This window comes from Cylindrospermopsis sp. CR12 (genome assembly GCF_001432185.1).
Taxonomy (GTDB): Bacteria; Cyanobacteriota; Cyanobacteriia; order Cyanobacteriales; family Nostocaceae; genus Raphidiopsis; species Raphidiopsis raciborskii.
The window spans coordinates 1-57,671 of record NZ_LMVE01000106.1; the positions used below are offsets into that span (position 1 = coordinate 1).

53 protein-coding genes, 1 tRNA gene and 1 pseudogene are annotated in these 57,671 nt (G+C 41.0%); 32 read left to right on the forward strand and 23 right to left on the reverse strand.

The genetic code is table 11. The annotated features are described in order from the left end of the window. Positions 1-391 precede the first annotated feature (391 nt). The 3 genes from ASL19_RS11730 (at position 392) to ASL19_RS11740 (ending at position 4,455) form a co-directional block, all read left to right on the forward strand. The gene (locus ASL19_RS11730) at positions 392-1,606 is read left to right on the forward strand and encodes an ATP-grasp domain-containing protein (protein ID WP_057178489.1); all 1,215 of its coding nucleotides are present in this window, start codon (positions 392-394) and stop codon (positions 1,604-1,606) included. A 48-nt stretch (positions 1,607-1,654) separates the two neighbouring features. Next, a complete protein-coding gene (locus ASL19_RS11735) occupies positions 1,655-2,542 on the forward strand; it encodes a CoA-binding protein (RefSeq protein ID WP_057178490.1) in 888 nt (295 codons plus the stop codon). Between the two features lie 203 nt (positions 2,543-2,745). Next, complete coding sequence (locus ASL19_RS11740; RefSeq protein WP_152980436.1) at positions 2,746-4,455, forward strand: M61 family metallopeptidase; 1,710 nt, start codon at positions 2,746-2,748, stop codon at positions 4,453-4,455. Here the strand turns inward: ASL19_RS11740 and ASL19_RS11745 are convergent. The 4 genes and pseudogenes from ASL19_RS11745 to ASL19_RS11760 all read right to left on the reverse strand — a co-directional run bounded on the left by ASL19_RS11745 (position 4,449) and on the right by ASL19_RS11760 (position 8,359). Continuing rightward, the gene (locus ASL19_RS11745; RefSeq protein WP_057178492.1) at positions 4,449-5,192 is read right to left on the reverse strand and encodes a 2-phosphosulfolactate phosphatase family protein; all 744 of its coding nucleotides are present in this window, start codon (positions 5,190-5,192) and stop codon (positions 4,449-4,451) included. The genes ASL19_RS11740 and ASL19_RS11745 overlap by 7 nt on opposite strands. 27 nt (positions 5,193-5,219) lie before the next feature. After that, complete coding sequence (locus tag ASL19_RS11750) at positions 5,220-5,813, reverse strand: chromophore lyase CpcT/CpeT (RefSeq protein ID WP_057178493.1); 594 nt, start codon at positions 5,811-5,813, stop codon at positions 5,220-5,222. 54 nt (positions 5,814-5,867) lie between these two features. Next, a pseudogene (locus ASL19_RS11755) lies at positions 5,868-6,617 on the reverse strand (ATP-binding protein); the annotation flags it as partial. A 197-nt stretch (positions 6,618-6,814) separates the two neighbouring features. Continuing rightward, the gene (locus ASL19_RS11760; RefSeq protein ID WP_057178494.1) at positions 6,815-8,359 is read right to left on the reverse strand and encodes an ATP-binding protein; all 1,545 of its coding nucleotides are present in this window, start codon (positions 8,357-8,359) and stop codon (positions 6,815-6,817) included. A gap of 291 nt (positions 8,360-8,650) precedes the next feature. Between ASL19_RS11760 and ASL19_RS11765 the strand changes: the two genes are divergently transcribed. From ASL19_RS11765 to ASL19_RS11775, 3 genes are all read left to right on the forward strand, one after another. Next, positions 8,651-10,123 (forward strand): carotenoid oxygenase family protein, encoded by a 1,473-nt coding sequence (locus ASL19_RS11765; protein ID WP_057178495.1) that lies wholly within the window; start codon positions 8,651-8,653, stop codon positions 10,121-10,123. Positions 10,124-10,132: 9 nt separating this feature from the next. Beyond that, positions 10,133-10,972 (forward strand): lysophospholipid acyltransferase family protein, encoded by an 840-nt coding sequence (locus tag ASL19_RS11770; RefSeq protein WP_057178598.1) that lies wholly within the window; start codon positions 10,133-10,135, stop codon positions 10,970-10,972. Positions 10,973-11,059: 87 nt separating this feature from the next. After that, the gene (locus tag ASL19_RS11775; protein WP_057178496.1) at positions 11,060-12,304 is read left to right on the forward strand and encodes an LL-diaminopimelate aminotransferase; all 1,245 of its coding nucleotides are present in this window, start codon (positions 11,060-11,062) and stop codon (positions 12,302-12,304) included. 1 nt (position 12,305) lies between these two features. Here ASL19_RS11775 and ASL19_RS11780 read toward each other — a convergent pair whose 3' ends face one another. The 3 genes from ASL19_RS11780 to argF form a co-directional block, all read right to left on the reverse strand. Then, a complete protein-coding gene (locus ASL19_RS11780) occupies positions 12,306-13,799 on the reverse strand; it encodes a DNA phosphorothioation system restriction enzyme (protein WP_057178497.1) in 1,494 nt (497 codons plus the stop codon). Positions 13,800-13,839: 40 nt separating this feature from the next. Further along, on the reverse strand, positions 13,840-14,472 hold the full coding sequence (gene lexA / locus ASL19_RS11785) for a transcriptional repressor LexA (protein ID WP_040007947.1): 633 nt from the start codon (positions 14,470-14,472) through the stop codon (positions 13,840-13,842). 235 nt (positions 14,473-14,707) lie between these two features. Further along, positions 14,708-15,628: an ornithine carbamoyltransferase gene (gene argF, locus ASL19_RS11790; RefSeq protein ID WP_057178498.1), complete on the reverse strand. Its 921-nt coding sequence runs from the start codon at positions 15,626-15,628 to the stop codon at positions 14,708-14,710. 251 nt (positions 15,629-15,879) lie between these two features. Between argF and ASL19_RS11795 the strand changes: the two genes are divergently transcribed. Then, positions 15,880-15,951: transfer RNA gene (locus tag ASL19_RS11795), tRNA-Thr, on the forward strand. A 186-nt stretch (positions 15,952-16,137) separates the two neighbouring features. Here the strand turns inward: ASL19_RS11795 and ASL19_RS11800 are convergent. Continuing rightward, on the reverse strand, positions 16,138-18,117 hold the full coding sequence (locus tag ASL19_RS11800; RefSeq protein ID WP_057178499.1) for a hypothetical protein: 1,980 nt from the start codon (positions 18,115-18,117) through the stop codon (positions 16,138-16,140). A 70-nt stretch (positions 18,118-18,187) separates the two neighbouring features. Further along, positions 18,188-19,828, reverse strand: coding sequence for a Ppx/GppA phosphatase family protein (locus ASL19_RS11805; RefSeq protein WP_057178500.1), 1,641 nt, complete (start codon positions 19,826-19,828; stop codon positions 18,188-18,190). A gap of 115 nt (positions 19,829-19,943) precedes the next feature. Here ASL19_RS11805 and ASL19_RS11810 point away from each other — a divergent pair, with 115 nt between their 5' ends. The 7 genes from ASL19_RS11810 (at position 19,944) to proB (ending at position 25,595) form a co-directional block, all read left to right on the forward strand. Next, positions 19,944-20,825 carry a 4-hydroxybenzoate solanesyltransferase gene (locus ASL19_RS11810; protein WP_057178501.1) on the forward strand — a complete coding sequence of 294 codons (882 nt, stop codon included), beginning with the start codon at positions 19,944-19,946 and terminating at the stop codon, positions 20,823-20,825. A 107-nt stretch (positions 20,826-20,932) separates the two neighbouring features. Beyond that, on the forward strand, positions 20,933-21,139 hold the full coding sequence (locus ASL19_RS11815) for a hypothetical protein (RefSeq protein WP_006275819.1): 207 nt from the start codon (positions 20,933-20,935) through the stop codon (positions 21,137-21,139). 164 nt (positions 21,140-21,303) lie between these two features. After that, positions 21,304-22,491 (forward strand): GNAT family N-acetyltransferase, encoded by a 1,188-nt coding sequence (locus ASL19_RS11820; protein ID WP_057178502.1) that lies wholly within the window; start codon positions 21,304-21,306, stop codon positions 22,489-22,491. A gap of 4 nt (positions 22,492-22,495) precedes the next feature. Further along, positions 22,496-22,960 carry a Holliday junction resolvase RuvX gene (gene ruvX, locus ASL19_RS11825; RefSeq protein WP_057178503.1) on the forward strand — a complete coding sequence of 155 codons (465 nt, stop codon included), beginning with the start codon at positions 22,496-22,498 and terminating at the stop codon, positions 22,958-22,960. A gap of 110 nt (positions 22,961-23,070) precedes the next feature. Next, on the forward strand, positions 23,071-23,646 hold the full coding sequence (locus tag ASL19_RS11830; RefSeq protein WP_057178504.1) for a DUF3727 domain-containing protein: 576 nt from the start codon (positions 23,071-23,073) through the stop codon (positions 23,644-23,646). Between the two features lie 106 nt (positions 23,647-23,752). Further along, entirely contained in the window at positions 23,753-24,292 is a 540-nt protein-coding gene (locus tag ASL19_RS11835) for a YqeG family HAD IIIA-type phosphatase (RefSeq protein WP_057178505.1), read from the forward strand. A 193-nt stretch (positions 24,293-24,485) separates the two neighbouring features. After that, the gene (proB, locus tag ASL19_RS11840) at positions 24,486-25,595 is read left to right on the forward strand and encodes a glutamate 5-kinase (RefSeq protein WP_057178506.1); all 1,110 of its coding nucleotides are present in this window, start codon (positions 24,486-24,488) and stop codon (positions 25,593-25,595) included. A gap of 6 nt (positions 25,596-25,601) precedes the next feature. Here proB and ASL19_RS11845 read toward each other — a convergent pair whose 3' ends face one another. The 5 genes from ASL19_RS11845 to ASL19_RS18655 all read right to left on the reverse strand — a co-directional run bounded on the left by ASL19_RS11845 (position 25,602) and on the right by ASL19_RS18655 (position 30,142). Then, complete coding sequence (locus ASL19_RS11845) at positions 25,602-26,459, reverse strand: hypothetical protein (protein ID WP_235528991.1); 858 nt, start codon at positions 26,457-26,459, stop codon at positions 25,602-25,604. Continuing rightward, positions 26,449-26,922 carry a type II 3-dehydroquinate dehydratase gene (gene aroQ / locus ASL19_RS11850; protein ID WP_006275826.1) on the reverse strand — a complete coding sequence of 158 codons (474 nt, stop codon included), beginning with the start codon at positions 26,920-26,922 and terminating at the stop codon, positions 26,449-26,451. The genes ASL19_RS11845 and aroQ overlap by 11 nt, the downstream gene beginning before the upstream one ends. After that, a complete protein-coding gene (locus tag ASL19_RS18295) occupies positions 26,922-27,059 on the reverse strand; it encodes a hypothetical protein (protein WP_006275827.1) in 138 nt (45 codons plus the stop codon). Before ASL19_RS18295 ends, aroQ begins: the two co-directional genes overlap by 1 nt. Positions 27,060-27,170: 111 nt before the next feature. Continuing rightward, positions 27,171-29,822 carry a type I DNA topoisomerase gene (gene topA, locus ASL19_RS11855; protein WP_057178507.1) on the reverse strand — a complete coding sequence of 884 codons (2,652 nt, stop codon included), beginning with the start codon at positions 29,820-29,822 and terminating at the stop codon, positions 27,171-27,173. A gap of 176 nt (positions 29,823-29,998) precedes the next feature. Then, positions 29,999-30,142: a hypothetical protein gene (locus tag ASL19_RS18655; protein WP_235528992.1), complete on the reverse strand. Its 144-nt coding sequence runs from the start codon at positions 30,140-30,142 to the stop codon at positions 29,999-30,001. 62 nt (positions 30,143-30,204) lie between these two features. Here ASL19_RS18655 and ASL19_RS11860 point away from each other — a divergent pair, with 62 nt between their 5' ends. Continuing rightward, the gene (locus ASL19_RS11860; RefSeq protein ID WP_057178508.1) at positions 30,205-31,767 is read left to right on the forward strand and encodes an NAD(P)H-quinone oxidoreductase subunit N; all 1,563 of its coding nucleotides are present in this window, start codon (positions 30,205-30,207) and stop codon (positions 31,765-31,767) included. Positions 31,768-31,817: 50 nt separating this feature from the next. On the opposite strand, the gene ASL19_RS18660 is transcribed toward ASL19_RS11860, so the two are convergent. Further along, positions 31,818-31,970 (reverse strand): hypothetical protein, encoded by a 153-nt coding sequence (locus tag ASL19_RS18660; protein ID WP_235528993.1) that lies wholly within the window; start codon positions 31,968-31,970, stop codon positions 31,818-31,820. Here ASL19_RS18660 and ASL19_RS11865 point away from each other — a divergent pair. The 6 genes from ASL19_RS11865 (at position 31,918) to ASL19_RS11890 (ending at position 37,557) form a co-directional block, all read left to right on the forward strand. Continuing rightward, positions 31,918-32,697 carry a M23 family metallopeptidase gene (locus ASL19_RS11865; RefSeq protein WP_255356460.1) on the forward strand — a complete coding sequence of 260 codons (780 nt, stop codon included), beginning with the start codon at positions 31,918-31,920 and terminating at the stop codon, positions 32,695-32,697. The genes ASL19_RS18660 and ASL19_RS11865 overlap by 53 nt on opposite strands. Positions 32,698-32,902: 205 nt before the next feature. Beyond that, positions 32,903-34,270, forward strand: coding sequence for an NAD-dependent succinate-semialdehyde dehydrogenase (locus ASL19_RS11870; protein WP_057178600.1), 1,368 nt, complete (start codon positions 32,903-32,905; stop codon positions 34,268-34,270). 36 nt (positions 34,271-34,306) lie between these two features. After that, positions 34,307-35,950 (forward strand): acetolactate synthase large subunit, encoded by a 1,644-nt coding sequence (locus ASL19_RS11875; protein WP_057178510.1) that lies wholly within the window; start codon positions 34,307-34,309, stop codon positions 35,948-35,950. A gap of 32 nt (positions 35,951-35,982) precedes the next feature. Next, positions 35,983-36,336: a Rieske (2Fe-2S) protein gene (locus tag ASL19_RS11880; protein WP_057178511.1), complete on the forward strand. Its 354-nt coding sequence runs from the start codon at positions 35,983-35,985 to the stop codon at positions 36,334-36,336. Positions 36,337-36,435: 99 nt separating this feature from the next. Then, positions 36,436-36,783 (forward strand): hypothetical protein, encoded by a 348-nt coding sequence (locus ASL19_RS11885; protein ID WP_057178512.1) that lies wholly within the window; start codon positions 36,436-36,438, stop codon positions 36,781-36,783. Between the two features lie 30 nt (positions 36,784-36,813). Continuing rightward, positions 36,814-37,557, forward strand: a complete 744-nt coding sequence (locus ASL19_RS11890) for a 16S rRNA (uracil(1498)-N(3))-methyltransferase (protein WP_057178513.1) — start codon at positions 36,814-36,816, stop codon at positions 37,555-37,557. On the opposite strand, the gene ASL19_RS11895 is transcribed toward ASL19_RS11890, so the two are convergent. Then, positions 37,554-39,077: an ammonium transporter gene (locus ASL19_RS11895; RefSeq protein ID WP_200959861.1), complete on the reverse strand. Its 1,524-nt coding sequence runs from the start codon at positions 39,075-39,077 to the stop codon at positions 37,554-37,556. The genes ASL19_RS11890 and ASL19_RS11895 overlap by 4 nt on opposite strands. 232 nt (positions 39,078-39,309) lie before the next feature. Here ASL19_RS11895 and murQ point away from each other — a divergent pair, with 232 nt between their 5' ends. The 6 genes from murQ (at position 39,310) to glmS (ending at position 45,666) form a co-directional block, all read left to right on the forward strand. Continuing rightward, complete coding sequence (gene murQ / locus ASL19_RS11900; protein ID WP_057178514.1) at positions 39,310-40,218, forward strand: N-acetylmuramic acid 6-phosphate etherase; 909 nt, start codon at positions 39,310-39,312, stop codon at positions 40,216-40,218. Positions 40,219-40,293: 75 nt separating this feature from the next. Then, complete coding sequence (gene leuC / locus ASL19_RS11905; RefSeq protein WP_057178515.1) at positions 40,294-41,706, forward strand: 3-isopropylmalate dehydratase large subunit; 1,413 nt, start codon at positions 40,294-40,296, stop codon at positions 41,704-41,706. 25 nt (positions 41,707-41,731) lie between these two features. Further along, on the forward strand, positions 41,732-42,334 hold the full coding sequence (leuD, locus tag ASL19_RS11910) for a 3-isopropylmalate dehydratase small subunit (RefSeq protein ID WP_057178516.1): 603 nt from the start codon (positions 41,732-41,734) through the stop codon (positions 42,332-42,334). A gap of 106 nt (positions 42,335-42,440) precedes the next feature. Continuing rightward, positions 42,441-42,641 (forward strand): photosystem I reaction center subunit IV, encoded by a 201-nt coding sequence (locus ASL19_RS11915; RefSeq protein ID WP_006275840.1) that lies wholly within the window; start codon positions 42,441-42,443, stop codon positions 42,639-42,641. Between the two features lie 211 nt (positions 42,642-42,852). Continuing rightward, complete coding sequence (locus tag ASL19_RS11920; protein WP_057178517.1) at positions 42,853-43,686, forward strand: DNA-formamidopyrimidine glycosylase; 834 nt, start codon at positions 42,853-42,855, stop codon at positions 43,684-43,686. 90 nt (positions 43,687-43,776) lie between these two features. Then, positions 43,777-45,666 carry a glutamine--fructose-6-phosphate transaminase (isomerizing) gene (glmS, locus tag ASL19_RS11925; protein WP_057178518.1) on the forward strand — a complete coding sequence of 630 codons (1,890 nt, stop codon included), beginning with the start codon at positions 43,777-43,779 and terminating at the stop codon, positions 45,664-45,666. 22 nt (positions 45,667-45,688) lie between these two features. Here the strand turns inward: glmS and ASL19_RS11930 are convergent, their stop codons facing one another. The 3 genes from ASL19_RS11930 to cobU form a co-directional block, all read right to left on the reverse strand. Next, positions 45,689-46,444: an SIMPL domain-containing protein gene (locus ASL19_RS11930; RefSeq protein WP_057178519.1), complete on the reverse strand. Its 756-nt coding sequence runs from the start codon at positions 46,442-46,444 to the stop codon at positions 45,689-45,691. Between the two features lie 66 nt (positions 46,445-46,510). After that, positions 46,511-46,924, reverse strand: coding sequence for a hypothetical protein (locus ASL19_RS11935; protein ID WP_040007993.1), 414 nt, complete (start codon positions 46,922-46,924; stop codon positions 46,511-46,513). 56 nt (positions 46,925-46,980) lie between these two features. Then, positions 46,981-47,529, reverse strand: a complete 549-nt coding sequence (cobU, locus tag ASL19_RS11940; protein WP_057178602.1) for a bifunctional adenosylcobinamide kinase/adenosylcobinamide-phosphate guanylyltransferase — start codon at positions 47,527-47,529, stop codon at positions 46,981-46,983. A 258-nt stretch (positions 47,530-47,787) separates the two neighbouring features. Between cobU and ASL19_RS11945 the strand changes: the two genes are divergently transcribed. After that, the gene (locus ASL19_RS11945) at positions 47,788-48,555 is read left to right on the forward strand and encodes a hypothetical protein (protein ID WP_057178520.1); all 768 of its coding nucleotides are present in this window, start codon (positions 47,788-47,790) and stop codon (positions 48,553-48,555) included. A 49-nt stretch (positions 48,556-48,604) separates the two neighbouring features. Here ASL19_RS11945 and ASL19_RS11950 read toward each other — a convergent pair whose 3' ends face one another. From ASL19_RS11950 to lipB, 3 genes are all read right to left on the reverse strand, one after another. Then, complete coding sequence (locus ASL19_RS11950; protein ID WP_369814509.1) at positions 48,605-49,957, reverse strand: DUF2330 domain-containing protein; 1,353 nt, start codon at positions 49,955-49,957, stop codon at positions 48,605-48,607. A gap of 107 nt (positions 49,958-50,064) precedes the next feature. Then, positions 50,065-50,862, reverse strand: coding sequence for an RnfABCDGE type electron transport complex subunit D (locus tag ASL19_RS11955; protein WP_057178522.1), 798 nt, complete (start codon positions 50,860-50,862; stop codon positions 50,065-50,067). A gap of 6 nt (positions 50,863-50,868) precedes the next feature. Further along, on the reverse strand, positions 50,869-51,543 hold the full coding sequence (lipB, locus tag ASL19_RS11960) for a lipoyl(octanoyl) transferase LipB (protein ID WP_057178523.1): 675 nt from the start codon (positions 51,541-51,543) through the stop codon (positions 50,869-50,871). A gap of 269 nt (positions 51,544-51,812) precedes the next feature. On the opposite strand from lipB, the gene hpf reads away from it, so the two are divergent. Further along, entirely contained in the window at positions 51,813-52,439 is a 627-nt protein-coding gene (hpf, locus tag ASL19_RS11965; protein WP_006275849.1) for a ribosome hibernation-promoting factor, HPF/YfiA family, read from the forward strand. A gap of 61 nt (positions 52,440-52,500) precedes the next feature. Here the strand turns inward: hpf and ASL19_RS11970 are convergent, their stop codons facing one another. Continuing rightward, on the reverse strand, positions 52,501-52,962 hold the full coding sequence (locus ASL19_RS11970) for a peroxiredoxin (protein ID WP_057178524.1): 462 nt from the start codon (positions 52,960-52,962) through the stop codon (positions 52,501-52,503). Between the two features lie 144 nt (positions 52,963-53,106). Between ASL19_RS11970 and ASL19_RS11975 the strand changes: the two genes are divergently transcribed. From ASL19_RS11975 to recQ, 3 genes are all read left to right on the forward strand, one after another. Beyond that, positions 53,107-54,234, forward strand: coding sequence for an acyltransferase family protein (locus ASL19_RS11975; protein ID WP_057178525.1), 1,128 nt, complete (start codon positions 53,107-53,109; stop codon positions 54,232-54,234). Positions 54,235-54,263: 29 nt separating this feature from the next. Then, complete coding sequence (locus ASL19_RS11980; RefSeq protein ID WP_057178526.1) at positions 54,264-54,833, forward strand: pentapeptide repeat-containing protein; 570 nt, start codon at positions 54,264-54,266, stop codon at positions 54,831-54,833. A 105-nt stretch (positions 54,834-54,938) separates the two neighbouring features. Next, positions 54,939-57,101, forward strand: coding sequence for a DNA helicase RecQ (gene recQ / locus ASL19_RS11985; protein WP_200959863.1), 2,163 nt, complete (start codon positions 54,939-54,941; stop codon positions 57,099-57,101). The last annotated feature ends 570 nt before the right edge of the window (positions 57,102-57,671 follow it).

Sequence of the window (57,671 nt, forward strand, 5' to 3'; positions counted from 1 at the left end):
GTTGAGCAATTATGCAGAACAAGAAAATCAACGTGCAGAACAAGAAAGATTTCTTAAAGAGCAGGAACAACAAAAGTATCAAACCTTACTAGCACAATTAAAAGCTAAGGGTATTGATATTACTACACTCGAATAAACTATTACCTGGACCGAAATACCCCTGGGAGAGGGGTTTTTAAAAACTTTCCCTCTCTTGCGGAGAGCGGAGAAGGCACCCTCGAGTAGGTTGACCGGAAAGCTTAGAACAGCTAATCGAATACGTAGTAAATAATTTTACTGTTATCCAGTAGTTGAAACCTTTGTAGTATTTCTCCTAGAATGGTAGAACTCGGAAAAACATCTATTCCGTTAATCAAATAAAATTAATTTTTAACGCAAAAAGGTATATATAATGGACTTACTCGAGTATCAAGTTAAGGAGTGGTTTAACAAGATAGGAATTCCCGTATTACCATCTCAAAGAATTGACCACCCCACAGATTTAAAAAGGTTAAAAATCCCCTACCCAATTGTGCTGAAATCCCAGGTGTATGCCAAAGACCGCTCACAGGTTGGCGGAGTCAAAATTGTAGAAACGACTATTGATGCCATTGCAGCTGCTCAAAGTATATTTAGCTTACCCATTGGTGGAGAACTACCAAAAGTTTTATTAGCCGAGAGCAAGTATAATGCTCAAGAAGAATTCTACCTAGCAGTAGTTTTAGATACAGTTATTAGTCGTCCTGTACTTTTAGGCTGTAGATACATAGATTGGCAGTCTCCCGGAGAGAACATGCAATACGTGGTTGTGGAACAAGAGTTTTCCCCATTTTATGCCAGAAGACTAGCATATCTCATGGGTTTGAGGGGCGGACTAATGCAGTCCGTCAGCGACATTGTGACAAAAATGTATCATTTGTTTTTGCACAAAGACTTAGATTTAGTGGAAATTAATCCTCTTGGCGTAAGTTCGTCTTGTCAAGTAATGACACTTAATGGCAAAATTAGAGTTAATGAAAGGGCTATTAATCGTCATCCAGACATAGCTGACATAGCAAGTAAAATAGCACGGGATCCCGGGAGCAAAAGAATAAATGGCATGTTGGTTGATATGCTGGGTAGGAATAACCAAGGGGAAATTGGCATATTAGCCAACGGTACTGGTTCCGCTTTAACCACTTGGGATGCAGTGGTAGCTGCAGGAGGTAAACCTGCTGTCTCCTTAAATTTACGACATTCTTGGTTAAACCACACAGAACCGACAAAATTTAGTCAACGCATGGAAACTGGACTAAGGGTTTTGGCTGCTGATCGCAATATTCAGGTGATTCTCATTAATTTGCTGGGTACTATTCCTGAACTCTCGGAAGTACCAAGGGTGATGACTGATTTTATGGCATTACAATTGGAAGAACTTAGATGGTTTTTAAATACCTCTCAGAAAACCCTCCCCCAGCGCTTACCCAAAATAGTCATGCGTCTAGCTGGTAATGATTTTCAAGTGGCCAGGAAGTCATTACTGTCCATCCTACAAGTTCAAAGCGAAAATTTCATCTTGGTTGAAAATTTGGATGTAGCTGTTAAGGAAGCAGTAAGTTTAACCAAATCACAAGTGTATAGAAAATAGCTGTACTAACTTTCTTTAAAGAAATTTTCTAAGTTTAATAAGGAGTTTATGAACTTAAAGCCAGATAGTAAAGTTTTAATTCAAGGTTTTTCGGAGTTGATATCCACAACCCATATTGACCAAATGAAATCATACTATGGCACTAATTTGGTCGCTGGCGTTGATCCCGGTCATGGTGGCATAATGGCACACAATTTGCCAGTTTTTGATTTAGTGGAAGAGGTGGTATCAAGTTTCGGGACAATTGATACAACAATTATTAGTGTACATCCCTATCAAGTGTTAGATGCTGCACTAGAGGCGATCGCTGCTAACATTTCCCAGATCATTATTATCTCCCCGGGGGTGCCACCTCTGGATATGGTGACATTGCTGAGGAAAACAGAAAACCACGAAATCCTAATTGTGGGGCCTAATAGTCCGGGGATTATTGTGCCAGGGAAGATTCTCCTGGGTACTCAGCCTAGTGAATTTTATACTCCTGGCAATGTAGGTATTGTCAGTCGCAGCAGTACCCTTACCTACGAGGTAGCTTGGGAACTAACTAAAGCTGGTTTGGGTCAGTCTATTAGCGTGAGTATTGGTAGTGATGCAATTGTAGGTTCTTCCTTTTCTCAATGGTTACAAATTCTAGATGAGGATGAAAATACGGAAGCAATAGTTTTAGTTGGTCAACCGGGAGGTGAAAGTGAGGAGGTAGCTGCCAAATACATATCCACAGCTATTGATAAGCCAGTTGTTGCTTATATTGCTGGTAGACATGCACCACCTTCTAAATCCTGGCACCAATCAGGCAACTTTGCCACTGTGGTCAAACGTGATCCTGATTTTGGCAGTGTTTCCACTAAGTTAAGCACCTTTAGTAATGCCCAAATACCTGTTGCCCAATATCCTCAGCAAATTCCCCAGTTGCTGGTAAAAGCCATGAAGTGCTAAGAATTGATGAATTTTCTGCAAATTTCTGGTAGTTTAAGTGATTGAGCGGATATAACTGTGATACCATAACAGTTTTCACCCCATCAGGGACTTCCGACTACCGCAACTACTCCTATAATCAGGCCATGAACGGGACAGAACAAAAATTATCATCTAGGGATCTACCGCAACAAACTAATACATCAACTCACTATTGGGTGTCAATGCCTAAACCGGAAAATCACCTATTTGAGGTGACTCTGCACATTGAAAACTACCCTGGACTAGTCGTTGATTTGAAAATGCCCGTATGGACACCAGGGTCATACTTGGTGCGAGAGTATGCTAAAAATCTACAGGATTTTACCGCATTTGCTGGTTCTAAACCTTTAGGGTGGAAGAAGGTTAGCAAAAATCACTGGCAAGTAGAAAAAGGTAAAGCTAATCAGGTCGTTGTGCGCTATCGTATTTTTGCCCACGAACTGTCAGTACGTACAAATTACCTGGATTCTACCCATGGTTATTTTAACGGCGCAGGGATGTTTTTTAGAATCCCTGGTTGGGAACAAAAGCCAATTTACATTACTGTGGTCACACCTAATCCACAATGGCAAGTAACTACCGCCTTACCACTAGTTAACCAAGAGGCTAATACATTTTTAGCAGATAATTTCGATGCTCTGATTGATAGTCCTTTTGAAATCGGTAATCATCATTTACATCACTTCCAAGTAGGGAATAAACCTCATGAATTAGCAATTTGGGGGAAGGGAAATTATCAAATCAAACAGGTACTAGATGATTTACAAAAAATTATCACCCGTGAGGCACAAATATTCGGGGGGTTACCTTATGAAAGATATGTATTTATCCTCCACTTAAGCCATGATCTTTATGGAGGTCTAGAGCATAAAAATTCCTGTTCCTTAATTTATGATCGGCTAGGATTTAGGTCTAAGGAAAAATATGAAAGATTCATGCAATTGTTAGCCCATGAATTCTTTCATCTGTGGAATGTGAAAAGAATTCGTCCCCGGGAGTTACAGAGTTTTGATTATGACCAGGAGAACTATACACCTTCTTTATGGTTTTGCGAAGGAATTACCAGTTACTATGATTTACTAATTCCTTTTCAAGCAGGAATTTATGACGCCAGGTCTTATTTCCATCATTTGAGTCAGCAAATTACCCGATACCTCACAACTCCAGGGCGTTATGTCCAACCCCTGAGTGAATCTAGTTTTGATGCTTGGATTAAGTTATATCGTCCCTCTCCTAATAGTCGAAATTCTCAAATTTCTTACTATTTAAAAGGGGAAATGGTCGCCTTGTTATTAGATTTGCTCATTCGCGATCGCCATCAAAATACAGTTTCTTTAAATGATGTGATGGTGGAAATGTGGCGGAAATTTGGTACACAGGAAACTGGTTATACTACCCAAGATTTAAAAGAAGTCATTGAACAGGTAGCCCAAATAGATTTATCTGACTTCTTTAAACAATATATAGATGGTCTAGAGCATTTACCATTCCTCAAGTATTTAGAACCTTTTGGGTTGGCATTAGTCGAGCAATCCGAGTCCGCACCTTATCTGGGAATTAGGGTGGAACCGGAAAATGGACAGGAAACTATTAAGTTTGTGGAAGCTCACTCCCCTGCTAGTACAGCAGGATTAGATGTGGGTGATGAACTGTTAGCCATTGATGGGATTAAGGTAGGTATAAATCAACTAGGTCATCGGTTACAAGACTATCAACCCAAGGACACCATTGAAATAACGGTTTTTCACCAGGATGAATTGCGGAACTACAAGGTGACCTTGGGCAAACCACGTCCCCACAAATATCAATTACGTCCAGTGGAAAATCCTAGTACCAGTCAAAAAAACAACTTTCTAGGTTGGCTAGGAGTACCAATCACCACAACTCAGTGAGCATTGTGACTTGTTAAAACACCTGGCTGTTTCTGTAGGGGTAAAACGTTTAAAATGTCCGTCTGAGCACAATATTTTAAGTCCTCTGCACATTCTAGACGTAATAATCTTTTACCATGACTGGCTTGATGAAATAATCCTATTAAATTATCTTCCCATTGTTCATAAAGAGCGATCGCACTCGTAACTTCATCATTACCGGCAATTTGATCCAACTCTAAACCGGTTTTCTGCCAAATACTATGGGCGATCGCACCTGCACAAACAGTATCTTCCAGGGAGAAACTCCCCTCCCACCCCGAACCAACTATCCAGATGCTTTGGGGTTGTTTCTCTAATAAAAAATTGACTACTGCAGAGCGATTGATTAGGGCTGCTGCTAAAACAATTGGGGCATCTTCTATTCGTTTTAGGGCACGGGTGCCATTGGTGGTACTAATAAATAAACGTCTCCCTTCCACTAGTTCTGGTGTGCAATCCAGAGGGGAATTACCTAATTCAAACCCAGCTACCTTACCACCACCTCGTTCTCCAGCCCGTAATCGCTTTTGCGCAGGCCATTGTTCGCTAACCTCTGTTAGTTCGTTGAGGTCAGAAAAAACTTGTACCGCTTCGCCACCAGCAGCCAATACTGTAGCTATAGTGCTAGTGGCGCGTAGAACATCGACGGCGATCGCACATTCTGGTATTTCCCCTGTGGGGGTTAATTCTGGAGTATGATATACAAATATCTTCACGGACTAGATATACCTACCTTAATAATACTAGGGTAATTTTACCTCATCGGCGAAATTTCCCCAACGGAGAAAGTGAAATGGCCCAGCGAGGGAACCCCAAACATGTTGATCGGTTTCTAAATCCCTCCCCCTGTCCCAGCTGAGGAATTTTTGGTCGTCTATCTCAAATTTACTATCTAAATAGGTTTTTTGTCCCTTGCGAACCACTAGACAATTCTTACCTGATTCCACAGTACCGGTAAAGCAGTTACCAGTCCACTCCACCCGCATATTACAACCACATAGTTTTTCCAGGCGATCGGCAGTTAAATTTTGTAATTTACCCAAATCCCGAGATGATCCATAAAAATCCTTCTCATCTTTGACCGTATAGTTTTCAATGATAATTTGCCCTTCTTCAACCAATAACTTTAACACTCGGACGCGATAGGGATCTTTGAGATCATAATCATAAGCTTGTTCAACAAAAAGACTGACCCCAGATAGGAGAGAATAAGCTAGGGGACGCATACAGACACGAATGTGGGCATATAGAGGCGGATTTTCAAAAGCCTGAGCTTGATTGCTGAAATCCGCTGCCATCCAACGAGCTAAGGTAAGAACATCTTGAGAATGGGTCATAGGATATGTCAATAGAACCACTTATAGTGTACATGGGGAGTGGGAAGAATCCTACCAAGTGGGTTGAATTTGGGGTAGACTATCCTGACTACCCTGGGACAAAACACGAGGAATCACTTCCTGGTAAATGGGATTGGCAATGGTTAGTCCACCCAAGGGACTGCGCTTTACCAAGCCTAAATCCAGCAAGAAACGGCGATCATCCTCCGGGGTATCGGGTAGATCGGATCCAGCTAACATGGGTTGAATAATGGCTTTGACCCGATCTTCCCGTAAGCGCTCTGCCAAACTATCTAAATGGGTATCCTGGCGCTGAATCAGGATTTCTTTGGTTCGGTTAATGACTTCAGCAGTAATGGGTTGGGTAATGTCTTTCACCAAAACCTGGGTAGCTTGACGAGCTAGGGCGTTGACTAACCACGGTTGTCCATCGGTTAAATAAAATGCCTGTTGAATGGCTTCCGGGGTAAACACCTGTCCCGTAGCTTGTGTATGTTGTAAGTAAAGTTCTTCTACTTCTGATAAAGTAAAATTATTTAGGGTTAAAGACTCAGCCTTGATATTGAAAGGACTTGACGTATTAAGTCGTTCACTTCCACCGGATTTAACCTTATAGTCCCGCACATCCCGCATGCCAATTAACCCTACCGAATGGGGAAAGCTATGGGGACGACGATTGTAACCTGAGCGTAATTGTCTGAGAACAGAAATCAATGTTTCATCTGCTAAAGCATCAATTTCATCCAGGAAAACCACTAGGGGACGAGTAGCAACCTTAGCCCAACTAGCTAATGCGGCTCCAATTTGCCGCCCTGTCCAGCAGTGTTAAAGTGTTTAGCCATGGTGGAGGTTTTGAAAAAATAACCTTAACAACTTTATTCTAGAACCTAAGTAGGTGGGTGGAATTAAATATAAGATGAACGTAGGTTGGGTTGAAGTATGAAACCCAACATTAATGATTTAAACAATAATGGCGATCTCGCGTACCCAGTGCTTCGCGACTAACTACGAATGACGGTAATGGTTCGTCCCCCCGGACTAATGACCTCCTCCGTACTAATTCTCTCTCCCATGGGTGGTAATCCCGCACGGCGATCAAAAATCACTAACCACCCTCTATCCAATCCTAACCCATCCAGGTATTTATCCAGTTGGGTCAAACCCTTGGTTAGGGGATCCAACTTTTCCCTCCGCACCTTTAACTCTATGCCCATCACTACCTTGCCATAGCGTAAACAAATATCCATTCTTCCAGAACCAATGGCATATTCCCGTTCTAACGTACCACCACCGTTTACTACTCGATGTAAAAATGCCATTAATACCAAATGGGGAGCAATCTCATGGTAGGGCGCACTTTTGAGCAGTGGTTCCCCATGTTGTCGCCAAAATTCCAGAAATGCTTCCAATAATTCATCGGGTAATAGCTCCCCCTGTTCATTTAACCAACGAGGTTCAATAACTCCAATGGAAGCCCTGGTTGTGTAACTTAACACCAAGGGTAGAACTTCCCGATAAATTGGATTGGCAATTTCCAAACCCTGTCCTCGGTCTCGACACAGTCCTAAATCCAGGACATAACGAATATCATCCTGGGGTACATCAGGTAAATCTTCACCCGCTAAAATTGGTTCAATAATGGTTTTGACTCTATCTTCCCGTAAGCGCTCTGCTAAGCTGTCTAAGTGGGTATCCTGGCGCTGAATCAGGATTTCTTTGGCTCGGTTAATGACTTCAGCAGTAATGGGTTGGGTAATATCTTTCACCAAAACCTGGGTAGCTTGACGAGCTAGGGCGTTGACTAACCACGGTTGTCCATCGGTTAAATAAAATGCCTGTTGAATGGCTTCCGGGGTAAACACCTGTTCCGTAGCTTGTGTATGTTGTAAGTAAAGTTCTTCTACTTCTGATAAAGTAAAATTATTTAGGGTTAAAGACTCAGCCTTGATATTGAAAGGACTTGACGTATTAAGTCGTTCACTTCCACCGGATTTAACCTTATAGTCCCGCACATCCCGCATGCCAATTAACCCTACCGAATGGGGAAAGCTATGGGGACGACGATTGTAACCTGAGCGTAATTGTCTGAGAACAGAAATCAATGTTTCATCTGCTAAAGCATCAATTTCATCCAGGAAAACCACTAGGGGACGAGTAGCAACCTTAGCCCAACTAGCTAATGCGGCTCCAATTTGCCGCCCTGGTTGAGATGGTGGCCAACGGGGTGGGTGGAGATTAGTTGGTAGGTATACACAAGCGGATTCTTGCCATTCATCCAAAATTGCACGTTCAGCCATACCCGGATCCCTGGAGAATGGTGCCCCTACTTCTAAAGAAAGCATCACGGCGATATATTCCCCACTATCAGTCAATTCTTGGGCTAGGGCTATCATAGCGGTGGTTTTGCCTACTTGTCGCGGTGCATGAATGATAAAGTAGTTTTCTCCATCAATTAGCGCTTTTAACTCCGGTAAGCGAGCGGTGGGGGAAAGCATATAGTGGATGTTGGCTTTACATGGTCCAGCAGTGTTAAAGTGTTTAGCCATGGTGGAGGTTTTGAAAAAATAACCTTAACAACTTTATTCTAGAACCTAATAAAGGCGAACTCCTAAGGGATCTTCATTGAAACCAGCTTGTGTAGGTTGGGTTATCGCCATGAGGATCCGACTCAACTGACGTATTGTCGTCATTTTTATTTCTGGTAGCAGGCACTGTAATAGTGTTATAATCCCGAACATGGGCTGTGTGTGGTTTTTGAGTTTTTGCTTTGTAAGACTATAACTCTACTACATCGCCCCTACTTTTAATACTCTTTTTTGGCTAAGGTATTGGTCAATATGACTGTAAATAAGAAATATATCAGAGATGTAAATGATCAAAAATTAGATAAAAAAACTTGGTCCCATGCCATATCGCAACCAGCAAAAGAATTTCCCCTCTCTCAATTACCCATAATTACAGGTAAAATTCCCCAGGGGTTGCGGGGTACCCTATACCGCAACGGTCCAGGGAGATTACAACGGGGAAATATGTCTGTGGGACACTGGTTTGATGGGGATGGAGCCATTTTAGCAGTCCACTTTCGCGATGACGGTGCTAAAGCGGTTTATCGTTATGTACAGACCAGGGGGTATCAAGAAGAGACTCAAGCAGATAAGTTCCTTTACGGTAATTATGGTATGACAGCACCCGGTATGATTTGGCATAAGTGGCAAAGACCGGTTAAAAATGCTGCTAATACTTCAGTTTTGGCATTACCAGATCAACTTTTAGCCCTTTGGGAGGGTGATCATCCCCATGCTTTAGATTTAGAGAACTTAGAAACCAAGGGTTTAACTAGTTTGGGGGGGTTAACCCAGGGAAAAGCTTATTCTGCTCATCCCAAGGTTGACCATCAAACAGGGGAAATATTTAACTTTGGGGTGAACCTTGGCACTAGTTCTCCGGGGAGTGGCATACTTAATATTTACAAAAGTGATTTCACTGGTAGAATCATTAAACAGTCCCAATTTGATTTGACCCAATTTAGCCTCATTCATGATTTTGTTTTAGCCGGACCATATTTAATCTTTTTTGCCCCACCCGTACAGTTAAATATCTGGTCGGTATTATTGGGAATTAGCAGTTACAGTCAGGCTTTGACTTGGCAACCACATATAGGAACCCAAATCATTGTTATTGATAGAGAAAATTTATCTTTAGTTAGTCGAGGAGAAACCGAATCCTGGTTTCAGTGGCATTTTAGTAATGGTTATGTTGATAATAGAGGTATAGTAATTATTGACTTTGCCAAATATGCTGATTTCCAAACTAATGAATATTTACGGGAAGTAGCAACTGGAAAAGTAAAAACAACCGCCAAAACTACCTTTACCAGAGTAGAACTCAACCCCCAAACCGGTCGAGTTAAACAACTGGTAACCTTATTAAATAGAACCTGTGAATTTCCTAGTGTCCCCAGCAAAAATGTTGGCAAATTTTCACCCGCTACATACATGTCCATTTTTAAAGAAGGGACCGAGACACAAGGGGAAATATTAAATGGCATGGCCAAATTTGACCATGAGGACGGTAGTTTAACTGAAGCTAACCTAGGTTTAAACTGCTATCCTTCAGAACCAATTTATGTTGAAGATAGAACAAGTTCTGACAGAGGTTGGGTATTAACAGTGGTTTATGATGGCAATAGCCATAGTAGCACAATTTGCATATTTGACAGTCATCGAATGAACGAAGAACCAGTTTGTCAACTTGCCTTACCTTCCGTAATTCCCCATAGTTTTCATGGAACTTGGAAACCATATAATTAAATGAAATCAATGTTGAAAATGCAGGATGTAAAAACTGAAAGGGCGGGGTGGTCTCTCACACATAGAGATCCCCAATTTATTGCCAAGATGATGCCATTATTAGCAATTTTATATAATTGCTATTTCCGGGTAGAAACCAGTGGTTGGGAAAATATTCCAGAAGGAAAAATTTTGGTTGTTGGTTCTCACAATGGGGGGTTGGCATCTCCGGATACGTCTATGATGATGTATGACTGGTTACGTCGATTTGGTACTGAAAGGCTGATTTACGGTTTAATGCATCCAAAAGTATGGGAAGTTTTTCCCCCAGCAGCTGAAATAGCTATGAAGGGAGGTGCAATCCGAGCCCATCCTAAAATGGCTTATGCAGCATTTCGTGCAGGTGCAAGTGTTTTAGTTTATCCTGGTGGCGCAGAGGATGTATTCCGTCCACATCGGATGCGAGATAAAATCTATTTTGCCCAAAGACGGGGTTTTATTAAGTTAGCACTGCGAGAGAATGTCCCCATTGTTCCAGCTATTTCCTGGGGATCCCACGACACCTTGATTGTATTAACTGATTTATATCAAATCATGGCACGGTTTCATCAGTGGGGAATGCCATGGTTATTTGATGTTGACCCTATAGTTTTTCCTTTGTATTTGGGTTTACCCTGGGGTTTAGCCCTGGGTCCACTGCCAAATATTCCTTTACCTGCTAAAATACATACTAGAGTTTGTCCACCAATTATATTTAAAAGATATGGAAAAGATGCTGTTAATGACGTGAGTTATGTCAATGAATGTTATGAACTGGTTAGGAACCAGATGCAGACAGAATTGAACCAATTGATCAAGGAAGCTAGCTAGGAGAGACTTTAATCCCGAGTTCATGGTATGATGCTATCAAACCGTTATTCGTAAAAACCACTTGTAAATTATACTTGTAAATTAACTATGGCTACTATTAACGACAACTATCTAAAACTGAAAGCTGGTTATCTGTTTCCGGAAATTGCTAGAAGAGTCAATGCTTTTGCCCAAGCTAACCCTGATGCCCAAATTATTCGTCTGGGTATTGGTGATGTTACTGAACCACTGCCAGATGCTTGTCGCCATGCTATGATTCAAGCTGTTCATGATCTGGGCGATCGCAGTACTTTTAAGGGTTATGGACCGGAACAGGGTTATGTGTGGTTACGGGAAAAAATAGCTGTTCATGATTTTCAAGCTAGGGGAGCTGCCATAGAAGCGGATGAGATCTTCATTTCTGACGGTTCTAAATGCGATACGGGCAATATTTTAGATATTTTTGGCAGAAATAACATTATTGCTGTTACTGACCCTGTATATCCCGTTTATGTCGATACTAATGTGATGGCGGGCAATACTGGAGAAGCTAACGACAAGGGAGAGTATGGTGGTTTGGTGTATTTACCTGTGACTGCGGAAAATAACTTCACAGCGGAAATACCTCAACAAAAGGTAGATCTAATTTATTTATGTTTTCCTAATAATCCTACCGGTGCAACAGCTACCAAGGAACATTTAAAAGACTGGGTAAACTATGCTAGATCCCAGGGATCGATAATTTTCTTTGATGCTGCTTATGAAGCATTTATTACCGATCCTGATCTTCCCCATTCTATTTATGAAATTGAAGGTGCTAGGGAATGTGCCATAGAATTTCGTTCTTTCTCTAAAAATGCTGGGTTCACTGGTACCCGTTGCGCTTTAACCGTTGTTCCCAAAACCCTAACTGCTAAAGCTGCAGATGGTTCCAATATAGAATTGTGGAAATTATGGAACCGTCGTCAGTCTACCAAATTTAATGGGGTTTCTTATATTGTCCAAAAGGGTGCAGAAGCTGTTTACTCTGAGGAAGGACAAGCTCAAATCAAGGCCTTAGTAAGTTTCTATTTGGAAAATGCTCAAATCATTCGTCAACAATTAACTAGTGCAGGTCTAAAAGTTTATGGTGGAGTAAATGCTCCCTATGTATGGGTGAAGACACCAGCTGGTTTAACTAGTTGGGAGTTTTTTGACAAACTACTACAGACTGTAAATGTTGTAGGAACTCCCGGTTCGGGTTTTGGTGCTGCTGGTGAAGGTTACTTCCGCATTTCCGCATTTAATAGTCGAGAAAATGTGGAAGTAGCAATGCAACGAATTACAGAAAAGTTCTCCATCAATTTGCCATAATCTAAATATCCAACAAACTATAGCGCTTTTGCAGGTTGAGTAGCTTCATTCTAGCTTCACCTGCGTTATCCGCTAAATTAGAAAATTCTACAAACCTTTTCAATTCTTTTCTCAGCAAGTTCCTTTCTACTTCCATTGCTTCTCGATCTAAGTCTGGAGGTGACACTATCATATCAAAAATTGTCGCCCTTTCTTTACCGGGATGGGGACGTAACACCCTACCGCGACGCTGAATAAATTGACGGGGATTGCTAGAACTGGATAAAATCACTGCGGTTCTAATTGCTGGTATATCTACACCCTCATCTAAACAACGAATAGCTACTAAACCCTGCAAGTCCCCACTTTCAAATTGTTTTCTTAACACTTCTCGCTCTGGTAATGATGTTCGCGCAGTGTAGGTGCTGATTTTATACCCTAGTTCCACTCCTAAAATTTTGGTTACCTCTTCCAGTTGGTAAGAATGGTTCCCCCCCTCTTGGGAACCATCACTACAATAAAATAATGTATGGCTCGTGTTTAGACGATTTAACATTAAATGTTTTAATGCCACTAGTTTATTTTCCGCGCTGCTAATTAATCTAGCTCGTTTTATCAGTAGAGATTTAATACCCTCCATATCCTCAAAACTAAAGGTCTCCTGTATCTCCCGATTTTGTAAACAACGCCCTATTTTTTTGGTTAATCTTAAATAATTCATACTCTCCAACTCCGTTAATTCCACGAAAACTGGATAGTATAAATAATGCACCAATGCTCCTTGGTCAATAGCATCTTTTAAGCTAAACTCCGGTTGCAAAACCGGTCCAAAATATTCTAATAAGGACTCCGTACCTTCCTCATCAAAATATCTTTCTGGTGTAGCTGATAGAGCTAGTCTTAATCCCACACTACGAGGTAAACTTTCTTCTAACCTGGGCGCACCCAAATTATGTGCTTCATCCCCAATGATTAAGGTTTTCAACGGAAAATATTTCAGTTGTGATTGAAAACCTTCTCCAATTAAGGTCAAGTTAGTGGTGATAACAGTCAGAAACTTTTGATAACCAGAACCCAAGTTATATAACTCTACGGACATTTGACTATGCCAATTTCGTATATTTTCGTAAGCTAAAATGGGCTTTAAGTTAAATTTCTCACATTCCCTACCCCACTGGGTAACCAAGTGACGATGGGGACAAACCACTAACAAGACTTGTAAGCCTATCTGTTTATATAATTCATAGGCGATCGCCAATGCGGTAATTGTTTTTCCACTACCGGTAGCCATTTTCAATGTTCCCCGACCATTATTAGCAAACCAGCTAGTAATAGCCTGTTTTTGGTATCCTCGTAATTCGACGTGTAAAGGTATTCTAGGACAACCGGGTAAAAATGGATTGACATGGTAGTCACCGCTATTTTCCCTGACAAAGGGTAATTTAAGGGAAAAGGTATATGGTGCTGATACCGGTAGTTTAGAACTTGAAGCAATGGAAGACGCTATAAAGTACATTTTTTATTCAAACTAATTAGGACTAGACCCGTAGCAGCTCCTAAGCATTTTGGCTAAAGCCATAATTGTAGTTTCGCCAGACACCGACTAAAGAACCTTGTATTTCCACATGAATAGCGGGGACTTGAATAGGTTGATAGTTGGAATTAGCTGGTTTAAGAGTGACCATATCTCCCTCAAGATAAAACCGTTTTAAGGTTGTACCATATCCCTCCACCCTAGCAGCAACAATGGTGCCATTTTTCATCAGATTGGGTTCAGCCACAGGACGCAGGAATACCACATCACCATCAGCAATTAAATCCTCAATCATACTATCACCAGCTACCCGCAAAGCATAACTTTGAGGAGGAATAGGCAGATTGGCTAAATCTAAGTACTCACACTCTACCGCATCAGCAAAAGGTTCAATCAAGCCCCCTGCTGCAATGGTTCCTAAAATGGGCACGCCGTACTTACTAGAATGCAATATTCTAATGGTTCGTGCCTTACCCTCATCCCAGCCAATGTATCCCTTGTTCCGCAAGTGTTCCAACCTGCTTTGAACCGGTGCAGGAGACTTCAAATTTACTCCCTGCATCATTTGACGAATAGACGGTGAATGTTGATTAACCCGAATATATTCTACCAACCATTCGTATAGTTCGTTTTGGGCTTCCGTCAGTTTTTCCATATTTTTGGGGAAAGCAACAACAAATGTCCTTAGAACATTTGTACTACAAAAAGTTTCCCTTAACAAGACCCTATTGGGTATTTCTTAACAATAAATTAATATTCTGGCGGTAGGATTGGATATAGGGAAAGCTATTTATCCATTGTAATTTAAAAAAACTCTGTTGTCAATCAACTTGGGCCCATGAGAATTTGGATTTTACGGTTCTTAGAGCCGAAAGTTGAGCGAAAAAAATTCAGTTAGCGCCCAAAATACTAGCCAGTAAAGCTTTTTGAGCATGCAATCTATTTTCAGCCTGATCCCAAACTTTTGATTGGGAACCCTCTATTACCTCATCGGTAATTTCTTCCCCACGGTGGGCGGGTAGACAGTGTAAAACTATGGCTTGGGGATCTGCTAGACTGAGTAAATCCTGGGAAATTTGATAGGGTTGGAAGATTGGTAGACGATTATCAGCTTCTGATTCCTGACCCATACTTGCCCAAACATCAGTGTAAAGGATGTGGGCATTTTTAGCTCCTATGACTGGATCATGGGTAAGCATTACTTCAGTTTTATCACCAGCAATAGCCCGGGCTTTTTCTACAATATCTTGATTGGGGGCGTATCCTTGTGGGAAAGCTATCCTTACATTCATGCCAGCTAAGGCACAACCCAACATTAGGGAATTAGCTACGTTATTACCATCCCCTACATAGGTAAGGGTTAATCCTGTTAAATCACTGAATACTTCTCGAATAGTCAATAAATCTGCTAAGATCTGACAGGGGTGTTCTAGATCTGTTAGAGCATTAATTACTGGTATTTTAGCGTAGTGAGCAAAGGTGACCAATTCTTGTTGGGCAAAGGTTCTAATTGCTAAGACATCTAAATAACGGTCTAATACCCTAGCGGTATCTTGCACAGGTTCACCTCGACTCACCTGGGTGACATTTGGATGCAGGTCAATTACCTGACCTCCTAATTGGTACATAGCCACTGTAAAACTTACTCTAGTGCGAGTGGAGGCCTTGGAGAATAACAAACCCAAAACCTTGTTGGAATGTAGTGTTAGTTTTTGTGATTTGAGTAATGTTGCCATGGAAAGGAGTTCTAGTAGTTCTGTAGAACTTAGGTCTCCTAAACCTAGTAAGTCTCTTCCAGTCAATGCTACCATGCTGATGATTTGTATTATTAAGTGTTTTTTAAGTTTTTCAGATATTTCAACAGTACTAGGTTTTCAAGTTGAAACTCTACTAACTATTGTTACCTGAAATTACAGGATTTTGTATGCCATATTTATACTATAGCACTGGGGGAAAAATTTTTGGGACTTTTTTGCCAGATTTTTAGAAAAAACCACTGGACAAATTTTGGTTCTGTGCTATGATTGGATGTCAGTGGGCATTAATTACATCCTAGCCCTTTGCCAGCATAGCACAGCGGTAGTGCATCCGACTTGTAATCGGAAGGTCGTCAGTTCAATCCTGACTGCTGGCTTTTTGTGCTGTCGCTTGCCAAATTATTTGACCGCGTTGACAAATTAATGTCCGTATTGCCAAATTATTGTCCCCGTTGACAAATTATTGTTTTTCGCGGTCAATAATTTGTTTACCATTATAACCTGCAAATTAAACCGACGACCTTCCGATCTTTCAACTCCCAAAGATATTTAACATTAAATAATCATAAATTCAGTTTTTTAAACAAGACATTATTTCGCCTTTTGGCATCGTTAATGAGTTTAGTAAAAGACAGAATTTCGACATAAGTATTAAGCCTGGGATTATAACCAAAGTAACCTTGTAAATCTGGTGTTGGATAATAGGTAGCATCTTCTGCAAAGCCTTTAATTTTTGGAGTTAAATCACAAATAATATAGGCATAAAAAGGAATGTGCTCAGGTAAATTAACCAATCTACCTTCTCTGTCAACAAAACTACCCGACTTAATTTTTCTAATATAGTCGTAGACTTGAGTAATTGGGTTTTCATTATCTTTATACCTCCCGCGCATAGGGCGTTTAAATTCAACTATGACAACTGATGAATAAGGTTGTTCTTCTCCTTCAACAAAAGCTATTGGGTTATTAAAAATTAGCAAATCAGGTCTTTCGGTGCTATCAATTTCTAAATCCTCAAGGGTATCCAGAGGTTGATCAGAAGCCAGGTATTGATGATAGGTTAATTTTTCGTCAATAATCCATAGGTTTTGTCTTTCAAATGCGACATCTTCGGATGTACTTCTGAGGGGAAAAACAATTTCGTGGATGTCTTTTTCTAATTTATATTTGCCATCATCGTCTTTTTTTAAATTCTTTTCAAAAATATCCAATATAACTTTTTTGTGAATCACATACTCTGCTAGTTTAGACTTACCGATATCATTATATCGTTCAAGAAATTGGTGAAACTTGTGTGAATATTCGGGATATTTTAGGAAATCTTCAACAGTGTAAGTAAGAATTTCTTTTCCTTTTTCTTTTATTTCAAGCTCAAATTTTGACTGAAGTTTATGCAGTTCAATATCAAGTTTAGTTGAGGGCAATCCAGGCGGAATTTGCTTTAGGCTTTCAGCAGCATATTTTAGTAATGGACGATATTCAGGAGCATCATTAAAAATGAAATTTCTGATTTCTTGCTCTTTATTTTCTCTAATAGTTTTTAAAAATGGAGATAATTCTTTCTCGATCATGTTCACCGCAGCGTTTCTTATTTCTTTCAAAGAAATATCTCGTGGTTCTACTATAGCAAAATTATCAGGTTCGTCAGGTATATTAAAATTTATTCTCTCTGAATTTACATGCTCATCAAGATATGAGCCAGAAATATATGCTAAATAGGTAAATGGTTTATTATCTTCATATCTAATTTTTCTGTTTTTAGTTAAATCAACTATGTGTTTATCAAGATTTTCTGATTTCACTTCCCTATGATTCGCACAATAACATAGTTGATGTTCTGAGTTTTCAAAACCATAAAACTTTAAGCTTTTTAGAGAAAATTTATGCCCGGATAATTGAAATTCGCGTTCTTCTGAATTAGGCTTGAGCCTACTTACAAAATAATCATTCAGATTGATTGAGTGTCCCTCGTCAATTACCTCAATTAAAGGGACTGTATCTAATAAAAAATATGCAATACAGTGATCAAGAATTTTTTTAGCAATAGCATCAGCTTCCTGGGGACATTTTTCTTTATAAGGACTTTGATAATCCGTTAATTGTACAATTGTCTGGCATTCTATATCAGATGTGTTCAAATTTTCATGAGTATGTTCATAAACTCCTTTTTCTGTACTGAAATTAAACTCCCGTCTGAAATAATTGCCAGCACTTTTATAAACACTACTAACTGTAATATGGCTAAAAGCTTTTAGCCATAAAAATCTGCCTATACCCTTTGAACCTCTCGATATCTTCCAGGTTGAATCAGAAGTACAAAAAGAATTGTAGTTTTTTTCGTCAAACCCTATGCCATTATCTACTACTATAAAACCTTTGATTGGAGCAGAACCTCTTTGAATCAATATCTTGATAAATCCATTCTTGATTTTTGCGTCCTCAACTGCATGAATAGAATTAACTACAGCTTCAAACAGAGGTAGTAAAGCTTTAGAACCTGGTAAGTGCGTATTTCTAATCCGCCCACTTAAATCAACTAGCATAGGAAAAAATAAAACTTATTGTGATTCTATGGTCAAAAAACAAAATCCTAAGATTAAACCGGATGCTTGCTTACCTATTAAATCGAGCTAAATGGGCCACTAGCTTAACCCCAAATTCTTGCTCAAACACTTGCTTTTTCAAGTCTAAACTCCACATTTCTAGATCACAATCATCATCATACCTACTGGGAGAAACAACCATCTCTAATTGCCTAATGGTAGGTAAGTATTCACACTTAATCCCACGAACTGCTCCAATTTGTCTCCTGTCTAAAGCCACAGCTACCCGCAAAATGGCACTCAATTGGGATACCATTTGTCGATGTCCTTTATGGGTTAGATTTTGGAAGTTTTCATGCTTTTTCTTGGGTGGTGATTTGCGATGATAACGGGCCAAGTTGGCAATAATTTCTATTTCTGTCTCATTGTAACCTAATAACTCCCCATTCCTAATTAAATAATAGGAATGTTTATGATGTGCTGAATGGCTAATATGGTGACCACAATTATGTAAAACCGCCCCAGCCCATAATAATTCTCTGGTATCTTCACCCCAATTGTGTAATTTGCCTTGAGTTTGACTAAATAAAGTCAAAGCGAATTCCGCTACCCGTTGACTACACTCTAAGTTAATATGGTACTTTTGAGCCAGCTTTAAAACATTTCTCTCCCGAATAGAACTTTGATATTGTAGTCGATCCGCAATAAATCCATGGGTGAGCATCCAGTCAACTATTACACCTTCTCTCAAGGAACGTTCACAAACTGTGATGGTTTCTAATCCCAACAATGTCATTGCTTCCTGTAATATTACTGCTCCAGCCAGTATTACTTCTGACCTTCTATCGGGCATTCCCGAAATTGCCGATCGCTCTACATTGCTCATTCTTTTTAAACGGGTTACCCAGGTTTGTAAATCGTGGAGACTAAAACAATAACCGTTAAGAGTAGAAGGTACAATTCCCATTTTCTCCTTAGCATGAATGGTGGCTATGGTTTCAATCGTCCCGGAAGTTCCCACCAGCTTAGGAATCTCACCTGGTTGCAGTTTAGAAAGTATATCTTCTACAGAACGCTCTAACATTCCTTTAGCATAAGCCTGTAAGTATTGAAATTCTGTATTAACAATAGGATCGGTTGTAATTAATTCCCCAGTTAGTCGCACTGCGCCGATTTTGGTACTGGTTAAACTGCGAGGTTCTTGAGAATCACCTAAAATTAATTCCGTAGAACCTCCTCCAATATCAATGATAATATGTGGTTGTTGATTAAACTCCATCCCCGACAACACACCTAAGTAAATCCGTCGCGCTTCCTCCTGTCCAGAAATTAAGTCTACATCTAAACCTAACTCAGTCTCTATTTGATGTAAAAAAATTCTACCGTTGGGTGCTTCTCTAACTGCACTGGTAGCTACAGCAATAATACTATCAGTTTCAAAACTCTTCGCCAGTTCTTGAAAACGACCTAAACAGGCGATCGCCTTTTTCATAACTTCCGGTTTTAAATCCCCAGTTTCTAAATTGCGATCGCCCAGTCTGACAGTTTCCTTTTCCTTAGCAATTACTGTAAAAGTTGGTAAGGTTGGTTCAATACGTACTACGACTATATGCAAAGAATTAGTGCCAATATCAATAGAGGCAATAATTGGATTTGGCTTCACCGATGGAACTGGTACAACATTCCAGTTAGCAGGAACTATATTCACCATTATGAGTGTGTTCTCTCTTAATTTAGATGGACAAAAAAGCTAGGTTTCCGGATCCGCCAAGTCTTCCAAAAAGGATATTCTATAGATGTAGACTCAAAGTGCAAATCTAGTAAACATGCAAACCACACCAGAAGGCAATCAAAAACCATTATGGTTTATCATTATGCGCCTCTTACGGTGGCATAAACCAGGGGGTAGGCTAATTTTGATGATTCCCGCTTTATGGGCCCTGTTTTTGGCAGCTGATGGCAAACCACCCACAATCCTAGTAATAGTAATTATATTAGGTAGTTTAGCTACCAGTGCTGCTGGTTGTGTGGTCAATGATTTATGGGATAGGGACATTGATACCCAGGTTAACAGAACGCGCGATCGCCCTTTAGCTTCCCGAGCTCTTTCGGTGAAAGTTGGTGTAGTGGTGGGAATTGTTGCCCTGGTTTGTGCAGCTATTCTCGCCTTCTATCTTAATCCCTTGAGCTTTTGGTTATCCGTGAGCGCTTTACCAGTAATATTACTATATCCCGGCGCTAAACGAGTATTTCCCATACCCCAACTAATTCTTTCTTTGGCCTGGGGTTTTGCCGTTTTGATTAGTTGGAGTGCAGTCACAGGCAATATTTCTCTACCCACCTGGTTTTTGTGGGGGGCCACAGTCCTTTGGACTTTGGGATTTGATACCATCTATGCCATGAGCGATCGCCTGGACGATGAGCGCATTGGCGTTAAATCTAGCGCCCTATTTTTTGGTGATCAGACTCCTAACGCTGTGGGTATTTTTTTCCTCGGTACTATTATACTGTTAATGGCGGAGGCTATTTCTTTAAAATTAAATATATTTTTTTGGATCAGCTTATTGATTGCTAGTCTTGGTTGGTTTTGGCAAGTGCTACGATTAAGGGATCCTAAGCTACCTAACCGGGAATATGGAAAAATGTTCAGTCAAAATGTGGGCATAGGTTTCTTGATCCTCTTAGGGATGATTCTGGGATCTACCTAGATAACCTCAAATGTTAAGGTTGATTGCAAATCAATAAGCTAAGTAAAACAATGTGATAGGTTTTGATTATGTATTAAAATTTAGCGCCCAAGGAGAAAAAAGTGGTCATGGAATCAAAAGTATTAACAAGAACTGCTGTGGAAAATGAAAGCCAGGACATTAGTGAATACGTAGCCCATTTACAGCTACACATGACCCTACAAGCTCGCAATTTGGTTCCTACTCTAAAACAAATTCAGCAAGATAGCCGCCAGCAATTACTTCATCAAACCCAAGCCTGCTTTGAAAAAATGGCCTCTCGTCAAGCATTTTAGCCAACCATTTTTAGGAGAAAGTTGCCCAAATCCCTGGTTTGGCATAAAAAACGAACAAAAATTCCACAAAAAAGTGCTATAGTTGGTGAGCGTTCGGCAATGTTTTTCATATTGGTAGCGTGAAACCAGCTTCTTAGATCTGGATATAATCCTTTTAAATCGAAATGAACTCACTACTTCCTCCAAATCTGGAACTGATAATTCGTCCCGTACAATATAGGGATCTAGACGCTCTTGAACAGTTGAGACGTCCTAGAGAAGTCCCTACCAAGTATGGTATTTTTGGCATGCAGTGGCTAGGTCACTGGTTTGGAGTGCTGAAATTTTTAAACTGCTTCCCCAACCCATGGCAACATCGTTTCCGTCAATTTGTAGCGGAGCGCGGTCGTAAGTTGCTAGGCGCAATTCAAGTTTCCCCTTTCAATCGCACCCGCAGCACTTGGCGTGTTGACCAAGTCATGTTAGATACCTGCGCTGATAAATTGGGCATAGGCTCCCAACTACTACGCCACTGCTTTGAATCAATTTTAGAAGCTCGTACGTGGATATTAGAAGTAAACATTAATGATGTCAGTGCTTTGGCACTTTATCGTCAAAATGGATTTCAGCGTTTAGCGGAAACCACCTATTGGGAAATTAAACCAGATCTATTACAAGAATTAGCACAGGCTGAGCCGGATTTACCTAATCTCCTACCGGTTAGTAATGCGGATGCACCCCTATTGTACCAGTTAGATACGGCATCCATGCCGCCTTTGGTAAGACAGGTATTTGATCGCCACACGCATGATTTTAAAACTAGTTTATTCGATATAATTGGTAATGCTATTAAACAATGGGTAGAGGAGACAGAGGTAGTGAGTGCCTATGTATTTGAACCTCAGCGTAAGGCGGCAATTGGTTACTTTGAATTGCAATTAGACAGACAAGGAACTAGTCCTCATGTAGCTACCTTAACAGTTCATCCAGCTTACACCTGGTTATATCCAGAATTGTTATCTCAATTGGCTCGTATTACTCAAGATTTTCCCCAACAGAATCTAAAATTAGCGTCATCCGATTATCAACCCGAAAGGGAACAATACCTGGAGAATATTGGTGCCCAGCGGATTGAACACACCCTAATTATGTCTCGCTCCGTGTGGCATAAAATCCGGGAGTCTAAATTTGTCTCCTTGGAAGGTATTCAGTGGACGGAGGTGCTTCAGGGACTACAACCTGCACGTAAACCTATTCCCGGTGGTATGTCCTGGATTCCTAAATCCCCACCTGTTCCTGAAGTAACCATGGGTAAGTCAGAAATGGTCGCTCTTACAATTGAGCCATCAGAATCACCACAGGAGAATAATTAGAGTAGTGGTTGAATTCCAGTCAAAATCTTTCATATCCGCTCTGGGGTTGGATGTGGGTAGTAAACGTGTGGGCGTTGCTGGTTGCGATGGTACCGGACTAATTGCCACAGGTATAACTACAATCCAACGCAAGTCCTTTGTAGAAGATCTACAGGAAATACGGGGACTGGTAGAAAAGCGACGAGTGCAAATTTTAGTTGTTGGTATACCCTACTCCGGGGATGGTTCTATGGGAGAGCAAGCCCGTCGAATACAGAAGTTTGCTAATAGACTAGCTAAAGCTCTAGGGTTACCCCTGGAGCATGTAGATGAGCGATTAACCTCTTTTCAAGCTGAGCAAATACTCCTAGCGGAAAATCGCTCACCATCCTATAATAAAGGTTTAGTGGACCGCAAAGCAGCATCCATAATTTTACAGCAGTGGTTAGACGATAGAAGGTTAAGAACTCCGCAAAATATTGAACTATAACCTGGGTGATTTTTTCTTGTTCTAGTACCTTTAAAGGTGATATCCTCAAGACTATTACTCAATAATGATTCTGGTGCATTTGAGTATTGATAAATTTAGATTGTGTAACTATGTATTCCTCTGACTTTTCCGAAGAAAATGACCGTACTGATGCTGATTTGATTACTTTAACAGATGAAAAAGGGCGATCGCTCGATTGTTATATAGAGAATTCCTTTGAGATAGAAGGTCAAGAGTATATTTTGCTTTTACCTGTGGACTCTCCTATACAAATTTTTGCCTGGGAGGGTTATGGAGACGAAGAAGAAGCAACTTTAGTAGACGATGATCAAACAATTGATCGGATTTTCAGCACTGCTCAGGCTGTCTTATCTGAGCAGAATTTAACTTTAAAAAACACTGCTTACGCTTTGACTGTAACTGGTGAGCTACCACCAGTGGAAGAATCTGAGATCTTGACCCTAGAAGTTGAGGGTGAGGAAGAACAAGAGACGGAACCAGAGCAATTACAACTGCTGACCAATTTTTATTACGAAGACCAAGAGTACGAAATTTATACACCTATTGATCCACTCCTATTTTTTGCTAGAAAAACTCAGAGTGGTAAACCCCAGCTGCTTTCCCCAGAGGAGTTCAATCAGGTTCAGCCCCTTTTAGAAGAATATCTGTTTGATACAGTCGAATAGTCTAACTGGGGAAAACTAAAATCAGCCCATTTGAGGCTTCCCCAGTTAGGCTTTAGCATATCTAAGCTCGAGCTATATTTTCCTAGTCCACTCATTTGAGGAAGCCATGATTTGGAGTGAAATCTTACAACCAGATTTGATCTTACACGGTCCGATTTTAAATCTGACACCGGATATCATTCAACAATATGGACTCAAAGGACTCATTTTAGATGTTGATGATACTCTAGTACCTATAACTGCTAACTCTGTCTCCCCAGAATTAGAACGGTGGGTCATGGAAATAAGACAATATGCAGCATTATGGTTGGTTAGTAATAATTTAAGTCAACCCCGCATTAGCTCTATTGCTAAGTCTTTAAATTTACCTTACTACCTAGGCGCGGCCAAACCTTCACGACGTAAAATTAGAGCAGCACTACGAGAAATGAACTTGTCTGCTAATCAGGTTGCTATGGTAGGCGATCGCCTGTTTACTGATGTAGTTGCTGGTAACCGTTTGGGAATGTTTACTATCCTGGTGGAACCTATGGTTCATGAGGGTACTGTTTTGCGTGGTTATTCTATTCGCAATGTAGAAGTTTGGATCTCGGAGATTCTGGGAGCTTCTATTAGACCTAAGCACACAAAAGTTCACAAAAATTGATAAAGCGAAACAAAACTAAATCTAAAGAAATAATTAAGGAATTTTAGATCGGGAAAAAAATCGGGGAAGATAATTATCAATAACATGGGGCAAAAAAATAAAGCCCTAAATAATCATAAGTAAATATAAAATCGTGCAACGTCTTCCTTCACCATAGAGGGAAAGACGTTGTGCAACTTTTTGCTGATCACAGATGACGGAGACAATAGTAGTTAAAATAGGCACTTCTAGCCTCACTCAAGCGGAAACTGGGAAATTAGCCCTTTCCACCATTGCTACCCTCACAGAAACCCTCTGTCGTTTAAGACAGCAAGGGCACAAGGTGATTTTAGTTTCTTCGGGTGCTGTGGGTGTAGGTTGTGCCCGACTCGGACTAACAGAAAGACCTAAAGCCATGGCCTTAAAACAAGCTGTAGCTGCGGTAGGACAGGGTCGTCTCATGCGTATTTATGATGACCTATTTACCACCTTAGAACAACCCATAGCCCAAGTATTATTAACCCGGGCGGATTTAGTAGAACGTAGCCGATATTTAAATGCCTATAATACATTTCAAGAGTTATTAGGACTAGGAGTAATTCCCATAGTCAATGAAAATGACACGGTAGCAGTAGAGGAATTAAAATTTGGCGATAACGACACTCTTTCAGCTTTGGTTGCCAGTTTAGTAGAAGCAGACTGGCTATTTTTGCTAACAGATGTTGATCGGTTATATTCAGCTGATCCAAGGAAAGTACGCAATGCTCAACCGATTAGCCTAATTAGTAACACCAGAGAACTGGAGGATCTGAAGATTCAAGCAGGGGGACAGGGTTCACCATGGGGCACAGGGGGGATGATGACAAAAATATCTGCTGCTCGGATTGCTATGGTGGGGGGGGTGCGCACGGTAATTACCCAAGGACGTTTTCCCCATGACATAGAAAAAATTATCGCGGGAGAGCAAATAGGAACTCACTTTGCACCTCAACCAGAACCAACTTCCGCTAGAAAAAGGTGGATAGCTTATGGTTTAGTTCCAGTAGGAAAGTTATACTTGGATGAGGGAGCAGTTATAGCCATTTCTCGCGGTGGAAAATCCTTATTACCAGCAGGAATTAAAATGGTAGAGGGGGAATTTGACAGTCAAGACGCGGTGCAATTATGTGATCTTCAAGGTAATGAGATTGCCAGGGGATTGGTTAACTATAACAGTCAAGAGTTGGAAAAAATTCGCGGTTGTCATTCCCAGGATATTGAAGATATTTTAGGTTACGGGGGTATAGAAACCGTTGTTCATAGGGATAACCTGGTTTTGATTTGACAAGAATCACCTTGCTCGAATTAGATGTGGTGCGGCAAATATGGAATGAGGAGCAAGTTGTATATTGACGTTATATGCACCTGACCACAATCTTACCAGGTTGTCTGTTAGTTCTTCTATTTGAGAAAGATTGTCCATTCCCGGTTTTAGGGATAGTAAAATTTTCCAGTTCACTGGAATTCCCTGTACGCTGTTGTATGCTCCCGACATCACCCCTGTGAGCACACTACAATAGCAGTTGAAAATTTGAGCTTGTTTATTACTTCGCAAAAGGCTTAATTTGAAATCTTCCACACTACTCAAAAAGCAATAAAGGGAAAGGGCCATATTGTGACTGATATTTTCCTGCAAGTTAAACTCCGCCCCCATTCGTACTATTCCTGCTTGTTGCTTTAACAAGTTATTTAGTTTTAATAAGCTTTCTGGGAGAGGAGAGGTTGTATTTCCTAAAAAATCAATTGTTTCAGGAATCAGAGTAACAGTGTTTAATGTTTCTGTTAGACATTTGATTAGGACATATCCCCAAGCTAAAGCGTTATCTCTTTCTTCTGGATCCGCATTGCCAAGTTTGAGGAATTGCTGTAAATTTTCTTTGAACTTGTCTGGATCTTCATGGTAAAAAATGGCCAGGGGTAGTGCAGCTATGACAATTATTCCCGCTGTACTTGTGGTGTTTTGGTAATTCTCCCACCATTCCTCTATTTCCAATCTACCCCACTTAATCAAACTCTGACTACCTGAAACTGCAATTTCCCCCAAACTGACCGATTCCTGATTAGTTAAAGTTTCGCCTAGCAGCATCCCCAAAAAAATACCCCTAACTCGACTCCTTAGAGAATAACGCATGATATGATTAAATCTCATTCTTTCTGAGATAATGCACCAGTGCTTGTAAACCTAATATATAACTCTGAACGCCAAATCCACTAATTTGTCCAATCACCACTGGAGCTATGTAGGAATGATGACGAAAATCCTCTCGGCGATAAATATTACTTAGATGAACCTCTACCGCAGGTAAATTAACACCGGCGATCGCATCTCTAATAGCCACACTAGTATGGGTGTAGGCACCCGCATTAATTACTATGCCTTGGTGCTGTTTTGTGGCAGCATGGATATTATCTATTAGCACTCCTTCGTGATTAGACTGGAAGGGAGTAACCTTCACACCCAATCTTACAGCTTCTGCTGCGAGGAGGGAGTTTATCTCTTCTAGGCTCTGAGAACCGTAAACACCCGGTTCTCGCTGTCCTAGGAGATTAAGATTGGGTCCATGCAGCACTAAAACACTGGCATAAAAGTTAGAGCCATGTATTCCGGTCATTAACGACCTCGTGGGCGTTCGTGCACTGGAATAGGGATGAGTTCCCCCTCGGGTTCCACTTCCGGACCTAGTAGTGCTTCTACCAACTTCCGGGCTAATTCTTTAAGCTTTTCCAGTACCTTTTCTATATAGTCCATTTAACTGAACACTCCTGAGATACTTCCCCATCCCCATTTGTGATTTATGATAACAGTTGGGAAATGGAAACTTTCCTTAACATACTATGTTTTTACCTTAGTTGTCAAGATCTAGCCTTTCTTTTGGCTCCTACTGGTGGATTTTGTGGTGGTTGACTTGGTTTTGGCAGTAGTTGATTTCTTGGTTGTGCTAGTAGTTTTACTCCTGGACTTACTAGAGGTTTTAGCTTTTAACAATTCTAGAGCTTGGCTGAGAGTAACACTTTCTACTGTTTGACCTTCCGGTAGACCGACGTTGGTTTTACCGTGATTAATATAATAACCGTATTCACCGTTATAAATATTCACAGGTGCATCATCTTCCGGATGTAAACCTAATTCTCGTAGAGCAGTCTTGGATTTACTATTTCTTGAACTTCTGGCTTTTTTGGGTTCTGCGAATAATTCCAATGCGCGTTCTAGAGAAATTGTCAACACATCATCACCCACCTTTAGTGAGCGGTAATCTTTACCATCTTTCCCCTGATCATGAACTACATAAGGTCCAAACTTGCCTAAACTAGCTTGAATTTTTGCTCCCGTTTCTGGATGCTCTCCTAAGTGTCGAGGCAATGACAATAAACCCACAGCCATATCCAAAGTGAGGTTTTCTTGGGTAACACCTTTAGGAAGGGAAGCTTGTTTTGGTTTGGGATTTTCGTCGGTTTTATCTCCTAATTGGATATAGGGTCCATAGGTGCCAATTTTCAGGTAAATGGGTTCACCTGTATCTGGGTGTGTTCCCAACTGATCTGGTCCCACGGTTTTTTGTCGCAGTAGCATATCCACCTGCTCAGGGTCTAAATCCGCTGGTGTAATGTCTTTAGGAATAGACGCTGTTACTATCCCTCCTTCATTTTCTACCTCAATAAATGGACCAAACTTGCCAATGCGAACCTTGGCGTTAAGGTTTTCTAATTCTACGGTTTTGGCTTTGCTAGGGTCAATTTGATCTTCTTGTTCTTGCACTAGGGCCTGTAAACCTTTCTCCCCTAAATAGAATTTCCGCAGATAGGGTAGCCATTCAGCTTCACCAGTGGCAATTTCATCCAGAGTTTGCTCCATTTTCGAGGTAAAACTGGGATCCACAATCTCCGGGAAATGTTGTTCTAATAAACTGGTAACAGCAAAGGCAGTAAAAGTAGGAATTAGCGCATTACTTACCAGTTGAGCATAACCTTTATCAACAATGGTGCCAATAATACTGGCGTAGGTGCTGGGACGACCAATCCCTTCACTTTCTAGAGTTTTCACCAAAGTTGCTTCTGTATATCTAGCTGGAGGTTGGGTTTCATGTCCCACTGCTTCTAATTCTGTACATTGGGGATGATCACCTACTTTTAAAGGAGGTAATATCACTTCTTGATCTTCCAGTGCAGCTTCCGGGTCGTCCGATCCTTCTACATAAGCACGAAGATAGCCAGGAAAATCTATACGTTTACCAGAAGAGCGGAATCCAGCCTCTTCTACTTTTAGGTGAACAGCAATCTGGGTTTGGCGAGAGTCAGCCATTTGGGAAGCAATAGTACGCTTCCAAATTAAATCGTAAACCGCAAATTCTCGTCCACTTAAACCAGTTTCCTGGGGAGTGCGAAATGTGCTACCAGCAGGGCGAATTGCCTCATGAGCTTCTTGGGCACCTTTAGACTTGGTGGTATATTGTCTAGGCTGAGGACTGAGATATTCCTGACCATACTTCTGGGTTACACAAGCTCTAGCTGCGGCGATCGCCTGTTCTGACAGATGTACAGAATCTGTCCGCATGTAGGTGATATATCCTTGCTCATAGAGATTTTGGGCGATCCGCATTGTATCCCTAGCGGATAAACGTAGTTTTCGGTTAGACTCCTGCTGCAAAGTGGAGGTAGTAAATGGTGGAGCGGGTTTTCGGATCACGGGACGTTCTTCTATATCCGTCACGGTCCAAGTTTTGCCTTCCAAACGTTCCTGGAGTGCTAAAGCCTGCTCCTCATTTAGTAGGACCACATTACGTCCTGCAGCGATTTGTCCTGTAGCGGGATCAAAATCACTACCCGTGGCTACTTTTGTTCCTTCTAAGGTGATTAACACCGAGGTGAAAGGGCTTTTTGCTTGTAACAGACTAGCTTTTAAATCCCAATAAGTACCTTCACGAAAAGCTCGACGTTGACGTTCTTTATTTACTAGTAGGCGCACTGCTACAGATTGAACTCTACCCGCAGAAAGTCCCCAGGAAATTTTCTTCCATAGCAGAGGAGAGAGAGTATATCCCACCAGACGGTCTAAGATACGTCTAGTTTCCTGAGCGCGGACTAATTGATCATCAATAGTTCTGCAGTTGGCTAAAGCCTTTTTAATTGCTTCCTGGGTAATTTCGTGAAATACCATGCGTTTGGTAGGCACTTTAGGTTTAAGTAACTGATATAAATGCCAGCTTATACTTTCACCTTCCCGGTCTTCGTCAGTTGCTAAAATCAACTCATTGGCAGTTTTTAAAGCTTCCTTTAGTTGACTGACGACTTTCTTTTTATCTTTAAGAACAACATATACTGGTTCAAAATCTGCTTCTATATTTACCCCAAACCGAGCCCATTTTTCCCCCTTAACAGTAGCAGGGATTTCACTAGCAGACTGAGGTAAGTCACGGACATGACCCATAGAAGCTTCTACCTGGTAGTCTTTTGGCAGGTAGTTCCGAATAGTACGGGCTTTGGTTGGAGATTCAACAATAACAAGGGTTGACATGGAAATTTCAAAGAATAGCTTTGAAGCTAAACAGTCAAGTTGAGATAATTTTGGCAGTGATTTTATTTTGCCACAAACTATAGGAAACGGGTAAAGATCCCATAAACCCCATAAATATGAGTATAAACGGCAAGAGCAATCTGGGATGCCGTCTACATCTATTATTCATCTTTAACTTATAGATAGTATGCTTGGCCAATAAAGTTGGGAAATTCCCACTCCAGTTTGATTTTGCCTTTTACCCGGTTCATGCTGTCCATAATTCTATAATTTCTAGTCACCAGAGTTAAAAACATAGAGATTAATGCAAATTCGGTCATGAACTATATATAGAATTGGAGTAGTTGTCCTTAATCTCTAATCACCAAAACCTATACATACCATGGATTTTGCTAATATTGCATCCCAGTTAAACGCGGGAACGATTTTACCAGAGGGGATTGTGATCATCACCCTCTTGGGGGTTTTGATCGTGGATTTGATTTTGGGGCGCGCTTCCTATCGCTGGATTGCTTACCTAGCTGTTGCTGGGTTACTGGGAGCCATTCTTTCCCTATGGTTACAATGGGACTCCCCCCATCCTATCGGTTTTACCGGTGGGTTTAATGCTGATGACCTCAGTATTATATTTCGCGGAATCATTGCTCTGTCTGCTGCTGTCACCATCCTCATGTCAATTAGCTATGTGGAGCAAAGTGGTACGGCTTTGTCAGAATTCATCGCTATTCTATTGACTGCCACTATGGGAGGTATGTTCCTCTCTGGTGCTAGTGAATTAGTGATGATTTTCATCTCTTTGGAAACTTTGAGTATCTCTTCCTATTTGCTAACAGGTTATACTAAGCGTGACCCACGCTCTAATGAAGCTGCTCTCAAATATCTGCTTATTGGTGCCTCTACCACGGCTGTATTTTTATATGGCATGTCCCTTCTGTATGGATTATCAGGAGGCGAAACTGAATTAAATGCGATCGCCAGTGGTATTGCTACAGCTCATGGAGGTCAGTCCCTAGGTTTAGTAATTGCTCTAGTGTTCATCATTGCTGGAGTTGGGTTTAAAATATCTGCTGCACCCTTCCACCAATGGACACCAGATGTTTATGAGGGTGCCCCCACCCCGGTCATAGCTTTTTTATCCGTTGGTTCCAAAGCAGCAGGTTTGGCTTTGTCCATCCGTTTATTAACGGTAGTGTTCCCCTTAGTAGAACAAGAGTGGAGATTTGTGTTTACTGCTTTGGCCGTGCTGAGTATGATCTTGGGTAACGTTGTGGCCCTCGCTCAAACCAGCATGAAACGAATGTTGGCTTATTCCTCCATTGCTCAAGCTGGTTTTGTGATGATTGGCTTAATTGCCGGTACGGATGCGGGTTACTCCAGCATGTTATTTTACTTACTGGTTTATCTGTTCATGAATCTGTGCGGATTTACCTGTATTATTCTTTTCTCTTTGAGAACAGGTACAGATCAGATTACGGAGTACTCTGGTTTATATCAAAAAGACCCGTTACTTACCCTGGGTTTAAGTGTTTCCCTATTATCTCTGGGTGGGATTCCTCCCCTGGCTGGGTTTTTCGGGAAGATTTACCTATTTTGGGCAGGTTGGCAAGCGGGTCTATATTGGTTAGTGTTGTTAGGATTAGTCACCAGTGTAATTTCCATTTATTACTACATTCGGGTAGTGAAAATGATGGTGGTGAAAGAACCTCAAGAAATGTCTGATGTGGTCAAGAATTATCCGACCGTGCGGTGGGATCTACCAGGATTTAGACCTTTACAAGTGGGATTGATAGTCACCCTAATTGCTACAACTATCTCTGGTATTTTGTCTAATCCCTTATTTACCTTAGTCAACACTTCTGTTGCTCACACACCAATTTTACAAGCTGGAAAATTGGCTAGCAGTCAAACCAGTTTAGTTGTGGATAAAAAGTCCCAACAACTATAACCTTTATGGGTAATGGATAGTCCCATTACCCAGTTCTCCATTACAATGGTCTAGTCAGCAATTTTTGGACTTGACATGAATTTTCGCTGTCCTTCAATTTTTCTTTTTGGCTTGACCACTAGTTTGGCATTAATACCCTCAAACCTAAACCTGCCAAGTGTCAGTGCTGTAGAAAATTGTTCAACTTCTGCTTTATCTCGCATTAAAAAACATCAAGTTAGTCCAGGTGAAAACTTGGTTACTATAGCGGAGAGATATAAGCTAATGCCAGCTACTATCTTACAGATGAATCCGTTAATCAGTAATGGTCAGGTCACACCAGGAACTCAATTACAAATTCCCCCTTTTGATGGCATGGTGGTGCAGGTATCAAATGGTCAGGGTTGGCAACAAATAGCTAAAAAGTATAGGGTTCGCCCAGATACACTATTTGAACTGAACGGTTGTCAACAAAATCCTACGGTGGTATTTGTTCCCTCTTCATCCAAGGTCAAACCCGCATCCAGGTCTGCTGGGTCTGTCACCACTATGGGATCGCCCATATCTAATTCTACAGGTGTGTCTTTTTCCTATGGTTGGCAAATTCATCCTATTACTAATCAAGTTTTTTTCCACAGTGGGATTGATTTATTAGCGGAAGTGGGCACTCCTGTCCGCGCTACTGCTAGTGGTGTAGTGGTCTTTGCTAAGGAGCAAGGTAGCTATGGTAACTTAGTTATTATTAACCATCAAGGTGGAATGCAAACCCGTTATGCCCAGTTAGAATCTATTAAAGTAAAGTTGGGTGAACAAGTTAAGATTAATCAAGTGTTGGGAACTGTAGGCGCTACGGGAGAACCCAGTTCCAGGGAACCACATTTACACTTTGAAGTTCGTGCTAGTGAGGATTTGGGATGGACTGCCAAGAACCCCGTAGATTACTTGAAGTGACAAAAAGCAAATTCTTCTAATATTAAACAAACCATCAGGTTTTATGTATGGTAGTTCCTAATTGTGATCTACCATTTCTCTTTTAAACCTAGACTTAAATTTTTAATTAATGTTTCCTAGTTTTCAATTGCCATATTAGATTATGTGATAGAGTCAAGTCAGACTAAGAAAAAACCTAAGGCAATTTTTTATGGGAGGTCAGGAAGTGGCTATTGCTACCATTAATCCTACCACTGGGGAAACTCTCAAGGTCTTTTTACCTCTGAAAGATGAGGAAATTGAAGCTAAACTGCATTTAGCAAGTCAGACTTTTCAACATTACCGTCATACAAACTTTGTAGAGCGATCGCACTGGTTATTGGAAACTGCCAATATTCTGGAAAGAGAAAAAACCGATCTGGGGAAATTAATCACCTTAGAAATGGGTAAAACTCTAAAATCTGCGATCGCTGAGGTGGAAAAATGTGCTTTAGTCTGTCGCTACTATGCCGAACATGGACCCAACTTCTTGGCCGACGTGAGTATTAGCACCGATGCCAGTCGCAGTCTGGTAAAATATCAACCATTGGGGGTTATTCTAGCCGTAATGCCCTGGAATTTTCCCTTTTGGCAAGTTTTTCGGTTTGCCGCACCTGCGCTGATGGCGGGGAATGTGGGATTACTTAAACACGCATCTAATGTCCCCCAATGCGCCCTATCTATAGAAGAGATTATTAATCGTGCTGGGTTTCCTCAAGGAGCATTTCAAACTTTATTAATTCCAGCCACACAAGTAGCAGATTTAATGGCAGATAATCGCATTAAGGCTGCCACCCTAACGGGAAGTGAACCAGCGGGTGTATCCTTAGCAGTTGCATCTGGTAAACATATTAAAAAAACTGTTTTAGAATTAGGAGGAAGCGATCCATTCATAGTTTTAGAAAGTGCGGATTTAGAATTAGCTGTTAGTACCGCAGTCACAGCAAGACTGATCAATAATGGTCAGTCATGTATAGCGGCGAAACGGTTAATTGTAGCTGAAGCTATAGCTGATAGGTTTGAGGAAATGCTATTGGCAAAATTTGCAACTTTGAAAATTGGAGATCCTTTAGCAGATGACACAGATATTGGACCATTAGCAACTAGCAAAATTTTGGCAGACCTGGATAATCAAGTGCAAATAGCCATAGCCAGTGGAGGTAAAATTCTTATAGGTGGTTATCCCATAAAAGAGGGTCATGGTAACTTTTATCCACCCACTATTATTGTAGATATTCCCCTAGATCATCCCATTGCTCAAGAAGAATTTTTTGGTCCAGTAGCCTTATTATTTCGAGTTCCAGATCTAGACGCAGCCATTAAACTGGCTAATAACACACCATTCGGATTAGGTGCAAGTGCTTGGACAAATAATCTCCAAGAACAGGAGCGGCTAATTACAGAAATCGAAGCAGGAGCTGTATTTATTAATGGCATGGTTAAATCAGACCCCCGATTGCCATTTGGAGGAATTAAACGTTCTGGATATGGTCGAGAATTAAGTATTCAAGGTATGCACGAATTTGTGAATATTAAGACTGTTTGGGTTAAGTAGTTAATGGTTGGTAGTGATATAATTCAAGGAAAATCAATGAATACAGCAGAACTATTAGTAAAGTGTTTAGAAAATGAAGGTGTAGAGTATGTTTTTGGCTTACCTGGTGAAGAAAATCTTCATGTTTTAGAAGCTATCAAAAACTCCTCTATTCAATTTATTACCACCCGTCATGAACAAGGCGCAGCATTCATGGCAGACGTTTATGGAAGATTAACCGGTAAAGCAGGGGTTTGTCTTTCTACCCTAGGACCTGGAGCTACCAATCTCATGACCGGTGTGGCGGACGCTAACCTGGATGGCGCACCATTAGTGGCAATTACCGGACAGGTGGGAACAGATAGAATGCACATTGAGTCTCACCAATATTTAGATTTAGTGGCTATGTTTGCTCCAGTTACTAAGTGGAATAAACAGATAGTTAGACCCAGTATCACACCAGAAATAGTCAGAAAAGCCTTCAAGCGATCGCAAACAGAAAAACCCGGAGCAGTTCACATCGATTTACCGGAAAATATTGCGGCCATGCCAGCGGAAGGTAAACCCTTACAAAAGGATAATCTAGAGAAAACCTACGCAGCTTTTGCCAGTATTCGTGTAGCAGCAGCGGTGATTTCCCAGGCAATTAACCCTATAATTTTAGTAGGGAATGGGGCAATTCGCGCCCGAGCTAGTGATGCTGTGACCCAATTTGCCACCCAAATGAATATTCCCGTGGTTAATACTTTTATGGGTAAAGGTGTCATCCCCTACACCCATCCTTTAGCCCTATGGTCTGTAGGACTCCAACAAAGAGACTTTATTGCCTGCGGTTTTGATCACGCCGATTTGGTCATAGCCATTGGTTATGATTTAATTGAATTCTCTCCCAAAAAATGGAATATGGAATGCAATATTCCCATTGTTCACATTGCAGCTGATGCAGCGGAAATTGATAGTAGTTATATTCCCCAGGTAGAAGTAATAGGTGATATTTCTGATTCCCTAAATGAGATTTTAAAAATTGCTGACAGACATGGTAAACCGGAACCTTACGCTATTAGTTTAAGGGGCAATATTCGAGCTGATTATGAACAGTATGCTCAGGATGATGGTTTCCCTATTAAACCACAAAAATTAATTTATGATCTACGTCAGGTCATGGGACCAGAGGACATTGTTATTTCTGATGTAGGGGCTCACAAAATGTGGATGGCTAGACATTACCATTGTCATAGTCCCAATACTTGTATTATATCCAATGGTTTTGCGGCCATGGGAATTGCCATCCCCGGCGCTTTAGCGGCTAAGCTGGTATATCCCAACCGCAAAATTGTGGCTGTAACCGGCGATGGCGGTTTTATGATGAATTGTCAAGAGTTGGAAACAGCATTGCGAGTTGGCACACCGTTTGTCACACTAATTTTTAATGATGGTGGCTATGGACTAATCGAATGGAAACAGGAAAATCAATTTGGTAAGGGTAAAGCAGCTTTTGTGCATTTTGGCAATCCCGACTTTGTCAAACTAGCAGAAAGCATGGGATTAAAGGGTTACCGTGTTGATTCAGCCACTGATTTGATTCCCGTCCTGAAAGAGGCCTTAGTGCAAGATGTTCCTAGCGTGATAGATTGTAGGGTGGACTATAGGGAAAATCGTAGGTTCACCCAAAAAGCCAATGATTTACACTGTGACCTTTAAACCGAATCTTAACACAAATAGGGGAGAAAACAATGGCGTGGCAAAAAATTCTGGCAACAAGTGACCTGCTACCAGGAGGTCGAGAAGTGGTAAAGGTAGGAAAAAGAAATATACTGGTGTTAAACCATGATAACCAGTATTATGCCGTAGAAAATAGCTGCCCCCACCTTAAAGTGCCAATGAAATCCGCAAAAATTGAAAGTGGTACAATTGTTTGTTCATTTCACCGTAGTGCTTTTGACCTAGCTACTGGAGAGGTCAAAACCTGGTGTCCTTGGCCTCCCGCAGTTGGGAAGTTAATGGGAATGGTCTCTCAACAGAGAAGTTTACCCGTGTTTCCCTTGCGTGTGGAAAATGATCATGTTTTGATTGACATACCAGAATAGTGGGTAATGGGGAATCCTTTCAAGCTCGGGTTCCCCCTCTGTTTTTAACTCCATGAATAACCTTGTGAATCTACATTTTACAAAAAACTTAAACCTAATATGGCTCGTTATACCTCTTCCTTTCTCATAGCTGTCAAAACTGAATATTTACACTCGCTAATAATCCAACTATTGCAGGATTGCGGATTCTCGGTTCAATTTTACTCCCATGATTATATTATGGCCAGTGAGATCCCTGGTAAGGTGGCATTTTCTAAGTTAGTATCCATAGAAGTGTTAGTTGATAAATCCAAAGCAGAAAATGAAACATGGATAAATCTTGTGGTGAAGAGTGAAGAACTGCCATTAAAGTTGGATAATCATTGCCGACAAGTCTTTGACCAGGTTCGTCAAGAAGTTGAACATAACCGTAAATGGCAACTAATTGAAAGTGTAGTAAATTGCTGATTTTAGATCCCAGTTGTTTAATTGTAAACTATGGCCCAACTGCAACGTCTCACCATTCAAGCATCCCAACTACAACAAAACCAAGTTCTCTTAACCCCTCAACAAAAACATTACTTGTTACGAGTATTAAGACTACAAGATGGGGATGAATTTATTTCTATGGATGGCATGGGTAAATGGTGGTTGACCAGATTAACAGCAGATACGGCACAGATTTTACAACCCCTGACACCAAAAACAGAGTTACCCCTATCTATAACCCTCATGCTGGCCTTACCCAAAGGCAATGCTTTTGATGACGTGGTTCGCTACTCCACAGAACTGGGCGTATCCTCTATTTTACCTGTTTTGAGCGATCGCACTTTATTAAATCCCAGTCCTCAAAGACTAGAACGGTGGCGACGTATAGCTGCTGAAGCTGCGGAGCAGTCAGAACGCGCTTTTGTTCCCACCATATTGGAACCCGTGGTTTTTAATGCTGCTCTAAGTGAATATATTAACTCTCAATGTTATATATGCCAAGCCAGGGGTAGCTATCCCCATTTAATCAATATAATTAATCTTCCGCTTAAAAGTATTAAAGAAATTGTAGTTGCCATAGGTCCAGAGGGTGGATGGACAGAAACAGAAATTGCCACTGCCATCCTAGCCAAGTTTCAGCCAGTATCCCTAGGCGATCGCATTTTGCGTGCAGCAACTGCCCCCATAGTTGCTTTATCTTTGATTGCTGCTGCTTGTGAACGCGTCAGTCTCCACCCCCAGGTCCTTGACTAGCGATTGCCAAAACCAATCAAATCAGGAGAGGATGCTTCCTTCACAAATCCGGGATAGGCTTCCATACCGTGTTCACCCACATCCAGACCTTCCAGTTCCTCTGATTCTTTAACTCGAATACCCATAGTATACTTGAGGGCGAGGAAGAAAATGCCAGATATGAGAATTGTAAACAAACCCACTGCCAACACACCTACAAATTGAGTCCAAAGTTGTCCAATACCACCACCAAAGAATAGCCCTGTGGGACCACCCTGATAGTAAACGTTCCCCTCAGCAAATAATCCCACTGCTAAGGTACCCCACACACCACAACCCAGGTGTACGGAAATTGCTCCCACTGGGTCATCAATTTTTAGCTTGTCAAAAAAGGGCACCGCTCTCACCACAAGAATACCAGCAATAGCACCCACAATAGCTGATGAGGGAACACTAATATAGGCGCAAGAAGCAGTAACTCCCACCAATCCAGCTAGAATGCCATTAATAATCATAGATAAGTCAGGCTTACCTAGAAATGCCCAAGCTGCAATAGTTGCTGCTATACCACCAAAGGCGCCAGCTGTATTGGTAGTTAAGGCGATGTGGGCAATAGCGGTTCCATCTGATACACTCATAGTAGAGCCAGGGTTGAAACCAAACCAACCTAGCCAGAGTATCAAACAACCAAGGGTAGCAATACTCATATTATGACCGGGCATAGCATTAGCAGACCCATCCGGATTGTAGCGACCAATTCTGGGCCCTAACAAGAAGGCTCCCACTAGAGCGGCCCAACCTCCAACGGAGTGAACCACAGCACAGCCAGCAAAGTCCCAGAAACCCAGTTTGTATAGCCATCCTCCGCCCCAGATCCAGTGACCTGTAATGGGATAGGCCAAGCCAACCAAGAGTAAACTAAAGATGAGAAAGCTGAGAAATTTGATTCTTTCTGCTACTGCTCCGGATACGATTGTGGCCGCTGTACCTGCAAACACTAGTTGGAAGAAGAACTTGGCCCCTAAGGGAACACCAGTCCAGTTAAGGGAACTGAAAATTCCTTTATATGCATCCCCCATGGCCGGGCTATTATCAGCTCCCTGTAAAAATAAACCACCAAAACCTATGAAGGGGTTACCATCACTGAACATCAGGCCAAATCCAATGGCCCAGAAAGCTACTGTAGAAAGGGCAAATACAATTAGGTTTTTTGCCAGTACATTAACGGCGTTTTTCTGACGACATAACCCCGTTTCTAACATACCAAAACCAGCATTCATAAAAAATACTAGCATCCCGGCAAACATCACCCACATGGTGTCAATGCCAACTTTGAGATCAGCGGACTGTTTAGCAATGTCTTCTAGCTTAGGTGGGTCAGCTGCAACAGCTGCATAGCCCCAGCTAATTACAATTAGCATAGCGACAGTTATACAAGCACGCCCAATAGGAGCCAGGTTTCCTGCTGATAGCCATGGAAAACTCAGTCGAAGGGCAGAGCCCCGCTTACGCCGGAGGCGTTTTGATCTTATTCTTGTCATGCTCATCAGTGTAAGTGAGTAATTTAGCTAATGTTTTTTGAAGGACAAAGCCGTAACTAGGGGAATCCTTAGCATTTTTTTAATCCACTGTAAATTATCAAACTGTTATCTATAGTTCAGTTCTGTATGTTCAATCACAATTCGCCAATTTTTCTGTTTCTAGGAGGTTTTGAAAATTAACAATTCCGAGATATATATAGGAGATATATAATAGTACGTGATTGGGTAATAAATGACTAACTTACAAGAACGCGGACATCTTTTAACAGAACAGATAAATCCTCATAGTTTAAATCTAGACCAAATTAATGCTCTGGAACTGGTAGAGTTATTCAACAACGAAGATCAAAAAGCTTTATCTGCCATAGCTGGTGCTAAGATGGAGTTGGCAGCAGCTATTGAACAAATAGCCCCAAGGCTACATCAAGGGGGACGTTTGTTTTATATTGGTGCGGGTACAAGTGGGAGATTAGGGGTATTAGATGCGGCCGAGTGTCCACCCACTTTCTGTACATCTCCGGATTTAGTACAGGGGATTATTGCTGGTGGTGCGGGTGCTTTGTTACGCAGTTCCGAAGGTTTGGAAGATTTGGCAGAGGATGGGGAAAATGCTATCATTCAACATGAGGTAAATTGCCTCGATGTGGTGGTAGGTATCACTGCTGGAGGAACTACCCCCTATGTTCATGGTGCATTACATGGCGCACGTCAACGGGGTGCTTTAACAATTTTTATTGCCTGTGTTCCTGTACAACAGGTTCCGGTTGAAGCAGATGTGGATATTCGCCTATTAACTGGACCAGAAATTTTGGCTGGTTCAACCCGCTTAAAAGCTGGTACGGCTACCAAGTTGGCTTTGAATATACTTTCTACCGGTGTGATGGTCAAATTGGGCAAGGTCTATGGTAATCGCATGGTAGATGTCGCTGTTACTAATCAAAAACTACATGACCGCGCTTTAAGGATATTAGGAGATTTGACTGACCTAAATAGGGAAGCAGCTGAGACTTTACTAGAAAGAAGTGGTAAGTGGGTAAAACTGGCTTTGCTGATGCACTGGAAAGATTTGGATAGGGAGGAGGCTCAACAGCTACTAGCAGCACATAAAGGTAATTTACGTGCTGCTGTGAACAGTTTTTAAAATTCCAGTTTTCTGATATATCTGATATGATAGTGGGTTAGACTCCTTTTAAGTAGTAAATATAGCATTGAGTGTATGAGCAAGGGAACTCTATTTGACAAAGTTTGGGAAATTCACACCGTGGGCACACTTCCATCAGGACTCACCCAACTGTTTATCGGACTCCATCTTATCCATGAGGTTACCAGTCCCCAAGCCTTTGCTATGCTCAAGGAAAGGGGTCTCAAGGTATTGTTCCCACACCGAACTGTGGCTACGGTAGATCATATTGTCCCTACGGATAACCAAGTACGTCCTTTTGTGGACAATATGGCAGAAGAAATGATCCGGGCCTTGGAAAAAAATTGTCAAGAAAATGACATCACTTTTTATAATATCGGTTCGGGAAATCAGGGTATAGTCCATGTGATTGCACCAGAATTAGGATTGACACAACCAGGTATGACTATTGCCTGTGGAGATAGTCATACATCTAGTCATGGTGCCTTTGGAGCGATCGCTTTTGGAATTGGCACAAGTCAGGTGCGTGATGTTTTGGCTTCTCAAACTTTAGCGTTATCAAAACTCAAGGTGCGAAAAATCGAGGTGAATGGGAATCTTCTCCCAGGAGTTTATGCCAAGGATGTGATATTACATATTATTCGCACCCTGGGAGTAAAAGGTGGTGTGGGCTACGCCTACGAATATGCGGGAACCACTTTTGCCCAAATGAATATGGAAGAAAGAATGACCGTTTGTAATATGGCTATTGAGGGCGGTGCCAGGTGTGGATATGTAAATCCCGATGAAATTACTTATGAGTATTTAAAAAATAGAGACTTTGCTCCCCAAGGAGCAACCTGGGAAGAAGCCCTGGAGTGGTGGCAATCTCTACGGAGTGATGTGGATGCGGAATATGATGATGTAGTAGTATTTAATGCGGAAGATATTCCACCCACAGTCACCTGGGGAATTACACCTGGTCAGGGAATTGGGGTAGATGAAAAAGTACCCGCCGCCCAAGACCTACCAGAAGAAGATAGGTTTGTAGCGGAGGAAGCCTACCGTTATATGGATCTTTACCCTGGTCAACCCATTCAAGGAACAAAAATAGACGTTTGTTTTATTGGTAGTTGCACTAATGGACGCATCAGCGATTTGAGGGAAGCAGCTAAAATTGCCCAAGGTCGTCAAGTTGCACCGGGTATGAAGGCCTTCGTGGTTCCTGGATCGGAAAGGGTGAAAAAACAAGCTGAAGCTGAGGGTCTAGATCAAATCTTTATTCAAGCAGGTTTTGAATGGCGCGAACCAGGATGTTCCATGTGTTTGGCTATGAACCCTGACAAATTACAAGGAAGACAAATTAGCGCCTCCTCCTCTAATCGTAACTTTAAGGGTAGACAGGGTTCCGCTTCTGGTCGCACCCTGCTCATGAGTCCTGCTATGGTAGCAACGGCTGCTATTAAGGGTGAAGTTGCTGATGTGCGCGAACTTTTAACAGAAATGTAATTAAAGTTAATTAATGATCATAAACATGCTAAATCAAATTAACAAAATCAGCGATCGCGCCCTACCTTTAGTGGGAGACGATATTGACACAGATAGGATTATACCTGCCCGCTACCTAAAAGCCATCACCTTTGACGGTTTAGGGGAGGGAGCATTCATAGATGATCGAAAAGCCTTAAATGGTCAACATCCCTTTGATCTTCCCCAATATCAAGGGGCGAAAGTATTAATAGTCAACCGTAATTTTGGCTGTGGTTCATCCAGGGAACACGCCCCCCAAGCATTGGCTAAATGGGGTATTAGGGGGATTATTGGTGAAAGCTTTGCTGAAATCTTTTTTGGTAACTGTGTAGCTATGGGTATACCCTGCGTCACTGCTGAATCTGCCATAGTTAGACAACTACAAGAACTAGTTACTGCTGATCCTCAGGCATTGCTTACCATAGATGTGGAAAATTTGCAAGTACAAATTCACGATTTAACCCTACCCGTATTCATGGGTCAGGGAACAAAAACTGCCTTTGTGTCGGGAACCTGGGATGCTTGTGGACAGTTAGTAGCTAATGCGGTCCAGGTAACAGCGGTGGCAAGTCAGTTACCCTATATTGCCTGGGGATTTGCTAACTGAGTGCTATTAAGATTTCATTCAGATTCTTGACCATAGAACAAAAAGTTCTAAACTGAAAGGAAATAACCCTATTTGCTTTCAAGTGATCATTTAAAGGGAACATATCATGGTTCAACGCGGTTCTAAAGTTCGTGTCCTTCGTCCCGAGTCCTACTGGTTTCAAGAAGTAGGTACTGTTGCTTCCGTAGATAAAAGTGGCATTAAATATCCTGTGATTGTGCGTTTTCCTAATGTCAATTACAGTGGTGTGAATACCAATAATTTCGCTCTGAGTGAGTTATTGGAAGTACAACCACCCAGTAAATAAGACCACTGGCTGTAGGTATAAGCACTACTCATCAAACTTTATTCAGCTCCAGGTGTATTGACCACGCCTCCAGGAATTTATTGATTATTCTCTTGGTAATCCTCTAAATAAGTAATTAAGCAGTGCTAAACTTACTTGTTTGGGGGAAGGTCAAATTTGTTAATCTCAAGGAACTGAATTATTTGAGCTTACAAAAAGCACCCACCCACTTATGCCTGAATTGCCGGAAGTTGAAACAGTCCGCAGGGGTTTAAATCAATTAACTCTCCATCAACCGATTACTAGTGGAGAAGTTTTGCTTGCAAGGACTGTCGCTTATCCCTTTGCTGCTGACCAGTTTATTGGAGATCTTAAAGGTAGCACCATTGAATCCTGGATCCGTTGCGGGAAATATCTACTGGCCGAGCTTTCTTCTTCTGCTTGGTTGGGTGTACATTTGCGCATGACTGGACAATTGTTATGGTTAAATCGAGAGGAACCATTACATAAACACACCAGGGTAAGATTGTTTTTTGGTAAGGAGCAAGAACTACGGTTTGTAGACCAACGTACTTTTGGTAAAATGTGGTATATTCCAAGTGGGGTAGTGAGGGAGAAAATCATAACAGGTTTAGGCAACCTGGCAATTGACCCCTTTGCTGTAGAGTTCACACCTGAATATTTGGCTACTAAACTGGCAAAGGTTCGTCGTCCCATTAAAACCGCCCTATTGGATCAGTCTATAGTAGCAGGTTTAGGAAATATTTATGCTGATGAAGCCTTATTTAAAAGTGGTATTTTACCAACTACTATCTGCACAAACATAGATGAAAACCAGATAAGGAGTTTAAGAATGGCCATAATTGAGGTTCTATCAGCTAGTATAGCTGCTGGTGGCACCACTTTTAGTAACTTTTTGAATGTCAAAGGTGTAAATGGCAATTATGGTGGTGAAGCTTGGGTATACAACCGAGCGGGAGATCCCTGCAAGGTTTGTGGTAGCATGATCCAAAGGACTAAACTGAGTGGGCGTTCTAGTCACTTTTGTCCTCAGTGTCAAAGTTAGATAGATTAGTGTATTATGGTTTGTTATTAAGTTTTTCATAATTACCGCAATTGCATTAATATAACTAATATAACTGGAGTAGTATAAAAAATGTGTGGAATCGTTGGTTATATAGGCACTCAAACAGCAACGGAAATCCTACTATCTGGACTGGAAAAACTAGAGTATAGAGGCTATGATTCAGCTGGAATTGCCACAGTTGGGGAAGGTAGTATTAATTGCGTGCGAGCCAAGGGTAAACTAGTAAATTTACGCTCCAAGCTAGAACAAATAGAAAACCCAGCTCAACTAGGTATAGGTCATACCCGCTGGGCAACCCATGGTAAACCTGAAGAATATAATGCCCACCCCCATCAAGATACTGCTCTACGCATTGCCGTGGTGCAAAATGGTATTATAGAAAACTACCGCGAACTGCGAGAATATTTAAAGACTTTAGGTCATGAATTTCGTTCGGACACGGATACGGAGGTAATTCCCCATCTGTTTGCGGAATGTTTAAAGCATGTTTTATCTCCTAATAACTCTAATCATAACTCCAGTTCAGCATTTTTAGATGCAGTGTTAGCAGCAGTGGGTAAATTAGAGGGAGCTTTTGCGATCGCTGCTATTTGTGCGGATTTTCCCGATGAGTTGATAGTGATTCGTCAACAGGCGCCTTTAGTTATAGGTTTTGGACAAGGGGAGTTTTTCTGTGCTTCCGACACCCCAGCAATAGTTCCCTATACCCGTGCGGTATTGACTCTAGAGAATGGAGAAATTGCTCGGTTAACTCCTTTAGGGGTTGAGGTTTATAATTTTGCCGGAAATAGATTAAAGAAACACCCTCGTACCCTGGATTGGAATCCAATCATGGTGGAGAAACAGGGTTTCAAGCATTTTATGCTCAAAGAAATATATGAGCAACCAGGGGTAGTCAGAACTTGCTTAGAGACCTATTTTCCTAATCACTCCCACACACCGGTAAACTTAGGACTACCAGAAGAATTGTACACGGATCTGGCACAAATTCAAATAGTCGCTTGTGGAACAAGTTGGCACGCAGCATTGGTTGGCAAATACCTATTAGAGCAGTTGGCAGAAATTCCTACTCAAGTGCAATATGCTTCAGAATTTCGGTATGCACCATCACCATTAATGGCTAATACCCTAACCATTGGTGTTACCCAATCGGGAGAAACTGCTGATACCCTAGCAGCTTTGGCGATGGAAAGGGAACGGAGACTGGGTAAATCAGGGGGATATGAAGCTCGACTATTGGGGATTACCAACCGTCCAGAAAGCAGCTTGGGACAAATGGTGGGTAGTTTGATTAATACCCATGGAGGGATTGAAATTGGTGTAGCAGCGACTAAGACGTTTATTGCCCAGTTAATGGCTTTTTATGGTTTGGCCTTGGATTTGGCTTATCGTCGTCAGACTATTGGTTTACAAAGGATACAGGATATTATTACCGGTTTACGTCAATTACCTATAGAAATTGAAACCATTTTAGAAACCCAGGAAAAATATATTGAACAACTGGTGCATGATTTTTCGGAAACCCGGGATTTTATTTTCCTGGGACGAGGTATTAATTTTCCTATTGCTTTGGAAGGAGCTTTAAAGTTAAAAGAGATTAGCTATATCCATGCTGAAGGATATCCCGCAGGAGAAATGAAACATGGACCAATTGCTCTGTTGGATGCTAAAGTTCCCGTAGTGGCGATCGCCATGGGTGGTAGTGTATATGAAAAGGTGATTTCCAATGCGCAAGAAGCAAAAGCAAGGGATTCCCGACTCATAGGGATAACCTCTGTCAATGATGGAGAAGCAGCAGAAATATTTAATGATTTAATACCTGTTGCTAATGTGGAGGAGATTTTATCACCTATCTTGACGGTCATTCCCCTGCAATTGTTAGCCTATCACATTGCAGCGCGTAGGGGTTTAGATGTAGACCAACCTAGGAATTTGGCTAAATCTGTGACGGTAGAGTAACTCCTTATATTCTCATCTTCTCCTATTTCATGCTGAAGGTAATAGACACCACAGCTGTGATGTCTTTGTCAATGGAGGATGTATCATAAATTCCCGAATCACTCACATCCGTAGAGTTACGGGCAGTAATTTGAAATACTCCTGTCTGCGCACTCCTCACGGAACCTACCTGACCACCAGCACTGTCAGCAATGGCTTTGGCCCTAGCCTGGGCATCTTTGGTAGCTTCGGCTACCATTTCTACTCGTAATTTACTTAATTGTGTATAGAGGTATTCTGGTGGTTGTACGGTGAGATTAATTCCCTCGTTAATTAACTCTGTAGACTTTTGAGATAATTGACTGTATTTGTCCACATCCTGAGAGCGGATTTGTAGGTTTTGAGTTAACTTATGGGCTAGGATCCGACCTGTTTCTCTACCATTTTCAGCAATTTCCGGAATTATCATCGTTTCCACAGGACTGCTGGTAATTGCTGCATCGGGAACACCGTTTTCTTTGAGATATGCTTGGACTCTTACAGTTTGATTTTTGAGATCTTTAAATGCTTCCTCTATGGTTGGTTTTTGACTAACTAGGGCTAATCTTAAAACAATATAATCAGAGCGAATTGGGCGCTTGGCTGAACCAGTCACAATTAACACATCGTTAGCTTTTTTAAAATCTAGAATTGCTCTAGAACCAATCCAAGTGCTGATGACCAAAGATAAAGAAATTAGGCCGAGCCCAGCTAGCAGCTGAGGAAAACTTTTGGCAGTGGTAGTTTCTGACTGTGTCACCGGTTTTCACTCTACTTTAACTATTGATGACTATTGAAAAAAAACCATTAAAAAACAATTTATCATTCAGCTATACAACAGGCGATCGCGGATAGATGTTAAATGTTCTTGGGAGTTAACTGGACATCTAGGTGCTGGTAAATCACTATTAGGCCAGGTGAGCATGTAGTAACAGGGACAGGAGTTTGATGGCAGTCCTATGGTCTTAATGGGGACTGGCATTGCACAGCGTCCACAGGGTAAGATTTCCCAGCTAGGTGTTAACAATTGGGCTATGGTTTCTTGGGTTCCCTCTAAATAACAATCGCGGGTTTCTAAGGATAGAATTTCTTGCCAACAGTTTTCAAACTCTTGACTATAGCGATCGCCTTTTAAAACGGTACTTGGTAAGAAGCTGTGATGGTTTTGACCAACTATAACCTTTTTACCTAATTGAAACCAGTGGGCCAGGTATTTTTTGACTTCTTGTTTGTTTGCCATAATCCCTATTTTAATCACTAATTCCGTAATTGAACTTGTCAATGTTGAATTCCTTCTTAAGATTTCACCTGTGGTAGAGCAACACCCAAAATACTCAAATTCAAAACATAACCTCCAGTCACCAGGTAGACCGTGTGAGAAATTCTCCCCAACTGACGTACCAACCCACCCAACCGATCCCGAAATTTACGCCCTGTGGGGTAAGCTGGGACCACACCCCAACCGGTTTCTTCTGCTACAAATAGCAAATCCCCATCTACCAAAGGTAGGTCTGCCAAAAATTCCTCCAGAGTTTTTTCCCAACTGAGATCATCCTGCTCTAAACAATTGGCCACCCAGGTACCCAGAGAATCAATTAAAATACAGGTGTCAGCTGTTTGATTCTTCAAACTCCCTGTCAGTTCCCTGGAAACACACATAGTTACCCAAGTTTTTGGACGACGTTGCTGATGTTTTTCAATGCGTTGTTGCCATTCCAGATCATGGGGATTCTCATTAGCAGTGGCTATATAAACTACCTTTTTCCCTGACTCGATGGCTAAATTTTCTGCCCATTCGCTTTTTCCTGAACGTGCTGGACCAGTAACTAGGATAATTTTTCCCATATTTGCCATTATATATTTGATTGCATGTTGTTACAAAGAAAACCCAACCCATGTCTATTGTAAATTGATAAACAATAGGAAAAAATTATATTTGGTGGCAAGCAAGATAAGTTTTTTTATGGTTGAAGGGTTGGAAATGTGGTATTATGGTACAGGTGTCGAGTTATTTACAAGAAGGATGACTATAGCTATGTTGCTTAGACATCGTCCCTCCTTTCCTCCCGAAGCTAAATCGGCGGTATCCAGGAGAGAAGAAAGATGAAACCAGGCTTGAAACGGATTGAGGCAACTTTACATGATTTAGGGATCCGTAATCCTGAGTCACTATCAGCAAAATCCCCAGCTAAAAAACGACCTTTCTCCTTTAGGGTTAGCTTGGGTAGCGATACTACCCAGTTAAACAACACCGGTCAAGAAACTGTTGATATAAACAGCAATAAAAAAATCAACTCCCAACTTCAAGAGCACATATCATCTTCAGTCCCAACCTTCCCTACCCAAGATATTGACAGCAAAACTCCGGACTTACCTAAATTCAAAACCCCTAGTTTTAGTAATCATAGACACAGTGCCAATCCTGGGTTTACAATCGGTCTTTTGCAAGAGATACAACAAACCGTGGTAGCTTGGCAGGGTGAGTTAGAAATAATTCTCCAGCAAATTCAAGATATTTACTTAGAAGGTCAGGTGATTAATGGTTGGCTAGAATCCAATACCCAACCAATGGAAGGAACTGCAACCCTGCGTCATGGGGAAATTGAAGCTATTTTGGACTATGTACAGAAGATTTCTCAGTCAGAAGTGACAGTCAACCAATCATCTCGCACAGACTATCGTCTTTGTGGTGTGGATGCTAATGGTCAACTTTGGTCACGTCCTTGTTCTGTAGAAGAAGTTCCTAGTATTAGCATAGCTATAGCACGCTACCAAAAGTTACGCCATCTCCTGGGACGTAAACTCTATTTAGAGAGTCGTTTGACTAAGTTATCTGAAACATTGGTTGATTTGCAGGGTGGTTTAAAATAGATATAGAATCTCCACCGCCCTTTTAGGGCGGTCATTCTTATTTATCAAACTAAAATCCTAAGAACAGAGATATTTTTTCCCACCAGGAAGTATGGAAATCACCCACAGACAACCTCATTTTTTGACGGATGTCATCGATTTTCCAATTGGTTAATCTGGCTAAATTCTGCGCTTCTTGTTCAAACCTGCGGGGTAGGGAGGCCTTATATGTTTTCCCTGCAGAACATTCCAATTTGCCATTAAAGGGATGAGTTAAAACATAACGACCTTGAAATGACTCTTGGTTAGAAGTGGTTTGAAATATCAAATCTTCTGAGAATTTATCCCTAGTGTAGCGAACATGTAACCGGGTAATATAAGCATTAGTTTCTGAGGAAGCAAAACCAAAGTTGGGTGCGATACGATTGTAATTATTACCTCTTTCATCTAACCAAAACACTCCCGCTTGTTTTAGTTCTTCTAAATTGAGAGGTTCAGCGGAACAAGGATCGCAATTACCCATGTCCCACGCATATTCTAAAAAGGCGACTTTCCTGTCTTCTTGAAGGTAAGAATTTTGGAACATGGCTTTGTAAAAACTACCAAATTCATCTTTAATGAAAAGGGGGATATTAGTATCCGAAGGAATTTTTACTGTGCGGTAGTTAGTAACCTCTGCTTGTCCCTTGGGGGAGATGATATAAACAATTAAATCTTGTTCGGTAGTAGCATTAATCATTCCCAATCGAATGGGCAAAATAAACTTGGGGGACTCGTATGCAATTTGTAAAGGGCGCAAAAACTGATAACCAGATTGCTCAAACTTGTCCAAATTTACCTTGGCTACAAAGAATTTCATCCCGGAACGAACGTAGGGTTGCAGTAACCGATTTGCACCCCTAGGGATTTTGTAACCATTCCGATTTAACCAAGTTTCTAATCCATCTGACTCTTTCGCACTGAGAATCACAATATCATATTCGCCTACGTTAAATTGGGCTTCAATAGTTACCCCCAATGTGTTATCCCCTAGTATTTTCTCCATTGCGGGAGGTCGTGTTGACCTTGTCTCTGGTATTACACCTGATGAATCGTAATACCTCCTCCTACAAGGATCTTGATCAAAGTACTCCACTAATCGAGGAGCAGTAAAAGCATCTAACCGCTGAATGATTTTCGGGTCAGGTACGCGTACTTGGCGTTCTTGAATAATTGTGGGTACGGGAACAACTACGGCAAAATCTTTTATATCACCCTGAAAATCATTGGCCATTGTCAACACGGTTTTTGTGCCGTCCCTAGCTATAATTACTTGGGAAGCTTGATTGTATAATCTGGTATCAGCTTTGGCAACATAAAACCCACAAAAGGCCCAAGCTGTGGGAGCAAAGGAAATTAAGACCAAAATCGCCATTAATGGCATAAACAATATGAGTCTTGAGCAGTATCTGACGAAAAAGTTGAAACAAGTCTTGTTCATATTTTTGGTAGTTGCTAATTAGATGGGGAATTGGACTAGTACAAAACGTTCTATTTTTTATCCCCAATACCTGACCAAGAGAACTGAGGACTAAACCAAAGCACATCAACGACCATGGTCAAGGGCGCTAGACTAAACAAAGCCCAAAAGACTGCCGTGGGAAGGTAAAAATAATTACGCAAAACAAAAGTCACTAGGGCAATCAATGCAGACCAAAGGATGCGTCCAGTAGTAGTATTAGGTATAGAGCGAGGATCGGTGACCATGAACAAAGCAAATAGTAATAAAGATCCACTGGCCAACCGATGTAAATAAACATCCCAGGTCCAACCTAACCAAAGATTACGAAGAGCTTCCAATAGGGAATATACGCCCAAAAAAGCTGCTGTTGTATCCCAACGACCAACCTTGTTTAAAATCATACTTCCACCTCCCACAAACAACAGACCATACCACCACTCTTCCCCCCACTGACCAGGAGATACCCATGCATCAGAGGTGAGAGATAGGGCAGTAACAATACCGAAATTGGCGGGATTAAAGAAGTGTTTATCACGGACTTGAAAAACAAATTTGCTACCTATTGCTGTTGTAGCAGCTAAAACTATTGTTGTCCACTGGTCAGATCTCAGCAATAAACTAATTCCCAGGGAGGTAATTAGGGGACTGCGGATATTGATCTTTGTTGTTGGTAAAATGATGGAAGATAATATCCATTGGGTCAATAAGCAAGTGACTAGAGAAACTAAAATGAATTGTGGATGGAAGGTCCAATCTCTTGTGCTAATTCCTAAAATTAGGAATAGACCGAGAAACAGAATTTGGTAGTCTCGAACATCTTGCAGCATGGTGATCTAACAAATCTTCACATCCTGCAATTTTACCCCAAAAACCTTGGCAAAACACTCAGCTACCCGGGGACGTACTGCTAAACAGTCAATATCGGGAATCCACTCAGCTAAACTGCCAACCTTTTTATCTTTAATCCCACAAGGTACAATCTTTTCAAAACCTGTCATGTCAGGACAAACATTTAAAGCAAACCCGTGCATAGTTACCCAACGACTGACTTTAATCCCTATAGCAGCAACTTTTTTGCCTTCTACCCAAACACCCGTTAAACCGGAGATCCTTTCCCCTACTAAACCATAACTGGCTAAAACATCAATTAATACTTGCTCCAGTTGGCGCAAGTACCAATGTAGGTCTTGACTATAACGACGCAAGTTTAAAATCGGATACCCTACCAGTTGTCCTGGACAGTGGTAGGTCACTTCCCCACCTCTTTCTACTCGATGCACGTTATACTCACTTTTGTCAAGATCAAATTTGAGAAAGTTAGGATCTGCACCCTGTCCCAAGGTGTAGACTGGAGGGTGTTCTACCAGAATAATTACATCCTCTAAATCACTATTCTCAATCCGCTCCTGGAGTAACTGTCTTTGCCATACAAGAACATCAAAGTATGGTTTTAATCCCTCATTATACAATAAACAACGATGTGGGGAGATTGGCGAATTATCATTCATGACTAAATATAGACTATATAGACCTTTATAGGGCGATCGCTCTATTTACCAGCAGTCAGGACAAAAAAATGTCAAGTAATGCAAAGTATTTTAAAGTAAAGTCAACGAAGTAACTTTCTTACAGAAAAGGTGTTAACCTAAACATATAGAATATATAACCTCAAAGATGTTGGGAGGAATAATCGGCAATCAGCGTCTCTTATATGTGGGAGCGTAATTTTAGATCTCCACGATTTAAGAAAATAAACAAGTTTAGCGGGAGAGTTTACATGAACCTTGTCATCCACGGCAAAAATATTGAAATCACCGATGCAATACGTGAGTATGTACATCAAAAAATTGAAAAAGCAGTTAGTCACTTTCAAAACATCACAAATCAGGTAGATATACACCTAAGTGTTGCTCGCAATCCTAGAATTAGTACCAAGCAAGCAGCAGAAGTAACAATTTACGCTAATGGTAGTGTGATTAGAGCGGAAGAGAGCAGTGAGAGTCTATATGCGAGTATAGATTTGGTAGCGGATAAAATAGCACGTCAGTTGCGTAAGTATAAAGAGAGAAGGCAAGAGCATAAAACCCAGCCCATACCCACAAATGAAGCATTAGTTCCTGAACCAGTGACCGATTTAATAGCTGGTCGAACTCCTGAACTACCTGGTGAGGTAGTAAGAACCAAGTATTTTTCTATGCCACCTATGACTCTGGCCCAGGCGCAGGAACAGTTACAGTTGGTGGGACATGATTTTTACATGTTCCGCAATGCGGAGAGTGGAGAAATCAATGTGATCTATGAACGTAATCATGGTGGATATGGGGTAATTCAACCCCGTAACGGAAATGGACACACCAACGGTAAAACCGCTAGCACTTCTGAAAAGTCTAAAGTAGTGCACTAGGGAGAATTGTGGAGACTGGTGATAGGGTAAATAATTCACCCATCACCAATCAATATTATTGTTATATGGAAGAAAGCTGTTGGAGTTTTTTCAGGCTTTCTTGAACGTGACCGTTAAAGTTTAGCATAGAGTCAAACACATATTGCACAATGCCATTTTGATCGATGATATAGGTTACCCGACCAGGTATGAAACCAAAAGCAGTGGTTGCTCCGTATTGTTTTCTAACTTGATCGCCTGGATCGCTCAATAGGGTAAAAGGCAAATTGTATTTGGTTGCGAATCTTTGGTGAGACTCCCTAGAGTCACCACTGATACCGATGACCTCCGCGCCAGCAGTTTTAAATACTTCATATTGGTCTCGGAAGGCGCAAGATTCCGCAGTGCAACCGGGGGTGTCGTCCTTAGGGTAAAAATAGAGGACGACCACCTTTTTGCCGCGAAAATCTCTCAAGCTGATGGTAGAGCCATTTTGAGAAGTTAGACTAAATTCTGGTGCAGAATCCCCGATTTTGATGGACATATTTAAAAGTTAACTAGACTGATTAAAATTCTACAATATAATCTTCATAATCTTCCCGGTTTCTAACCGCTCATTAATGTCTACCCAGACCTTAACAATCTTGGTAGGTCGAACAGCAGCCAACCCCAAAATAATATAATCTCTATGCGTCTAATCTCTTTAGATGTTTTTCGTGGCTTGACAATTGCAATGATGATTATTGCTAATATGGCAGGTGTTGTACCAGACGTCTATCCTTTTCTTTCCCATGCACCATGGAACGGTTGTACGCCAACGGACTTGGTTTTTCCCTTTTTTTTATTTATTGTTGGGGTGGCTATGAGCTTCTCCCTATCTAAATATAGTTTGGAGAGTAAGTTAGATAACTTGGTTTATTTCAATTTGTGCCGTCGTGCAGTAATACTATTTACTTTAGGACTGCTACTAAACGGTTTTTGGAATCAAGGCGTTGGCAGTTTTGATTTACAAAGTTTACGAGTGATGGGGGTATTGCAAAGAATTGGTTTAGCCTACTTGTTTGCTTCTTTAATAGTTTTAAAATTACCAGAAAAAACTCAATGGGCATTAGCAGGAATACTGCTGATATTTTATTGGTTGACCATGATGTATATTCCTGTTCCTGATTATGGTGCGGGTATGCTCACCCAAGAGGGAAATTTCGGGGCGTTTATTGATAGATTAATTATTGCTAAACCCCATTTATATGCAGGAGATGGGTTTAACTTCAGGGGTGATCCAGAAGGGTTGTTTAGTACCATTCCCGCAATAGTCAATGTTCTCTTTGGGTATTTTGCCGGACAATGGATAAGAAAAAGCACCATTAACTCCCATACTAGTATGGATTTAGTCCTGTGGGGACTATGTAGTTTAGTCGTGGGTATGATTTGGGATGGTCTATTTCCCATTAATAAAAAACTCTGGACAAGTTCCTACGTTTTGTTTAGTACTGGTTGGGGGTTAGTTTTTTTGGCAGCGTGTTACGATCTAATAGAGGTGAGAAAAATTAAACGTTGGAGTAAAGGATTTGAAATCATTGGACTAAATGCGATCGCCCTGTTTGTTGCATCAGTTTTTCTCATTAAAGTCACCGTAAAATTGAAAATTGGTGAAGGAGATAATGCCATAAGCGTATACAATTGGATTTACCGCAATCTGTTTGCTTCCTGGGTAGGTAATACCAACGGCTCATTTTTATTTGCACTTGCTACCCTATCATTGTGGTACGGTCTAGCATTTTTCATGTATCGACAACGTTGGTTTATCAAAGTATAGGGAATACGGAATAAAGTGGAGGTATAACCATGGAAGTGAAAGAACTACTAAATAGATACGCTAGGGGAGAAAGAAACTTCAATGGTATTTGCTTGCGAGCAGTCAATCTCAGGGGGGTTAATTTAGGTGGTATTGACTTTGCTAGAGCAGATCTAAGTTGGTCCGATATGACGGGAATTTCCCTGAGTGGAGCGAATTTAAGCCAAGCCAATCTGCGAGGTGCAAAACTAGAAAATGCCCATTTATCGGAAGTAATTTTGTGCGGAGCTGATTTGACACAGGCTATACTAATCAATGCTCATTTAAATGAGTCCGATCTTAGTGGAGCATTACTAGTAGATGCCAATTTGTGTGATGCTGATTTACATCAAGCATCAATCACAGCTGCCAACTTACAAAGCGCCAAATTGAATGGCGCAAAAATGGGCGGTGTGCGGATGTGGAAAGCTGACCTACAAGGAGCGGATCTAACCGGTGCGGATTTAAGTGAAGCCAACATGTGTGGAGTTAATTTGTCTATGGCAAATTTAAGTGCTACTGATATGAGTGAAACTTTTTTAACCGGTGCGATTATGCCAGATGGTAGTCTTCACAGTTAGTCCTGCACTCGGTATAATATATAGGTACGGAAGCTTATGCAGTGATTAAATCAAATGATATTGTCATTGCTAAAGATTAGATTGATCTACCCCTAGTTACTGACCATGATGCAGTATCCCGATTTAGAAAAAGAATTAAAAAAATACTTTGGTTATGACCAATTTCGTCCCGGACAAAGACAAATTATAGAAGATGCACTAGAAAACCGTGATTTAATGGTAGTTATGCCCACGGGAGGTGGAAAATCCCTATGTTTCCAATTACCAGCTCTTTTGAAACCAGGTTTAACAGTTGTAGTATCTCCCCTGATAGCATTAATGCAAGATCAGGTGGAAGCACTAAGAAATAATAATATTTCTGCCACTCTTATTAATAGCAGTCTCACTACTTATCAAGTTCGCTCTCGGGAAGAAGCGATCATGAATGGTAAGGTGAAATTATTATATGTAGCTCCAGAAAGATTAGTCAGCGAGAGATTTTTGCCCATTTTAGATGTGGTTAAAGAAAAATTTGGCCTGGCTAACTTTGTTATTGATGAAGCCCATTGTGTTTCTGAGTGGGGTCATGATTTTCGTCCAGAATATAGACAATTAATCTTGTTGAGGAAGCGATTTTCTCATGTTCCCACCATAGCTCTAACCGCAACTGCTACCGATAGAGTGAGAGCTGATATCATCCAACAGTTGGGATTGAAACAACCAGCGGTTCACATTGCTAGTTTTAACCGACAGAACCTGTACTATGAAGTGCGGCCTAAAAATAGAAATTCCTATGGGGAAATATTAGAAATTATTAAAGAAAATGAGGGTTCGGGAATTATTTACTGTCTAACCCGTAAGAACGTAGATGAACTAACCTTAAAACTACAGAATAGTCAAATTGCTGCTTTACCCTATCATGCAGGTTTAGTTGATCACGAAAGAGCCAAAAACCAAACTCGATTTATCCGTGATGATGTGCGAATTATGGTGGCAACTATTGCCTTTGGCATGGGTATTAATAAACCTGATGTACGGTTTGTCATTCACTGTGACTTGCCCAGAAATTTAGAAAGTTATTATCAGGAGTCAGGTCGCGCTGGAAGAGACGGGGAACCCTCTCGATGCACCTTATTTTTTAGTTTTGGTGATGTGAAAACCATTGAATGGAGTATAGGTAAGAAAACCGATCCCCAAGAACAGCTGATTGCTAAACAGCAGTTAAGACAAGTGATAGATTATGCTGAAGGAACGGACTGTAGACGCACAATTCAATTGGGGTATTTTGGGGAAAGATTTCCTGGTAGTTGTGCTAATTGTGATAATTGCCGTTATCCCAAACCCTTGCAAGATTGGACTGTGGAAGCAATGAAGTTTTTATCTTGTGTAGCACGATGTCAGGAAAAATATGGTATGAATTATATTATTGATGTGTTAAGAGGGACGAAAAATCAAAAAATTTCTTTGCATAAACATGATCAACTTTCTACCTATGGTATCGGGAAAGATAAAACAGCAGATGAATGGAAAATGTTATGCAGATCTTTGTTGCACCAAGGGTTATTGGAACAAACTAATGATGGCTATTCGGTGTTAAAATTAAATGCTTTAAGTTGGGAGGTGATGCGAAAACAACGACAAGTTTCAATTGCTGCTCCCGTATATCAAAAGGCTGATTTGGTCGCTGTTAATACTAAGGCTTTAGATATAGAAGCTCTGATGAATGAACTCAGACAGCTACGAAAACAAATTGCTGACGAACTGGGTTTAGCTCCCTATATTATTTTTCAAGATTCGACCTTACGACTAATGGCTCAAATCAAACCCAGAACTCTAGAAGAGTTAGGACAAATTTCTGGGGTGGTTAGTTATAAGGTCAACCAATATGGAGAAAGGTTTTTGGCAGTTATTCAATCCTATATTCAAGAACAAAGTTGGCAACCACCAAAAAAGAGTGATGATGATCTAATAACTAATACAGAATCAACTACCTTGGAATTGCACCAGCAAGGATTCACTATTGAACAAATTGCCCAAAAACGGAATATGAAAACTGCCACCATTATTCGTCATCTGTCAGACCTGATAGAAAAAAAACAACCTGTTGATTTGAATTTGTTAATACCTTTGGATAGACAAAAGAAAATTTGGCAGGTCATAGATGTTTTGGGTGACATTAATTTAACCCCCATTCGAGATTATTTGGGTGAGAGTTATAGCTATAATGAGATACGCCTAGTCAGAGCTAGATGGCGAAGGGAAAATCCTAAAAATCTATCCCCTAAATAGGGTTTTAAGCCACAGTTTTTAAAAACTACTGTTGGAGTAGGAAAAGCCATCTCTTGTACTGCTTCCCTTGCAGTATGGGATTTGGGGGTTTTGGTTTGCTCTCTATTCTGTTCTTATGAATGGGAAACACAATTGAGATCAGTTTAGGCAAAACCATGCAAGCAACTGCGTTGAATAACGTAAAAGTGACGACATCCATTAGACTCATAGATGATTCCCCCTTAATTTGGTCTTTATTGCCTCGATTTGCCTAAAATTTAGACATTATTTAATCATCAACCATAATTCTAAGATTAGACCAACCATTTAGTTTTAAATTTCTTTTATGACCTATAAGTAAATTAAATGATTTGAGCTATGTAGGTTGGAATGTCCCTAATTGAAGGATTTACGAGTTTTTGTGTCACTACTTCCATGAATTTTTCAGTTTCTCATGTTCCCGGTAAGAAGAACATCGCTCACAAAACTGGGGACTAAACTTGCACCATTGACTACCTGTTAATTTATAAACTGTACAATAAGGAAAACTCGTGATTCCACTGTGGTTTCTATCCCTCTCAAGATGATTAT

What these genes read in the sequence shown, in the direction of transcription:
- ASL19_RS11730 (WP_057178489.1), top strand. Translation starts at nt 392, where the DNA reads ATGGACTTACTCGAGTATCAAGTTAAGGAGTGGTTTAACAAGATAGGA.
- ASL19_RS11735 (WP_057178490.1), top strand. Translation starts at nt 1,655, where the DNA reads ATGAACTTAAAGCCAGATAGTAAAGTTTTAATTCAAGGTTTTTCGGAG.
- ASL19_RS11740 (WP_152980436.1), top strand. Translation starts at nt 2,746, where the DNA reads ATGCCTAAACCGGAAAATCACCTATTTGAGGTGACTCTGCACATTGAA.
- ASL19_RS11750 (WP_057178493.1), bottom strand. Translation starts at nt 5,813, where the DNA reads ATGACCCATTCTCAAGATGTTCTTACCTTAGCTCGTTGGATGGCAGCG.
- ASL19_RS11760 (WP_057178494.1), bottom strand. Translation starts at nt 8,359, where the DNA reads ATGGCTAAACACTTTAACACTGCTGGACCATGTAAAGCCAACATCCAC.
- ASL19_RS11765 (WP_057178495.1), top strand. Translation starts at nt 8,651, where the DNA reads ATGACTGTAAATAAGAAATATATCAGAGATGTAAATGATCAAAAATTA.
- ASL19_RS11770 (WP_057178598.1), top strand. Translation starts at nt 10,133, where the DNA reads ATGTTGAAAATGCAGGATGTAAAAACTGAAAGGGCGGGGTGGTCTCTC.
- ASL19_RS11775 (WP_057178496.1), top strand. Translation starts at nt 11,060, where the DNA reads ATGGCTACTATTAACGACAACTATCTAAAACTGAAAGCTGGTTATCTG.
- ASL19_RS11780 (WP_057178497.1), bottom strand. Translation starts at nt 13,799, where the DNA reads ATGTACTTTATAGCGTCTTCCATTGCTTCAAGTTCTAAACTACCGGTA.
- lexA (WP_040007947.1), bottom strand. Translation starts at nt 14,472, where the DNA reads ATGGAAAAACTGACGGAAGCCCAAAACGAACTATACGAATGGTTGGTA.
- argF (WP_057178498.1), bottom strand. Translation starts at nt 15,628, where the DNA reads ATGGTAGCATTGACTGGAAGAGACTTACTAGGTTTAGGAGACCTAAGT.
- ASL19_RS11800 (WP_057178499.1), bottom strand. Translation starts at nt 18,117, where the DNA reads ATGCTAGTTGATTTAAGTGGGCGGATTAGAAATACGCACTTACCAGGT.
- ASL19_RS11805 (WP_057178500.1), bottom strand. Translation starts at nt 19,828, where the DNA reads ATGGTGAATATAGTTCCTGCTAACTGGAATGTTGTACCAGTTCCATCG.
- ASL19_RS11810 (WP_057178501.1), top strand. Translation starts at nt 19,944, where the DNA reads ATGCAAACCACACCAGAAGGCAATCAAAAACCATTATGGTTTATCATT.
- ASL19_RS11815 (WP_006275819.1), top strand. Translation starts at nt 20,933, where the DNA reads ATGGAATCAAAAGTATTAACAAGAACTGCTGTGGAAAATGAAAGCCAG.
- ASL19_RS11820 (WP_057178502.1), top strand. Translation starts at nt 21,304, where the DNA reads ATGAACTCACTACTTCCTCCAAATCTGGAACTGATAATTCGTCCCGTA.
- ASL19_RS11830 (WP_057178504.1), top strand. Translation starts at nt 23,071, where the DNA reads ATGTATTCCTCTGACTTTTCCGAAGAAAATGACCGTACTGATGCTGAT.
- ASL19_RS11835 (WP_057178505.1), top strand. Translation starts at nt 23,753, where the DNA reads ATGATTTGGAGTGAAATCTTACAACCAGATTTGATCTTACACGGTCCG.
- proB (WP_057178506.1), top strand. Translation starts at nt 24,486, where the DNA reads ATGACGGAGACAATAGTAGTTAAAATAGGCACTTCTAGCCTCACTCAA.
- ASL19_RS11845 (WP_235528991.1), bottom strand. Translation starts at nt 26,459, where the DNA reads ATGAGATTTAATCATATCATGCGTTATTCTCTAAGGAGTCGAGTTAGG.
- aroQ (WP_006275826.1), bottom strand. Translation starts at nt 26,922, where the DNA reads ATGACCGGAATACATGGCTCTAACTTTTATGCCAGTGTTTTAGTGCTG.
- ASL19_RS18295 (WP_006275827.1), bottom strand. Translation starts at nt 27,059, where the DNA reads ATGGACTATATAGAAAAGGTACTGGAAAAGCTTAAAGAATTAGCCCGG.
- topA (WP_057178507.1), bottom strand. Translation starts at nt 29,822, where the DNA reads ATGTCAACCCTTGTTATTGTTGAATCTCCAACCAAAGCCCGTACTATT.
- ASL19_RS18655 (WP_235528992.1), bottom strand. Translation starts at nt 30,142, where the DNA reads ATGACCGAATTTGCATTAATCTCTATGTTTTTAACTCTGGTGACTAGA.
- ASL19_RS11860 (WP_057178508.1), top strand. Translation starts at nt 30,205, where the DNA reads ATGGATTTTGCTAATATTGCATCCCAGTTAAACGCGGGAACGATTTTA.
- ASL19_RS18660 (WP_235528993.1), bottom strand. Translation starts at nt 31,970, where the DNA reads ATGCGAGATAAAGCAGAAGTTGAACAATTTTCTACAGCACTGACACTT.
- ASL19_RS11875 (WP_057178510.1), top strand. Translation starts at nt 34,307, where the DNA reads ATGAATACAGCAGAACTATTAGTAAAGTGTTTAGAAAATGAAGGTGTA.
- ASL19_RS11880 (WP_057178511.1), top strand. Translation starts at nt 35,983, where the DNA reads ATGGCGTGGCAAAAAATTCTGGCAACAAGTGACCTGCTACCAGGAGGT.
- ASL19_RS11885 (WP_057178512.1), top strand. Translation starts at nt 36,436, where the DNA reads ATGGCTCGTTATACCTCTTCCTTTCTCATAGCTGTCAAAACTGAATAT.
- ASL19_RS11890 (WP_057178513.1), top strand. Translation starts at nt 36,814, where the DNA reads ATGGCCCAACTGCAACGTCTCACCATTCAAGCATCCCAACTACAACAA.
- ASL19_RS11895 (WP_200959861.1), bottom strand. Translation starts at nt 39,077, where the DNA reads ATGACAAGAATAAGATCAAAACGCCTCCGGCGTAAGCGGGGCTCTGCC.
- murQ (WP_057178514.1), top strand. Translation starts at nt 39,310, where the DNA reads ATGACTAACTTACAAGAACGCGGACATCTTTTAACAGAACAGATAAAT.
- leuC (WP_057178515.1), top strand. Translation starts at nt 40,294, where the DNA reads ATGAGCAAGGGAACTCTATTTGACAAAGTTTGGGAAATTCACACCGTG.
- leuD (WP_057178516.1), top strand. Translation starts at nt 41,732, where the DNA reads ATGCTAAATCAAATTAACAAAATCAGCGATCGCGCCCTACCTTTAGTG.
- ASL19_RS11915 (WP_006275840.1), top strand. Translation starts at nt 42,441, where the DNA reads ATGGTTCAACGCGGTTCTAAAGTTCGTGTCCTTCGTCCCGAGTCCTAC.
- ASL19_RS11920 (WP_057178517.1), top strand. Translation starts at nt 42,853, where the DNA reads ATGCCTGAATTGCCGGAAGTTGAAACAGTCCGCAGGGGTTTAAATCAA.
- glmS (WP_057178518.1), top strand. Translation starts at nt 43,777, where the DNA reads ATGTGTGGAATCGTTGGTTATATAGGCACTCAAACAGCAACGGAAATC.
- ASL19_RS11935 (WP_040007993.1), bottom strand. Translation starts at nt 46,924, where the DNA reads ATGGCAAACAAACAAGAAGTCAAAAAATACCTGGCCCACTGGTTTCAA.
- cobU (WP_057178602.1), bottom strand. Translation starts at nt 47,529, where the DNA reads ATGGGAAAAATTATCCTAGTTACTGGTCCAGCACGTTCAGGAAAAAGC.
- ASL19_RS11945 (WP_057178520.1), top strand. Translation starts at nt 47,788, where the DNA reads ATGAAACCAGGCTTGAAACGGATTGAGGCAACTTTACATGATTTAGGG.
- ASL19_RS11950 (WP_369814509.1), bottom strand. Translation starts at nt 49,957, where the DNA reads ATGCCATTAATGGCGATTTTGGTCTTAATTTCCTTTGCTCCCACAGCT.
- ASL19_RS11955 (WP_057178522.1), bottom strand. Translation starts at nt 50,862, where the DNA reads ATGCTGCAAGATGTTCGAGACTACCAAATTCTGTTTCTCGGTCTATTC.
- lipB (WP_057178523.1), bottom strand. Translation starts at nt 51,543, where the DNA reads ATGAATGATAATTCGCCAATCTCCCCACATCGTTGTTTATTGTATAAT.
- hpf (WP_006275849.1), top strand. Translation starts at nt 51,813, where the DNA reads ATGAACCTTGTCATCCACGGCAAAAATATTGAAATCACCGATGCAATA.
- ASL19_RS11970 (WP_057178524.1), bottom strand. Translation starts at nt 52,962, where the DNA reads ATGTCCATCAAAATCGGGGATTCTGCACCAGAATTTAGTCTAACTTCT.
- ASL19_RS11975 (WP_057178525.1), top strand. Translation starts at nt 53,107, where the DNA reads ATGCGTCTAATCTCTTTAGATGTTTTTCGTGGCTTGACAATTGCAATG.
- ASL19_RS11980 (WP_057178526.1), top strand. Translation starts at nt 54,264, where the DNA reads ATGGAAGTGAAAGAACTACTAAATAGATACGCTAGGGGAGAAAGAAAC.
- recQ (WP_200959863.1), top strand. Translation starts at nt 54,939, where the DNA reads ATGATGCAGTATCCCGATTTAGAAAAAGAATTAAAAAAATACTTTGGT.